The organism is Rhizobium sp. F40D2 (assembly GCF_051810745.2).
Taxonomy (GTDB): Bacteria; Pseudomonadota; Alphaproteobacteria; order Rhizobiales; family Rhizobiaceae; genus Rhizobium.
The window spans coordinates 2,177,582-2,234,217 of the sequence record NZ_CM131436.1; the positions used below are offsets into that span (position 1 = coordinate 2,177,582).

Annotated in this window: 50 protein-coding genes and 3 pseudogenes (1 of these 53 cut by a window edge); 29 read left to right on the forward strand and 24 right to left on the reverse strand. The window is 61.5% G+C overall.

All coding sequences use genetic code 11. The annotated features are described in order from the left end of the window. Positions 1-55 precede the first annotated feature (55 nt). Entirely contained in the window at positions 56-895 is an 840-nt protein-coding gene (locus ACS4RS_RS10515; RefSeq protein ID WP_449313963.1) for an AraC family transcriptional regulator, read from the reverse strand. Positions 896-999: 104 nt separating this feature from the next. Further along, positions 1,000-1,680, reverse strand: coding sequence for a TetR/AcrR family transcriptional regulator C-terminal domain-containing protein (locus ACS4RS_RS10520; protein ID WP_439011854.1), 681 nt, complete (start codon positions 1,678-1,680; stop codon positions 1,000-1,002). A 152-nt stretch (positions 1,681-1,832) separates the two neighbouring features. On the opposite strand from ACS4RS_RS10520, the pseudogene ACS4RS_RS10525 reads away from it, so the two are divergent. The 5 genes and pseudogenes from ACS4RS_RS10525 (at position 1,833) to xylA (ending at position 8,874) form a co-directional block, all read left to right on the forward strand. Further along, positions 1,833-3,051: pseudogene (locus tag ACS4RS_RS10525) on the forward strand (HlyD family secretion protein). A gap of 27 nt (positions 3,052-3,078) precedes the next feature. Further along, complete coding sequence (locus ACS4RS_RS10530) at positions 3,079-4,677, forward strand: DHA2 family efflux MFS transporter permease subunit (RefSeq protein WP_439011005.1); 1,599 nt, start codon at positions 3,079-3,081, stop codon at positions 4,675-4,677. Positions 4,678-4,885: 208 nt separating this feature from the next. Beyond that, a complete protein-coding gene (locus ACS4RS_RS10535; RefSeq protein ID WP_439011004.1) occupies positions 4,886-5,908 on the forward strand; it encodes a substrate-binding domain-containing protein in 1,023 nt (340 codons plus the stop codon). Between the two features lie 19 nt (positions 5,909-5,927). Further along, positions 5,928-7,382: a xylulokinase gene (gene xylB / locus ACS4RS_RS10540; RefSeq protein ID WP_439011003.1), complete on the forward strand. Its 1,455-nt coding sequence runs from the start codon at positions 5,928-5,930 to the stop codon at positions 7,380-7,382. Between the two features lie 181 nt (positions 7,383-7,563). Beyond that, positions 7,564-8,874 (forward strand): xylose isomerase, encoded by a 1,311-nt coding sequence (xylA, locus tag ACS4RS_RS10545; protein ID WP_439011002.1) that lies wholly within the window; start codon positions 7,564-7,566, stop codon positions 8,872-8,874. A 49-nt stretch (positions 8,875-8,923) separates the two neighbouring features. Here the strand turns inward: xylA and ACS4RS_RS10550 are convergent, their stop codons facing one another. Then, positions 8,924-9,955: a substrate-binding domain-containing protein gene (locus ACS4RS_RS10550; RefSeq protein WP_439011001.1), complete on the reverse strand. Its 1,032-nt coding sequence runs from the start codon at positions 9,953-9,955 to the stop codon at positions 8,924-8,926. Positions 9,956-10,227: 272 nt separating this feature from the next. On the opposite strand from ACS4RS_RS10550, the gene ACS4RS_RS10555 reads away from it, so the two are divergent. The 5 genes from ACS4RS_RS10555 (at position 10,228) to ACS4RS_RS10575 (ending at position 16,551) form a co-directional block, all read left to right on the forward strand. After that, entirely contained in the window at positions 10,228-11,754 is a 1,527-nt protein-coding gene (locus ACS4RS_RS10555) for an ATP-binding cassette domain-containing protein (RefSeq protein ID WP_439011000.1), read from the forward strand. Between the two features lie 59 nt (positions 11,755-11,813). Continuing rightward, the gene (locus tag ACS4RS_RS10560; RefSeq protein WP_439010999.1) at positions 11,814-12,818 is read left to right on the forward strand and encodes an ABC transporter permease subunit; all 1,005 of its coding nucleotides are present in this window, start codon (positions 11,814-11,816) and stop codon (positions 12,816-12,818) included. Between the two features lie 99 nt (positions 12,819-12,917). Beyond that, on the forward strand, positions 12,918-13,865 hold the full coding sequence (locus tag ACS4RS_RS10565) for a substrate-binding domain-containing protein (protein WP_003590207.1): 948 nt from the start codon (positions 12,918-12,920) through the stop codon (positions 13,863-13,865). 247 nt (positions 13,866-14,112) lie between these two features. Next, the gene (locus ACS4RS_RS10570) at positions 14,113-15,165 is read left to right on the forward strand and encodes a sugar phosphate isomerase/epimerase family protein (protein WP_007631836.1); all 1,053 of its coding nucleotides are present in this window, start codon (positions 14,113-14,115) and stop codon (positions 15,163-15,165) included. Between the two features lie 198 nt (positions 15,166-15,363). Continuing rightward, entirely contained in the window at positions 15,364-16,551 is a 1,188-nt protein-coding gene (locus ACS4RS_RS10575; protein WP_439010998.1) for a Gfo/Idh/MocA family protein, read from the forward strand. Positions 16,552-16,627: 76 nt separating this feature from the next. Here ACS4RS_RS10575 and ACS4RS_RS10580 read toward each other — a convergent pair whose 3' ends face one another. Then, entirely contained in the window at positions 16,628-17,029 is a 402-nt protein-coding gene (locus ACS4RS_RS10580; protein ID WP_439010997.1) for a DoxX family membrane protein, read from the reverse strand. Between the two features lie 236 nt (positions 17,030-17,265). Between ACS4RS_RS10580 and ACS4RS_RS10585 the strand changes: the two genes are divergently transcribed. Both ACS4RS_RS10585 and ACS4RS_RS10590 read left to right on the forward strand, forming a co-directional pair. After that, a complete protein-coding gene (locus tag ACS4RS_RS10585; RefSeq protein ID WP_439010996.1) occupies positions 17,266-18,639 on the forward strand; it encodes a GH1 family beta-glucosidase in 1,374 nt (457 codons plus the stop codon). 135 nt (positions 18,640-18,774) lie between these two features. Further along, entirely contained in the window at positions 18,775-20,988 is a 2,214-nt protein-coding gene (locus tag ACS4RS_RS10590; protein WP_439010995.1) for an EAL domain-containing protein, read from the forward strand. A gap of 52 nt (positions 20,989-21,040) precedes the next feature. Here the strand turns inward: ACS4RS_RS10590 and trhO are convergent, their stop codons facing one another. From trhO to ACS4RS_RS10610, 4 genes are all read right to left on the reverse strand, one after another. Further along, positions 21,041-21,970, reverse strand: coding sequence for an oxygen-dependent tRNA uridine(34) hydroxylase TrhO (gene trhO / locus ACS4RS_RS10595; RefSeq protein ID WP_439010994.1), 930 nt, complete (start codon positions 21,968-21,970; stop codon positions 21,041-21,043). Then, positions 21,894-22,325, reverse strand: a complete 432-nt coding sequence (locus ACS4RS_RS10600) for a VOC family protein (RefSeq protein ID WP_439010993.1) — start codon at positions 22,323-22,325, stop codon at positions 21,894-21,896. Before ACS4RS_RS10600 ends, trhO begins: the two co-directional genes overlap by 77 nt. A 122-nt stretch (positions 22,326-22,447) precedes the next feature. Continuing rightward, positions 22,448-23,356, reverse strand: coding sequence for a CHAD domain-containing protein (locus tag ACS4RS_RS10605; RefSeq protein ID WP_439010992.1), 909 nt, complete (start codon positions 23,354-23,356; stop codon positions 22,448-22,450). After that, positions 23,334-23,822, reverse strand: a complete 489-nt coding sequence (locus ACS4RS_RS10610; protein ID WP_439010991.1) for a CYTH domain-containing protein — start codon at positions 23,820-23,822, stop codon at positions 23,334-23,336. The genes ACS4RS_RS10605 and ACS4RS_RS10610 overlap by 23 nt, the downstream gene beginning before the upstream one ends. Positions 23,823-23,974: 152 nt before the next feature. Here ACS4RS_RS10610 and ACS4RS_RS10615 point away from each other — a divergent pair, with 152 nt between their 5' ends. From ACS4RS_RS10615 to ACS4RS_RS10630, 4 genes are all read left to right on the forward strand, one after another. Next, on the forward strand, positions 23,975-24,613 hold the full coding sequence (locus ACS4RS_RS10615) for a 2-dehydro-3-deoxy-phosphogluconate aldolase (protein ID WP_054184188.1): 639 nt from the start codon (positions 23,975-23,977) through the stop codon (positions 24,611-24,613). Between the two features lie 106 nt (positions 24,614-24,719). Next, complete coding sequence (locus ACS4RS_RS10620) at positions 24,720-25,439, forward strand: tellurite resistance TerB family protein (RefSeq protein WP_439010990.1); 720 nt, start codon at positions 24,720-24,722, stop codon at positions 25,437-25,439. A 68-nt stretch (positions 25,440-25,507) separates the two neighbouring features. Further along, positions 25,508-26,203 (forward strand): GNAT family N-acetyltransferase, encoded by a 696-nt coding sequence (locus tag ACS4RS_RS10625; protein ID WP_439010989.1) that lies wholly within the window; start codon positions 25,508-25,510, stop codon positions 26,201-26,203. After that, on the forward strand, positions 26,200-26,406 hold the full coding sequence (locus ACS4RS_RS10630) for a hypothetical protein (RefSeq protein WP_003590224.1): 207 nt from the start codon (positions 26,200-26,202) through the stop codon (positions 26,404-26,406). Before ACS4RS_RS10625 ends, ACS4RS_RS10630 begins: the two co-directional genes overlap by 4 nt. Positions 26,407-26,408: 2 nt before the next feature. On the opposite strand, the gene ACS4RS_RS10635 is transcribed toward ACS4RS_RS10630, so the two are convergent. The 3 genes from ACS4RS_RS10635 to ACS4RS_RS10645 form a co-directional block, all read right to left on the reverse strand. Next, on the reverse strand, positions 26,409-27,485 hold the full coding sequence (locus tag ACS4RS_RS10635) for a HoxN/HupN/NixA family nickel/cobalt transporter (protein WP_439010988.1): 1,077 nt from the start codon (positions 27,483-27,485) through the stop codon (positions 26,409-26,411). Beyond that, the gene (locus ACS4RS_RS10640) at positions 27,479-28,120 is read right to left on the reverse strand and encodes a DUF1007 family protein (protein ID WP_439010987.1); all 642 of its coding nucleotides are present in this window, start codon (positions 28,118-28,120) and stop codon (positions 27,479-27,481) included. The genes ACS4RS_RS10635 and ACS4RS_RS10640 overlap by 7 nt, the downstream gene beginning before the upstream one ends. 132 nt (positions 28,121-28,252) lie before the next feature. Then, positions 28,253-29,146, reverse strand: a complete 894-nt coding sequence (locus ACS4RS_RS10645) for a LysR substrate-binding domain-containing protein (RefSeq protein ID WP_439010986.1) — start codon at positions 29,144-29,146, stop codon at positions 28,253-28,255. Between the two features lie 529 nt (positions 29,147-29,675). Between ACS4RS_RS10645 and odc2 the strand changes: the two genes are divergently transcribed. The 3 genes and pseudogenes from odc2 to ACS4RS_RS10660 form a co-directional block, all read left to right on the forward strand. Further along, positions 29,676-30,809 (forward strand): ornithine/lysine decarboxylase, encoded by a 1,134-nt coding sequence (gene odc2 / locus ACS4RS_RS10650; protein WP_449313964.1) that lies wholly within the window; start codon positions 29,676-29,678, stop codon positions 30,807-30,809. Positions 30,810-30,903: 94 nt separating this feature from the next. Further along, positions 30,904-31,494: a GNAT family N-acetyltransferase gene (locus ACS4RS_RS10655; RefSeq protein WP_439010984.1), complete on the forward strand. Its 591-nt coding sequence runs from the start codon at positions 30,904-30,906 to the stop codon at positions 31,492-31,494. 185 nt (positions 31,495-31,679) lie between these two features. Next, a pseudogene (locus ACS4RS_RS10660) lies at positions 31,680-32,155 on the forward strand (serine hydrolase); the annotation flags it as partial. A gap of 175 nt (positions 32,156-32,330) precedes the next feature. Here the strand turns inward: ACS4RS_RS10660 and cysE are convergent. The 5 genes from cysE to ACS4RS_RS10685 all read right to left on the reverse strand — a co-directional run bounded on the left by cysE (position 32,331) and on the right by ACS4RS_RS10685 (position 36,773). Then, on the reverse strand, positions 32,331-33,149 hold the full coding sequence (gene cysE, locus ACS4RS_RS10665; RefSeq protein WP_439010983.1) for a serine O-acetyltransferase: 819 nt from the start codon (positions 33,147-33,149) through the stop codon (positions 32,331-32,333). Positions 33,150-33,255: 106 nt separating this feature from the next. Continuing rightward, entirely contained in the window at positions 33,256-33,702 is a 447-nt protein-coding gene (locus ACS4RS_RS10670) for a GNAT family N-acetyltransferase (protein ID WP_439011853.1), read from the reverse strand. Between the two features lie 64 nt (positions 33,703-33,766). After that, entirely contained in the window at positions 33,767-34,756 is a 990-nt protein-coding gene (locus ACS4RS_RS10675) for a WD40 repeat domain-containing protein (RefSeq protein ID WP_439010982.1), read from the reverse strand. Beyond that, positions 34,756-35,838 carry a GTP-binding protein gene (locus tag ACS4RS_RS10680; RefSeq protein WP_439010981.1) on the reverse strand — a complete coding sequence of 361 codons (1,083 nt, stop codon included), beginning with the start codon at positions 35,836-35,838 and terminating at the stop codon, positions 34,756-34,758. The genes ACS4RS_RS10675 and ACS4RS_RS10680 overlap by 1 nt, the downstream gene beginning before the upstream one ends. Before the next feature lie 146 nt (positions 35,839-35,984). Beyond that, the gene (locus ACS4RS_RS10685; RefSeq protein ID WP_439010980.1) at positions 35,985-36,773 is read right to left on the reverse strand and encodes a creatininase family protein; all 789 of its coding nucleotides are present in this window, start codon (positions 36,771-36,773) and stop codon (positions 35,985-35,987) included. An 85-nt stretch (positions 36,774-36,858) separates the two neighbouring features. Here ACS4RS_RS10685 and ACS4RS_RS10690 point away from each other — a divergent pair, with 85 nt between their 5' ends. The 3 genes from ACS4RS_RS10690 (at position 36,859) to ACS4RS_RS10700 (ending at position 39,499) form a co-directional block, all read left to right on the forward strand. Further along, the gene (locus ACS4RS_RS10690) at positions 36,859-37,371 is read left to right on the forward strand and encodes a MarR family transcriptional regulator (protein ID WP_439010979.1); all 513 of its coding nucleotides are present in this window, start codon (positions 36,859-36,861) and stop codon (positions 37,369-37,371) included. 120 nt (positions 37,372-37,491) lie between these two features. Next, positions 37,492-38,514 (forward strand): LacI family DNA-binding transcriptional regulator, encoded by a 1,023-nt coding sequence (locus ACS4RS_RS10695; RefSeq protein WP_003590238.1) that lies wholly within the window; start codon positions 37,492-37,494, stop codon positions 38,512-38,514. A gap of 28 nt (positions 38,515-38,542) precedes the next feature. Then, positions 38,543-39,499, forward strand: coding sequence for a 2-hydroxyacid dehydrogenase (locus ACS4RS_RS10700; protein ID WP_439010978.1), 957 nt, complete (start codon positions 38,543-38,545; stop codon positions 39,497-39,499). Positions 39,500-39,534: 35 nt separating this feature from the next. Here the strand turns inward: ACS4RS_RS10700 and ACS4RS_RS10705 are convergent, their stop codons facing one another. Continuing rightward, positions 39,535-40,314 carry a gamma-glutamyl-gamma-aminobutyrate hydrolase family protein gene (locus tag ACS4RS_RS10705; RefSeq protein WP_439010977.1) on the reverse strand — a complete coding sequence of 260 codons (780 nt, stop codon included), beginning with the start codon at positions 40,312-40,314 and terminating at the stop codon, positions 39,535-39,537. Between the two features lie 292 nt (positions 40,315-40,606). On the opposite strand from ACS4RS_RS10705, the gene ACS4RS_RS10710 reads away from it, so the two are divergent. Further along, a complete protein-coding gene (locus ACS4RS_RS10710; RefSeq protein ID WP_439010976.1) occupies positions 40,607-41,713 on the forward strand; it encodes a TRAP transporter substrate-binding protein DctP in 1,107 nt (368 codons plus the stop codon). Between the two features lie 88 nt (positions 41,714-41,801). Here ACS4RS_RS10710 and ACS4RS_RS10715 read toward each other — a convergent pair whose 3' ends face one another. Together ACS4RS_RS10715 and ACS4RS_RS10720 are read right to left on the reverse strand one after the other, a co-directional pair. Beyond that, a complete protein-coding gene (locus ACS4RS_RS10715; protein WP_439010975.1) occupies positions 41,802-43,289 on the reverse strand; it encodes a TRAP transporter large permease subunit in 1,488 nt (495 codons plus the stop codon). Positions 43,290-43,310: 21 nt separating this feature from the next. Then, a complete protein-coding gene (locus ACS4RS_RS10720) occupies positions 43,311-43,850 on the reverse strand; it encodes a TRAP transporter small permease subunit (protein ID WP_439010974.1) in 540 nt (179 codons plus the stop codon). Positions 43,851-44,177: 327 nt separating this feature from the next. Between ACS4RS_RS10720 and ACS4RS_RS10725 the strand changes: the two genes are divergently transcribed. From ACS4RS_RS10725 to ACS4RS_RS10750, 6 genes and pseudogenes are all read left to right on the forward strand, one after another. Beyond that, positions 44,178-46,481, forward strand: a complete 2,304-nt coding sequence (locus ACS4RS_RS10725; protein ID WP_439010973.1) for an EAL domain-containing protein — start codon at positions 44,178-44,180, stop codon at positions 46,479-46,481. Positions 46,482-46,624: 143 nt separating this feature from the next. Beyond that, entirely contained in the window at positions 46,625-47,377 is a 753-nt protein-coding gene (locus tag ACS4RS_RS10730) for an N-acyl amino acid synthase FeeM domain-containing protein (protein ID WP_007631761.1), read from the forward strand. A gap of 343 nt (positions 47,378-47,720) precedes the next feature. Further along, positions 47,721-47,945, forward strand: a complete 225-nt coding sequence (locus tag ACS4RS_RS10735; protein ID WP_439010972.1) for an aa3-type cytochrome c oxidase subunit IV — start codon at positions 47,721-47,723, stop codon at positions 47,943-47,945. Between the two features lie 203 nt (positions 47,946-48,148). Further along, positions 48,149-49,297, forward strand: a complete 1,149-nt coding sequence (locus tag ACS4RS_RS10740) for a Re/Si-specific NAD(P)(+) transhydrogenase subunit alpha (RefSeq protein ID WP_439010971.1) — start codon at positions 48,149-48,151, stop codon at positions 49,295-49,297. After that, positions 49,297-49,695 (forward strand): proton-translocating transhydrogenase family protein, encoded by a 399-nt coding sequence (locus ACS4RS_RS10745; RefSeq protein ID WP_007631757.1) that lies wholly within the window; start codon positions 49,297-49,299, stop codon positions 49,693-49,695. The genes ACS4RS_RS10740 and ACS4RS_RS10745 overlap by 1 nt, the downstream gene beginning before the upstream one ends. Positions 49,696-49,702: 7 nt before the next feature. Continuing rightward, a pseudogene (locus ACS4RS_RS10750) lies at positions 49,703-51,097 on the forward strand (NAD(P)(+) transhydrogenase (Re/Si-specific) subunit beta). Positions 51,098-51,274: 177 nt separating this feature from the next. On the opposite strand, the gene ACS4RS_RS10755 reads toward ACS4RS_RS10750, so the two are convergent. The 5 genes from ACS4RS_RS10755 to ACS4RS_RS10775 form a co-directional block, all read right to left on the reverse strand. Beyond that, on the reverse strand, positions 51,275-51,757 hold the full coding sequence (locus tag ACS4RS_RS10755) for a DUF992 domain-containing protein (protein WP_439010970.1): 483 nt from the start codon (positions 51,755-51,757) through the stop codon (positions 51,275-51,277). A 64-nt stretch (positions 51,758-51,821) separates the two neighbouring features. Next, positions 51,822-53,474 carry an HWE histidine kinase domain-containing protein gene (locus ACS4RS_RS10760; protein WP_439010969.1) on the reverse strand — a complete coding sequence of 551 codons (1,653 nt, stop codon included), beginning with the start codon at positions 53,472-53,474 and terminating at the stop codon, positions 51,822-51,824. A 232-nt stretch (positions 53,475-53,706) separates the two neighbouring features. Next, positions 53,707-54,576, reverse strand: coding sequence for a tetratricopeptide repeat protein (locus ACS4RS_RS10765; protein ID WP_184694813.1), 870 nt, complete (start codon positions 54,574-54,576; stop codon positions 53,707-53,709). A gap of 134 nt (positions 54,577-54,710) precedes the next feature. Next, a complete protein-coding gene (gene rpsU, locus ACS4RS_RS10770) occupies positions 54,711-54,923 on the reverse strand; it encodes a 30S ribosomal protein S21 (RefSeq protein WP_003585885.1) in 213 nt (70 codons plus the stop codon). Between the two features lie 176 nt (positions 54,924-55,099). Continuing rightward, positions 55,100-56,636, reverse strand: the 3' portion of a protein-coding gene (locus tag ACS4RS_RS10775; RefSeq protein ID WP_439010968.1) for an adenylate/guanylate cyclase domain-containing protein. The gene runs 83 nt beyond the window's last position; 1,537 of the gene's 1,620 nt are visible here — the last part of the coding sequence; its start codon lies beyond the right edge, outside the window; its stop codon occupies positions 55,100-55,102.

The following is a 56,636-nucleotide window of genomic DNA, read 5'->3' on the forward strand; positions in this document are numbered from 1 at the left end:
TGACTTTTATTCCCGAGAACAGGGTGTCGTGCGAAACCGCTCACACTTCTCGGCATCATGCTCTGATCGGCAGCCAGATTTCGGTGACGCCCATGCCGGTATAGGGGTCGAAGCGCTCGTCGTAGCGTTCGAACATGTCGGGGGTCTCGCCATGCTCCAGGCCGGAGGTCGGCCACCATGTGCCGAAAATCCGGTGCATGGTCGCGGGAATGCCGGAGACATGGCCGCGATGAGTGAAGACGACGTAGCGCTGGCCGGGAAGCTTGAGCGTTGCAAAATCCGCCGGCAAATCACCAGCATCGGAGATTTCGGCCGCGGCCATATAGCGGAACTTCTCGGCTTCGCCGTCGATATGCGTGCAGATGCCGTAGGCGACGTTGCCTTTCTGGCTTGATATATGGCCGAAATGGGCATTGAACTTCTGCCAGAGCGAAGGAATGGCGGCATTGCCGCCATAGGGGTAGATCTCCTGCAGACCGGCAAAGAGCATCGGCTGAAGGGTTTCGAAGCGGGGCGGTTCGAGGTCGTTGAGGTGGGCGGGGTCCATTCTGATCGGCTCCAGCAAGACAAGGTTACGGGCGTGCCCCTGCCGGCGCACCGCATCCGGCGTCATGCCGAACTGGTCGCGGAAGGCACGGGTGAAAGCTTCGTGCGAGCCGTAGCCCGCGCAAAGCGCAACCTCGAGAATGGTGGATGAGCCGCTAACAAGCGCGGGCAAGGCGCGGCTGAGGCGCCGGCCTCTAATATAGCCGCTGATCGAGTGGCCGGTAACGAGCCCGAAGACGCGTGACAGATGGTAACGCGACAATCCGGCTGCTTCCGATATTTCTTCCAGCGATAGATCGCTTTCGAAATGGCTCTCTATGAACCATATCGCCCGTGCGATGGCGCTCATCCTTACTCCCCTGGTTACCGCTCCTTCTTAGAGAAATGCCGGCAGCCGGGTTTGATCGTTGTTGCGGAGTTTCGGTCGGCGGGCGGCGACCGTCAAGGATGTGGTCAAGCGCTCTCGTGCTGGCGCGCGCCGTAAGCGGCCATGAAGACCCGGATCGCGCCGCGAATGACGCGCTCGATTTCGTCGCGATGGGGCGGCTCTTCCATGCTTCCGAACAGACGGAGCTTGAAGAAACTGCCGCTGGCGAGGTCGAGAAACTGGCCGGCAGCCAGATCGATATCGTCGATCTCGAGCCTGCCTTCGGTGATCTGCCGTTCGAGGAAATCGCGCATGATGGTGCGCAGGTTTTCTGGGCCTTTGAAGAAGCGTTGACAGAGCACCGGCATGCGGTCGCGCACGCCAAGAACGGTGCGCATCGCGTTGATGACCTTTTCATCAGTCATGTGGGTGACGAAGCTGATCCCGAATTCGTACAGGCCAGCTTCGGGATCGTCATGTTCGGCAAGGGCTGTCCGTACGGCCGCCACGAAGGCGGCGCGCTCGGCCTCGATCATCGCCGAAAACAGTTCTTCCTTGTTGGTGAAATAGACGTAGAGCGTGCCCTTGGAGACGCCGGCCTCGCGCGTCACGTCGTTCATGCTGGCGGCGTCGAAGCCCATCTTCATGAAGACGCGCTTGGCGCCGGCGAGAATCTGCTGGCGCTTGGCCGGGTCTTCGCCCGCGGCAAACCTGCCTCCGCCAACGGGAGGGCTGAAGACGGCGGCGTGGTCGGGTTTCAACGTCATGTCTCTATTAACCGTGTTCACGGTTTCGCATTTTCTTTAAAGAAATCGAACCGATTGGTTCTATACATCTTGATATGACGATAAAACAGGTTTAAGTCAACTGAACCGAACCGTTCAGTTCGATTATTTACTCCAAGATCGGTAAAGTGGTCATGTCGAGCAACCAGAAAAGCAACGTCGCGCGGATTGTCAGCGAAAACGCCGGCCGAGGAAGCAAAGGCCGAAGTCGTGACCGTCGCAGAAGCTCCGATGGCGGAAGCCCTGGAAAGGCCGTCTGCCCCTGCGCAGTCGGCGCCGGCTTCAGCTCCGGTCGCTGGACCTGCAACTCCGAAGAAGCGCCGCAGCCCGGTGCTGCCGATCGTCGCGCTCGCCGTTCTGGCGGGTGGCGGCTGGTATGGTTACGAATGGTGGACGAACGGCCGCTTCATGGTGTCGACAGACGACGCCTATATCGAGGGCGATATTGCAACGATATCGCCGAAGGTCACGGGCTACGTCGCGAAGGTGAATGTGGTCGCCAACCAGGAAGTCAAAGCGGGCGACGTGCTTGCCACGCTTGATAACGGCGACTATCAGAACGCCCTCGATCAGGCGGAGGCCCAGATCGCCACCGAACAGCTTTCGCTGCAGCGCATCGACGCGCAGATCGAAGGCGCCAATGCCAGCCTCGTACAGGCGCGGGCGCAAAAGGTGGCACTCGAAGCGGCCGTTCGCGGTGCCGAGATTACCCAAAAGCGCCAGAGCGAGCTGCAGGCGAAGTCGGTCGGCACTGCCGCCGATCTCGACAACGCCAATATCGCGCTCGACCAGGCCAAGGCCAATCTTGCCGGCGGCGACGCCAATATCACCGCCGCGCAGGCCAACATCACCATACTCCAGGCGCAGCGCAAGGAGGCCGAAGGTTCGGTCCGTTCGCTGGAAATTTCGCGCGACAAGGCCGCCCGCGACCTCTCCTTCACCGTGCTCAAGGCGCCTTACGACGGCATCGTCGGCAACCGCTCGGTCCAGGAAGGCGATCTCGTTTCGCCTGGCCAGCGCCTGATGGCGCTCGTTCCGGTGCGTGAGCTCTATATCGACGCCAACTTCAAGGAAACGCAGATCCAGCATCTGGTTGCGGGCTCGAAGGTCAACGTCCATGTCGATGCCTATAGCGACCATCCTGTGGTCGGCACCGTCGAATCGATCTCGCCGGCGTCCGGCTCGGTGTTCTCGCTGCTGCCGCCGGAAAATGCGACGGGCAATTTCACCAAGGTGATCCAGCGTGTACCGGTGCGCATCGCGCTGCCGCAGGACGCGCTCGACAGCGGGCGTCTGCGCGCGGGCCTCAGCGTCGTCGTCGACGTCGATACCCGCACGGCGCCGAGCAAGTAAGCCTTTAGACAAGGCGGAGGTTCTCCGATGGCCGGAAGCGCGACAGCAACAGCGGGGACGATTCCGGCAGCGCCTGCCCACGCTGACGAGCGCATGGATCCGAGGAAGCTCATCGCCTTCTTCGCAATGGTGCTCGGCATGTTCATGTCGATCCTCGACATCCAGATCGTCTCGGCCTCTCTCGCCGAAATCCAGGCCGGCCTTTCGGCCGGCAGCGACGAGGTCGGCTGGGTGCAGACGGCCTATCTGATCGCTGAGGTCATCATGATCCCGCTGTCGGGCACGCTGGCGCGCATCATTTCGACGCGCTATCTGTTCGCGATCTCGGCCGCCGGCTTCACCATGGCGAGCGCGCTCGCGGCGACGGCGACGAATATCGACCAGATGATCGTCTACCGCGCCATTCAAGGCTTCATCGGCGGCGGCATGATCCCGTCGGTGTTCGCGGCCGCCTTCACCATCTTCCCGGCGTCGAAGCGCAGCATCGTCTCGCCGATCATCGGCCTGATCGCGACGCTGGCGCCGACCATCGGCCCGACGGTCGGCGGTTATCTCAGCCACGCCTTCTCCTGGCATTGGCTGTTCCTCGTCAATATCGTTCCCGGCATCATCGTTACGATCGTCACCTGGAACTTCATCGATTTCGACAAGCCGGAACTGTCGCTCTTCAAGAAGTTTGACTGGTGGGGGCTGATCTCGATGGGGATCTTCCTCGGCACGATGGAATATGTGCTCGAAGAGGGCAATTCGAACGACTGGTTCAACGACAGTTCCATCGCGATTGCCGCCGTTGCCTCGGGCGTTGGAGCCATCGTCTTCTTCTATCGCGCCTTCACGGTGGAGTTCCCCGTCGTCGATCTCAAGGCCTTTGCGAACCGGAATTTCTCCTTCGGCTCGATCTTCTCCTTCGTCATGGGTATCGGCCTCTATGGTCTCACCTATATCTACCCGGTCTATCTCGGCCGCATCCGCGGCTACGATCTGCTGATGATCGGCCAGACAATGTTTGTCTCCGGGCTTGCGATGTTCTTCACCGCGCCGATCGCCGGGCGGCTGTCGACGAAGATGGATCTGCGCCTGATGATGGTGATCGGTTTCATCAGCTTCGCCGCCGGCACATACATCATGATCCACCTGACGGCGGATTGGGATTTCTACGAACTGTTCATTCCGCAGATCCTGCGCGGTTTCGGGCTGATGATGTGCATGGTGCCGATCAACAATATCGCGCTCGGCACAATGCCGCCCTCGCGCATCCGCGGCGCATCCGGCCTGTTCAATCTGACCAGAAACCTTGGCGGCGCCGTCGGTCTCGCCGTCATCAACACCGTGCTCACCAACCGCCAGGATGTGCATTACGAGCGGTTGCGGGAGAATATGGACTGGGGCAATCCGGCGGCGATAGACCAGATGAACAACATGACCGCCAATTTCAACACATACGGCATGGATGGCGCCTCGGTTGCGATCAAGCAGATGGTCGGCCTTGCCACCAAGCAGGCGGTGATCCTGTCCTTCAGCGACGTGTTCCTGATCCTGACCGCGCTTTTCGTTGCGATGATCTTCGGTGTCGCCATGATCAAGAAACCCGCGCCGCAAGGTGGGGGAGGCGGTGGCGGCCACTGACCTCCGGCCTGCCGCTCCATGAAAAGGTCCTCTCCGGAGGACCTTTTTGTTTGCCGTATTCCAGCTACTATGTCATCTGCATGTAGTCCCCGGTCGGATTGGTCTGAAGCAGACTGGCCGGCCGCAAAAACAGTGCGCCAATCGGCCTGTTTTATTTTTTGATTTACGTACATCAAATTTGGCGCTAATGGTCTCGGCAGGAGGAATGATGAGGCCAACAGTTCACGATATCGCCGCCGTCGCCGGGGTCAGTCTTGCGACTGTCGACCGGGTTCTCAACCAGCGCCCGGGTGTGCGTCACGTCACGCGGGAGAAGGTCGAGACCGCAATCCGCGACCTCGGTTATATCAGGGACGTCGCCGCCGCCAATCTCGCCAAGGGGCGCACCTATCCGCTGGTCTTCATCCTGCCGGCAAGCGACAATTCCTTCATGCATGGGCTGAATGCGGAGATCCGCCAGGCCGTTCTCCGCTCGCCGGCCGAGCGCACCGATATCCGCATTGTCGAGGTCCCGGCCTTCGATCCGGCCGCCCTCGTTTCGGTGCTCGAAGGGCTTGCCCGCGAAAAACCGTGCGGCATTGCGATGGTCGCGACCGATGCGCCTGAGGTGCGCGCCGTCGTCGACAGACTGGTGCGCGAGCGCTTTCCCATCGTCACCCTGGTTTCCGATCTCACCGGATCGCTTCGCCATCATTATGCCGGCGTCGATAATATCGCGGCCGGCCGGACGGCGGCCCGTCTGCTCGGCCGCTTTCTCGGGCCGCGAAAGGGTGAGATCGCCGTGCTCGCCGGCTCCATGCTGGTGCGCGACCATCGCGAGCGGCTGGAAGGTTTTGCCGCTGTGATGGCTGAAGAATTTCCCGATCTTGCGATCCTGCCGGTTCTCGAAGGCCGCGACGACCCCGAGGTCGCCCATAGGCTCGTTGCCGATGCGCTCGGAAATACGGGCATCGTCGGCATCTACAGCCTCGGCGCCGGCAATCGTGGCCTCATCCGGGCGCTGAAGGAGAAGGCCGTCGACCGGACGCTGACGGTGATTGCCCACGAACTGACCGCCCATACGCGCGCAGCGCTCATCGACAACACGATCGATGCCATCCTCAACCAGGACGCCGGCCATGAAGTGCGCAGCGCCATCCGCATATTGAAAGCCAAGGCGGACGGCCTTGCCGTCATCGCAGCGCAGGAGCGCATCCGCCTCGACATATTCCTGAAAGACAATCTGCCGTAACGGCAAAGGAGAATACCCCATGTATCTCGGTCTCGATCTCGGAACCTCCGGCGTCAAGGCGATGCTGATCGATGGCGATCAGAAGATCGTCGGCTCGGCCAATGGTTCGCTTGATGTCTCGCGTCCGCATTCCGGCTGGTCGGAGCAGGAGCCGTCCCACTGGGTGCGCGCCACCGAAGAGGCTGTCGCCGGACTGAAGGCGAAACATCCGAAAGAGCTTGCAGCGGTCAAGGGCATCGGCCTTTCCGGCCAGATGCACGGGGCGACGCTCATCGATGCCGCCGACAAGGTGCTGCGCCCCTGCATCCTCTGGAACGACACGCGCAGCCACGTCGAGGCTTTAGCCCTCGATGCCGATCCGCGCTTCCGCGCGCTGACCGGCAACATCGTCTTCCCCGGCTTCACGGCGCCGAAGCTCGCTTGGGTCGAGAAGCATGAGCCCGATGTTTTCGGCGGGATCGCCAAGGTGCTGCTGCCGAAGGATTATCTGCGTCTCTGGCTGACCGGCGACTATATCTCCGAAATGTCGGATTCGGCCGGCACCTCCTGGCTCGACACCGGCAAGCGCGCTTGGTCGTCCGAACTGCTCGCCGCCACCAATCTTTCCGAGGAGCAGATGCCGGCGCTTGTCGAAGGCACCGCGCAGGCTGGTCAGCTACGGGCAGAACTGGCGGCGCAATGGGGCATATCCGGCAATGTCGTCGTGGCTGGCGGCGCTGGCGACAATGCCGCCTCGGCCTGCGGCATGGGCACGGTCAGCGATGGCGCCGCCTTCGTCTCGCTCGGCACGTCGGGCGTGCTTTTTGCCGCCAACGGCTCCTATCTGCCGAAGCCGGAAAGTGCTGTGCATGCCTTCTGCCACGCGCTGCCGAATACCTGGCACCAGATGGGCGTCATCCTCTCGGCCACCGATGCACTCAACTGGCATTCCGGGGTGACCGGCAAGTCGGCGGCCGATCTCACCGGCGAACTCGGCGAGACGTTGAAGGCGCCGACCGGCGTCACCTTCCTGCCCTATCTTTCCGGCGAGCGCACGCCGCACAATGATGCCGTCATCCGCGGCGCCTTCATCGGCCTCGAACATGAAAGCAGTCGTGCCGTTCTCACCCAGGCGGTGCTCGAAGGTGTGGCCTTTGCCATCCGCGATAATCTCGAAGCGCTGCGTTCGGCCGGCACCGGCATCTCGCGCGTCACGGCGATCGGCGGCGGTTCGCGCTCGCATTACTGGCTGGCGTCGATCGCGACCGCGCTCGGCGTTCCGGTCGACCTGCCCGCCGACGGCGATTTCGGCGCGGCCTTCGGCGCCGCACGCCTCGGCCTGATTGCCGCGACGGGTGCCGATCCGATTGCCGTCTGCACGCCGCCGGTGACATCAGGCACAATCGAGCCGGTGTCGGCGCTGAGCGGCGCTTACGAGGATGCCTACACCCGCTACCGCGCAGTTTATCCGGCGGTCAAGTCGCTGACGCATTGAGAACTGGAGCCAGCGGCCCCCTCATCCGCCTGCCGGCACCTTCTCCCCGCTGGGGAGAAGAGACTCGCAGCGGCGCCTCATTCCTCTTCTCCCCTCGGGGAGAAGGTGGCCCGAAGGGTCGGATGAGGGGCCGGATGGCACAAACGATAAGACTGAATTACGAACCCCAAGGAGACCCAATATGAGCACCGGATTTTTCGGCGATATCCAAAAAGTGAAATACGAAGGCCCTGACAGCACCAATCCGCTGGCCTTCCGTTACTACCAGCCGGACGAGATCGTCATGGGCAAGCGCATGGAAGACCATCTGCGCTTTGCGGTGGCCTATTGGCACACCTTCACCTGGCCGGGTGGCGACCCCTTCGGCGGCCAGACCTTCCTGCGTCCCTGGTTCGAGGACACGATGAAGGCTGCCAAGCTCAAGGCTGACGTCGCCTTCGAATTCTTCTCGCTGCTCGGCTCGCCCTATTACTGCTTCCATGATGCCGACGTGCGTCCGGAGGGCAAAAATTTCGCCGAGAACACCAAAAACCTCAATGAGATTGTCGACTACTTCGCCGAAAAGCAGGCCGCGACCGGCACCAAGCTGCTCTGGGGCACGGCGAACCTCTTTTCCAATCGCCGCTATATGTCGGGTGCTGCGACCAACCCGGATCCCGATGTCTTCGCTTTCGCAGCCGCGACCGTGAAGACCTGCATCGACGCGACGCAGAAGCTTGGCGGTGAGAACTACGTCCTCTGGGGCGGCCGCGAAGGCTACGAGACGCTGCTCAATACCGATCTCAAGCGGGAGCTCGACCAGCTCGGGCGCTTCCTCAACCTCGTCGTCGAATACAAGCACAAGATCGGCTACAAGGGCACTATCCTGATCGAGCCGAAGCCGCAGGAGCCGACCAAGCACCAGTATGATTACGACGTCGCGACCGTCTACGGCTTCCTCAAGAAGCACGGCCTCGAAAACGAAGTGAAGCTCAATATCGAGCAGGGCCATGCGATCCTGGCCGGCCACTCCTTCGAGCACGAGCTGGCGCTTGCCAATGCGCTTGGCATCTTCGGCTCGATCGACATGAACCGCAACGACTACCAGTCCGGCTGGGATACCGACCAGTTCCCGAACAATGTTCCCGAAATGGCGCTCGCCTACTACCACGTTCTGGCAGGCGGCGGCTTCAAGACCGGCGGGACCAACTTCGACTCGAAACTTCGTCGCCAGTCGCTCGACCCGGCGGATCTGCTGATCGGTCATATCGGCGGCATGGATTGCTGCGCCCGCGGCCTGAAGGCCGCTGCCAGGATGATCGAGGACAAGGCTCTGTCGCAGCCGCTCGCCGATCGTTATGCCGGCTGGGAAACGGCTGAAGCGCAGAAGCTTTTCCGCGGCGAATATTCGCTGGATGAGATCACGAGCTGGGTCGAGACCAAGGACGTCAACCCGCAGCCGAGATCCGGCAAGCAGGAACTGCTCGAAAACGTCGTCAACCGTTACGTCTGATCAAGCGTGCCGGCGGTCATCGGCCGCCGGTGGCCGGCTATATCTCTGTTCAGCGCTTCAACCAGTTGCGCGATGGTGCGGAGACGGAGTTTCGAACCACCAGATCCGGCCGCAGCAGGATTTCCGTCTCGGTCGGCCGGCCATCGGACAGGAGCTCCAGCAGCAGCGCCATCGCCTGTTTGCCGATCGCCGTTCGCGGCTGGCGGATCGTCGTCAGCGGTGGGGATATGAAGACGGCCTGCGGCACGTCGTCGAAACCCGTCACCGAGAAATCGCGCGGAATGTCGTAGCCGCGCGCGCCGAGGCCGATCATGACGCCGATCGCCGTCTGGTCGTTCACGCACATGAAGGCGGTGGGAAGTGTGTCGCGCATGAAAAGCTGTTCGACCGCATGCCGGCCGCTTTCGATCGTGCCGTCGCCTTCAAGCACGATCCTCAGATCGGGCGGGATGCCGGCGGCATCGAGACCGGCATCGTAGCCCATGCGGCGCCTGATATAGGCAAGCCGGGTGCGCGAATCGCCGATGAAGGCGATCTTGCGATGGCCTTCGGCCAACAGCAGGTCCACCGCCTTTCGCGCCCCCTCGGTATCGTCGACGCCGACATAGGGAATGCCGCCGTTGAAGACGGGCTCGAAAACGCCCACACTCGGCGGCAGCCGCGCCGTCATCGTCTGATGCCCAAAGGGCAGGATGCCGGTGAACAGGATCAGCCCGGCAGCCTGGTTGGAATTCAAGAATTTCAGATATTCGAGCCCGCGCTGGGCGTCGTTCTGCGTGTGGCCGATCAGAATGCCGTAGCCGTGCGCGCGCGCCTCGTTTTCCAGCCCGACGAGGATGTTGGAGAAATTGGGGTCGCCGATGTCGGGCGCCACCACGAGGATCATGTTGGAGCGGCCGAGCCTTAGGCTGCGAGCCATGGCATTGGTGGTGTAGCCGGTGACGGCGATCGCCTGGTTGACCTTGAGTCTGGTGGAGTTGGCGACCTTCTCCGGCATATGGATTGCCCGGGACACCGTCGCGATGGAGACCTCGGCGATCCGGGCGACGTCTTCGATTGTTGCGGGCGTGGAATTCGACACTGAGCTCTGCCTTGGGCTGTCTTCGCCGCGACACTACACAGACTTGTCGACAGGTCAAAGGCAGGCTTCAACGGATCTGCGTAAATCCACCATGTAAACCTTTACATGCCTGATGTAAAGGTTTACATAAACGTCAAAGCGGACGGGAGCCGCAGCGCACAGCACCCGAAAACAGCAAACGGTTTTCAGAATGGGAATGTGCGCTAGTTCAAGGTGATGGAGCGGCGCCGGCAGGTTCTGCCGGATGCAAGGCGCTCTTGGGGGAGGGCATAATGACCGTGGAGATCGCCGACACCGCACCCGTGGTGCTGTCCGCCAGGCGTATATGCAAATCCTTCACCGGCGTGCAGGTGCTTTTCAGCGTCAATTTCGATCTCCGCGCCGGCGAAATCCATGCGTTGATGGGTGAAAACGGCGCTGGCAAATCCACGCTCGTTAAGGTGTTGTCCGGTTTCGAGCAGCCGAGTTCCGGCGAGATCCTGCTTGACGGCAAGCCCGTCGTTCTGCCGCCCAACGGCGCCGCCGAGGCGCTCGGCATCGTCATCATTCACCAGGAATTCAACCTCGCCGAACATCTGACCGTGACGGAGAGCCTCTTCCTCGGACGCGAAGTCACGCGCTTCGGTATGCTCGACCGCAAATATATGCGCTCGGAGACACGCAAGGTTCTCGATGTGCTCGGTTCGCATGTCGATGAGAATGCGCTGATCAGCACGCTGTCCATCGCCGACAAGCAGATGGTCGAAATCGCCAAGGCCATCAGCCGCGACGCGCGGGTCGTGTTCATGGATGAGCCGACAGCCGTCTTGTCGCGGGAAGAGACCAATATGCTGTTCAAGCAGGTCCGCAAGCTGCGCGATCAGGGCACCAGCTTCGTCTTCGTTTCGCATAAGCTCGATGAAGTGATGGAATTGACCGATCGTGTCACGGTGCTGCGCGACGGCCAATGGATCAAGACGTCGCCGACATCCATTCTGGACGGGGAATCGATCGCGCAGCTGATGGTCGGCCGCGAACTCTCCAGCCTTTATCCCGCCAAGGTCGAGCCGGATGTCGACGAGGAGGTCGTCTTGAGCGTCGCCTCGGTGTCGACGGGCTATGTCAAAGATGCGAGTTTCGAGGTGCGCAAGGGCGAGATCATCGGCTTTTCCGGCATGATCGGCTCCGGCCGCACCGAGCTGATGGAAGCGATCGCCGGGTTGCGGACTCGTCTCGAGGGCGAGGTGGTGATCAAAGGCGCAGCCGTTCCCTCCGGCGACGTTCATGCCGCCAATCGCTGCGGCCTAGCCTATATGACCAAGGACCGCAAGTCGAAGGGCCTGCTGCTGCGTTCCGGCATGGTCACCAATCTGACGCTGCAATCGCTCGGAAGGCATTCTCGCCGAGGTTATCTCAGCCCCGGCAGCGAAGCGGCCGCGATGGCAAAAGCCAAGCGGCGCTTCGACATCCGGGTTCGCGACGGCAATATCGTCGCTGGCCGGATGTCGGGCGGAAACCAGCAGAAGCTGCTGCTCGCTAAGGTCATGGAGACCGAGCCCGACATCATCATCATCGACGAGCCGACGCGTGGCATCGATGTCGGCACCAAACAGCAGATCTATCATTTCATCTCGGCGCTGGCCCGGGACGGCCGGTCGATCATCATCGTCTCGTCGGAGATGCCCGAGGTCATCGGGCTCTGCACGCGGGTCGTGGTGATGCGTGAAGGGCATATTGTCGGCGTGCTCGAAGGAGACGAGATCTCCGAGCAGGAGATCATGCGTTACGCCGCCGGACTGAAGAGGAAAGCGGCAGCCTGAGGGCCGAAGCGGACAGATAAGATGCCCAGAAAGAACGGGGCGGGAGGTTGGTTTTGGAAATGAGTGTCAACGAGGAGACCAGGGAAATCCGGCGCCGATCCTGGCGGGATGTCGATCTGCGTGCGGTCGCGCCTTTCGTCGCCCTGGCGCTGCTTCTGATCGTCGGAGCTCTGGTCAATCCCAATTTCATCGGCATCACCAACCTTGCCAATGTGGCGACGCGCAGCGCCTTCATCGCCATCATCGCGGTCGGCGCGACTTTCGTGATCTCGGCCGGTGATCTCGACCTGTCGGTGGGTTCGATGGTTGCCTTCGTCGCCAGCTTGATGATCCTGCTGATGAATTCAGGCGCCATCGAAAACCCCGCACTGATGCTGACGGTCGCAGTCGTCTTCACGCTGGTCGCCGGCGCGCTTTGCGGCCTGGCGAACGGCCTGATCACCACGGTTGGCAAGATCGAGCCTTTCATCGCGACGCTCGGCACGATGGGCATCTATCGCGGCCTGACGACATGGCTGTCGCAGGGCGGCGCGATCACGCTTCGCTCCGCCGATATCCAGACGCTCTATCGTCCCGCTTATTTCGGCGCGATTGCCGGCGTGCCGATCCCGATCGTGGTGATCCTGGCGGTGACGGCGGTTGCGGCGTTCATCCTCTACCGCACCCGCTATGGGCGCCACGTCGTTGCTGTCGGATCGAACAGCGATGTCGCCCGCTATTCCGGCATCGCGGTCAATCGCGTCAGGACGATCGCCTTCGTCATCCAGGGCCTGTGCGTCGCCATTGCGGTGCTGCTCTATGTTCCGCGTCTCGGCTCGACCTCGGCGACGACAGGCATCCTGTGGGAACTGCAGGCGATCACGGCGGTCGTGGTCGGCGGCACGGCACTGAAGGGCGGTGCCGGCAGGGTCTGGGGCACGATCTGCGGCGCCTTCATTCTCGAACTCGTCGGCAACATCATGCTGCTTTCGAATTTTATCAGCGAGTATCTGATCGGCGCCATCCAGGGTGCGATCATCATCATCGCCATGTTCGTCCAGCGCTCGCTGGTGCGCAAATCATGAATTGCTCCGGTTTGGATTGATCGGGCTTAGGATTGACCGGGCTTACAGGGCGTCCGGTCCTGTATGGAAAAGTCCCTGAAATTATTGGGAGGAAATGGCATGCGTAAATTGATGTTGGGCCTGGCGGTTGCGGCGGTGACGTTCGCCGGCGCCGCTCACGCCGAGGACAAGAAATTCACCATCGGTGTGTCCATTCCGGCCGCCGACCACGGCTGGACGTCGGGCGTGGTCTTCCATGCCGAACGTGTCGCCAAGCTGCTGATGGCCGAACATCCCGGTCTCAACGTCATCGTCAAAACCTCGCCGGACGCTGCCAGCCAGGCAAACGCCGTGCAGGATCTCGACACGCAGGGCATCGACGCCCTGGTCATCCTGCCGTCGGATCCCGATCCGCTCGTCAACGCCATCAAGGAAGTCAAGGGCAAGGGCAAGTTCGTCGCTCTCGTCGACCGTGCGCCGTCGAGCAACGATAACTCCGTGCGCGACCTCTATGTTGCCGGCAACAATCCGGCGCTCGGCGAAGTCGCCGGCAAGTACATCAAGGACACCACGCCGGATGCCGAAGTGGTGATTATCCGCGGTCTGCCGATCCCGATCGACCAGCAGCGCCAGGACGGCTTCGACAAGGGCATTGCCGGCTCGAAGGTCAAGGTTCTCGACCGCCAGTACGGCAACTGGAACCGCGACGATGCCTTCAAGGTCATGCAGGACTACCTGACCAAGTACCAGAAGATCGACGTCGTCTGGTGCCAGGACGACGACATGGCCGTCGGCGTTCTGCAGGCGATCGAGCAGGCCAAGCGCACCGACATCAAATATGTCGTCGCCGGCGCCGGCTCCAAGGACATGGTCAAGAAGGTCATGGACGGCGACAAGATGATCCCGGTCGACGTTCTCTATCCGCCGGCAATGGTCGGCACGGCCATGGAACTGACAGCCGCTGCCCTCTACGATCAGGTCCCGGTTCACGGTAGCTATATCCTCGACGCGACGCTCGTCACCAAGGACAATGCCAAGGACTTCTACTTCCCGGATTCTCCGTTCTGATCCATCGGCTGACGACATGCGCCCATTCGAAAGGATGGGCGCATTTTATGCTTCCATACATTAACCAGCTGAAAATGCTGCACGTACCTCTTGCCCGCCAAAGCCCGTCATGATTAGCTCGCAGCCGATACCATTCGGGCTTGCGCCAAAACGCGAGCTGAGGGCGAGGAGGCGCCTTGCGCCCGCCAAATTGCGTGCTACAACACTTCAGAAACGTTTACGGTCGATATTCAGGGAGGAATCTGACATGAAGACGATCAAGGGCCCCGGCCTTTTCCTTGGCCAGTTCGCGGGCGATGCCGCGCCTTTCAATTCCTGGGACGCGATCACCAAATGGGCGGCCGACATCGGTTACAAAGGCGTCCAGGTGCCGACCTGGGCTGGCCAGCTGATCGATCTGAAGAAGGCTGCGACCTCCAAGGATTATTGCGACGAATTCGCCGGCAAGGCCCGCGAAAACGGCATCGAGATCACCGAACTCTCCACCCATCTGCAGGGTCAGCTCGTCGCCGTTCATCCGGCCTATGACGAAGCCTTCGACGGGTTCGCAGCCCCCGAGGTGCGCGGCAATCCCAAGGCGCGCCAGGAATGGGCGGTCGAGCAGGTCAAGATGGCGCTGACGGCATCGAAGAACCTGGGCCTCAAGGCGCACGCGACCTTCTCTGGCGCGCTCGCCTGGCCCTTCATCTATCCCTGGCCGCAGCGTCCCGCCGGCCTGGTCGAAACAGCCTTCGACGAACTTGCCCGCCGCTGGACGCCGATCCTCAACCATGCGGATGAGAACGGCATCGACGTCTGCTACGAAATCCACCCGGGTGAAGACCTGCATGACGGCATCACCTTCGAGATGTTCCTGGAGCGCGTGAAGAACCATCCGCGTGCCAATATGCTCTACGATCCCTCGCACTATGTGCTGCAGTGCCTCGATTATCTCGACAACATCGACATCTACAAGGACCGCATCAAGATGTTCCACGTCAAGGATGCGGAGTTCAACCCGACCGGACGCCAAGGCGTCTATGGCGGCTATCAGGGCTGGGTGGAACGGGCCGGCCGCTTCCGCTCGCTCGGCGACGGCCAGGTCGATTTCGGCGCGGTGTTCTCGAAGATGACGGCCAATAATTTCGACGGCTGGGCCGTCGTCGAATGGGAATGCGCGTTGAAACATCCGGAAGACGGCGCTCGCGAAGGGGCCGAATTCGTCGCTGCCCATATCATCCGCGTCACCGAGAAAGCCTTCGACGATTTCGCCGGCAGCGGTACCGATCAGGCAGCGAACCGGCGGATGCTGGGGCTCTAAGACATAGGGCGTGCCGCGACGTTTGCCCCTCACCCTAACCCTCTCCCCGTAAAAACGGGGAGAGGGGACGTGTCCTGCGAGAGGCCGTGGGAGCGGAGAGGTCGCGGCATATCCCCTTCGCCCCGTTTACGGGGAGAAGGTGGCGGCAGCCGGATGAGGGGCGTAGCCGCACCAAGTTTTGAATTTCAGGAGGACAGAATGGCAATCGAAGCATCATCGGAACAGACCCGCGAGCCGCGCATCCGGCTCGGCATGGTTGGCGGCGGCGCCGGCGCGTTTATCGGTGCGGTGCACCGTATCGCGGCACGCATCGACGATCAGTACGATCTCATCGCCGGCGCGCTGTCGTCGACGCCTGAAAAGGCGGTTCAGTCGGGCCGCGATCTCGGCCTTGATCCGTCGCGGACCTATTCCAGCTACCGCGAGATGGCGATCCGCGAGGCGAAGCTGAAGAACGGCATCGAGGCGGTGGCGATCGTCACGCCGAACCACGTGCATTACGACGCCGCCAAGGAGTTCCTGAAGCGCGGCATCCATGTCATCTGCGACAAGCCGCTGACATCGAACCTTGCCGATGCGAAGAAACTGAAGAAAATTGCCGACGAGAGCGGCGCGCTCTTCGTGCTGACGCATAATTACACCGGTTATCCGATGGTCCGCCAGGCGCGCGAAATGATCGCGAACGGCGAACTCGGCGATATAAGAGTCGTTCAAGCCGAATATCCGCAGGACTGGCTGACCGAGGCGGTCGAGCAGACCGGCCAGAAGCAGGCCGCCTGGCGCACCGATCCGGCGCAATCCGGCGTCGGTGGCTCGACTGGCGATATCGGCACGCATGCGTATAATCTCGCCTCCTTCATATCAGGCCTGGAGCTCGACAGCCTCGCCGCCGATCTCGACAGCTTCGTTCCCGGCCGCCGGCTGGATGACAACGCGCATGTCATGCTGCGTTTCAAGGCAAAGGGCTCGGAGAAGCCGGCTAAGGGCATGCTCTGGTGCAGCCAGGTGGCGCCCGGCCATGAAAACGGCCTGATGGTCCGCGTCTACGGCAGCAAGGGCGGACTGGAATGGACCCAGAAGGATCCGAACTACCTGTGGTACACGCCGTTCGGCGAGCCGAAGCGGCTGATCACCCGGGGCGGCGCCGGTTCGGGCGCGGCTGCCGGCCGCGTCTCGCGCGTGCCGTCCGGGCATCCGGAGGGTTATCTCGAGGCCTTTGCGACGATCTATACGGAAGCCGCGCATGCGATCAATGCCCGCAAGAAGGGCAAGGCCGTCGACAAGGCGGTCGTCTATCCAACAGTCGACGACGGCGTGAAGGGTGTGGCCTTCGTCGAGGCTTGCGTCGCGTCCTCCAAAAAGAACGGCGCATGGATCAAGGTCTGAATTTACCGATCCGCGTCGCCCAATGAAAAATGCCGAGGCGGGCTTAAAGGTCGCCTCGGCGTTTTGTTTGTAATGATCAGGCAGCAGTGCGGCTGCGCTTCAGCAGGTTATCGACGCTGACCGGCCCGGCGCCTGCCGCCACCAGATACAGAAACACGAAGCAGAACAGGATAGCCGCGACGCCGCCGTTCTGCGCGGGATAGATGCCCTTCGAGGCATGCCCTATGAAATAGGCAAAGGCCATCAGGCCCGAGAGCACGAAGGCTGCGATCCGGGTCTGGAATCCGACCAGAACCAGGAAGCCGAGGGTCAGTTCGATCAGCCCGGCAATCCAGGAGAGCGAGCCCGCGGGCGGAACGCTGGCCGCCGCCGGGAAATGCAGGATCTTCTGCGTTCCGTAGCTGAACAGCACAAGTGACGAGACGATGCGCAGCAGGCTCAGCAGATGGGGCTGCAGCAGATGGATCGAAGACAGCATCGGATTCCTTTCATGTTTGCGATGTCCTGTTTGCGATGTCGTGGCTGTGTCCGCGATCGCCGGTTCGACAGCAAGTCACGACTGCTGACATTCGCGTTATGAGGGCAGTCGCCGCCCATTCGTGTACCTCCTGTAACGTTGCAGTTTTTCCACTCCCGGGCCTGTACTTTGCTTTCCGGCTTGGCTAAATCCGAGCCCGGACGATCCATTCACACGCTGAGAAATGGGATTTACAGATGATCGATGCGAAGACGCTTGCAAGCCGCCTTCCCGGCGATTTCACCTTCGGCGTTGCCACCGCCGCCTTCCAGATCGAAGGGGCCGGCAAGGCCGACGGGCGCAAGCCATCCATCTGGGATGCCTTCTGCAATATGCCCGGCCGGGTCTATAATCGCGATAATGGCGACGTCGCCTGCGACCACTACAACCGGCTGGAGCAGGATCTCGATCTCATCAAGGAAATGGGTGTCGAAGCGTACCGCTTCTCGATTGCCTGGCCGCGCATCATCCCCGACGGCACCGGTGCGGTGAACGAAGCCGGGCTCGATTTCTACGACCGCCTTGTCGACGGCTGCAAGGCGCGCGGGATCAAGACCTTTGCGACGCTCTATCATTGGGACCTGCCTCTGCTGCTAGCCGGCGACGGCGGCTGGACGGCGCGCTCGACCGCCTATGCCTTTCAGCGCTACGCCAAGACGGTGATGAACAGGCTTGGTGATCGTCTCGACGCCGTCGCGACCTTCAACGAGCCCTGGTGCATCGTCTGGCTGAGCCATCTCTACGGCATCCATGCGCCGGGCGAGCGCAATATGCAGGCCGCCCTTCACGCCATGCATTACATGAACCTCGCCCACGGTCTCGGCGTCGAGGCGATCCGCTCGGAAGCCCCTGATGTGCCTGTCGGGCTCGTGCTCAACGCCGCCTCGATCATCCCCGGTTACGACAGCCCTGCCGATCTTGCCGCCGCCGAACGGGCGCATCAGTTCCACAACGGCGCCTTCTTCGATCCCGTCTTCAAGGGCGAATATCCGAAGGAATTCGTCGAGGTGCTGGGCGACCGCATGCCTGTCATCGAGGACGGCGACATGACGCTGATCAGCCAGAAACTCGACTGGTGGGGTCTGAATTACTACACGCCCGAGCGCGTCACTGACGATGCCGAACGCAACGGCGATTTCCCCTGGACGGTGAAAGCGCCGCCGGCAAGCGACGTCAAAACCGATATCGGCTGGGAAGTCTATGCGCCGGGATTGAAGCTGCTGGTCGAGGACCTCTACCGCCGCTACGAACTGCCGGAATGCTACATCACCGAGAACGGCGCCTGCGACAACACCGGTGTCGTTGACGGCGAAGTCGACGACACCATGCGTCTCGATTATCTCGGCGACCATCTCGATGTCGTGGCCGATCTCATCAAGGACGGTTATCCCATGCGCGGCTATTTCGCCTGGAGCCTGATGGACAATTTCGAATGGGCGGAGGGCTATCGCATGCGCTTCGGCCTCGTCCATGTCGATTATCAGACCCAGTTGCGCACGGTGAAGAAGAGCGGCCAGTGGTATCGCGAACTCGCAGCACAATTCCCGAAGGGCAATCACAAGGCGGCTTAGGTGAAACGGCTGACGTTGCCTCCCTAATTTTCTGCATCGGCAGGCAAAAAATAGGCGCTCGCAAATCTTCAACAGGTGGTTGCTTAAACGTTTTTGAACTCTTGGCTGGCAAAGTCGGACGGTCAGGGAGTCGTGATGCAGACAGCCGGAAAATCGCAGCGCAAGGGTTTGGGAGTAGGCCGTCACATCACCGTTACGGGCGTGCTTTTCTCCTTTGCCGTCATCGTCGCAATTGTCACCGTCATGGTGCTGACGGCGCTCGAGCGCGTGGCCGAAAATGCCAATCTCCTCGATGACGAGCGCTCGCGCGAAACGACGATCGGAGCGTTGAAGACTTTCGAGGACCAGCTCGGCGCGACGCTCGACGATTACGCTGCCTGGGACGATGCCGCCGTCAACGTCTACTCGCCCGACGGCATGGCCTGGACCGTCAGCAATTACGGCGAGATGTCGGTCAACAGCTCGCTTTTCGACATGGCGATCGTCGTCGACGACGGCAAGAAGCCGATCATGGCCTATCGCGACGGCAAGCCGATGGAGGAGCCGCTTGCGGATTTCTTCGCGCCGTCGCTCTGGACCCTGTTCGAGACGGCGAAGGCGGCCGACCCGGCCGGGACTCCCCAAGCGGTCGGCTTCGTCAACACCAAGCGGGGTGTTGCCGCTGTCGGCGTCGCCCTGGTGCGGAAAAAATCCGGGGCGCTGGATGCGCCTGCCGGCCAGCACCGCTATCTCGTCTTCGCCCGTCATCTCGACAATGACCGGGTGACCGCGCTCGGCCAGACCTATGTCATCGGCGGGTTGAGGCTGGCGCCGGCGAGCTTCGAGGCCGATTATTTTGTGCCGATCATCGATCCGACGGGGGCAACGCTTCAAAAGCTCGTTTGGACTTCGCGTTCGCCGGGTGATGTCGGCTACGCACAGGTGCGGCCGATGGTCCTGCAGGCGCTCGGCCTTGTCGGGCTGTTCTTCGTGGTGCTGCTGGTCATCGGCTGGTTTGCCGGCCGCCGGCTGAAGGCCGATGAAAACAGCGCCCGCGAGGAGACGTTGCGCGACCGGCTGAGCGGGCTTTCCAATCGCGACGGTCTGGGGCTTGCCGTCGACCGTTTCGTCGTCGAGGCGCGCCAGACCAAACGCAACGTGCTGCTCCTCTATCTCGACCTCGACGGCTTCAAGGAAGTCAATGACAGTTATGGCCACGGCACCGGCGATCAGTTGATCCGCGCGGTCGCGGCCGGTCTCGACGTGCTTATTCCGCAAGGCGCGGTTCTCGCTCGCATCGGCGGCGATGAATTTGCAATCGCCTTTCTCTCGGACGGCGAGAATGCCGCGGCCCTGCAACTTGCCGAGCAGATCCTCGATTTTCTGGTCGAGCCGCTGGAGATCGGTCGCCGCGTCGTCGTTGTCGGGGCCAGCATCGGCATCGCCATGTCGCCTGCCGGCACGATCGGGCGCGAGGAACTGGTGCGCCGCTCCGACCTTGCCATGTACAAGGCGAAGGAAGCCGGCCGTGCGCGCATGACGCTTTACGATCCGTCGATGGATGCCGACCGGGAGCAGCGCAATGCGCTGGAACTCGATCTCAGGATGGCCATCGAAAGCGGCGATCTGACGCTCGCCTACCAGCCGCTGATCGATGCGGCCTCCTATGCGCCGACCGGCGTCGAGGCGCTGGTGCGCTGGAATCGTCCGGGTCATGGCCCTATCTCGCCTGAGGTGTTCATCCCAATCGCCGAAACCAGCGGCCTCATCGAATCGCTCGGCCTGTTCGTGCTGCGCAAGGCCTGCGAGACAGCCAAGCAATGGCCGGAACTCAACGTTTCGGTCAACGTCTCGCCCGGCCAGTTCCGCAATCCCGCTTTCGCCGATTATGTGCGCTACGTGCTGAAGCAGACGGAGGTCGAGGCCGGCCGCATCACGCTCGAGATCACCGAAGGCTACATGATCCAGAATCCGCAGCGCACCCGCCAGTCGATCGAACGGTTGAAGGCGCTGGGGGTCAAGGTGGCGCTCGACGATTTCGGCTCCGGCTTCTCGTCGATCGGTTATCTCAGGCAGTTCGGCTTCGACCGGATCAAGATCGACCGTTCGCTGGTCATGGGGGTCAATGAGGACAAGCGCCAGCGCGAGATGCTGCAGGCGACGGTGGCGCTTGCCCGCTCTCTCGACATTCCGGTGACAGCCGAGGGCATCGAGACCGAGGAGCAGGCAATTGCCATGCGCCTCTTCGGCTGCGATTGCCTGCAGGGTTATCTGTTCGGAAAACCGATGACGGCCGATCTGATCACCGAGATGCTGCACGCGCGGCATGCAGCCGAGCCGGAAGGCCGGCGCCGTCTCGGCGCGGCCTGACCGGCGCTGGGAGATTTTCCTAAAATGCGGCTGATCCGGAAAGGGTACTGACTCAGCTGCCGATATGCCGCTGGCCGCGTTTCCTGGCGAGGGCGATCTGGTGCTGCCGCTGACGGTAGCGCAGCCGATCCTCTTCGGTGCGGGTGTCGTAGCAATGGCTGCAGGAAACGCCTTCCTCGTAGAGCGGCGAGGTGATCTCTTCTGCGGTAATCGGGTTGCGGCAAGCATGGCACAGCCGGTGTTCGCCTTCCTTCAGCCCATGCTCGACGGAGACGCGCTCGTCGAAGACGAAGCAGGCGCCGTCCCAGAGGCTGTCCTCCTGCGGCACTTCTTCGAGATATTTCAGGATGCCGCCCTTCAGATGATAGACTTCGTCGAAGCCCTCGGCCTTCATGAAGGCGGTGGCCTTCTCGCAGCGTATGCCGCCTGTGCAGTACATGGCGATCTTGGGCTTGTTGTGCAGGCCGGAATTTTGACGCACCCAATCGGGAAATTCGCGGAAGGTCTTCGTCTTCGGGTCGAGCGCGCCGCGAAAGGTGCCGATTGCCGTTTCGTAATCGTTGCGGGTGTCGATGACGATCGTATCGGGATCGGAAATCAGCGCGTTCCAGTCCTGCGGCGCCACATAGGTGCCCACCACCTTGTTGGGGTCAATATCCTCGACACCCATGGTGACGATTTCCTTTTTCAGCTTCACCTTCATGCGCAGGAAAGGCATTTTCGAGGCGCGGCTTTCCTTGTGCTCCAGGCCGGAAAACTCCGGCTGGGCCCGCAGGAAGGAAAGCATGGCGGCAATACCGGCATCCGGGCCGGCGATCGTGCCGTTGATGCCCTCATGCGCCAGAAGCAGCGTTCCCTTGACGCCGCTCTGCTCACACAGCGTCTGCAGCGGCGCCTGTAGGTTCTCAAAGCGCGGCACGGAAACGAAATGGTAGAGTGCGGCCACGAGGAACGGGCTGGTGTGTGTCAGGCTGTCGGTCATGGGGCGGAAATACAGAAAATCGGCGGCTCGCGCAATTGCCTTCACCGGTCGCGAGAGGCTCGACCCCCTTCTCCTTGAGCAGGGCGGGCGCCTGCAGCACGCCGGCGGCGGTCATCCGGAAGGCAATGTGCAGCCGCATCTTCAGGGGGCCGGTTCCGGTTTCCCAAAGGCCGAGCATGCCGGTCTTTTTGTCGTCCACCCAGAGGAAAGCGACTTTGCGCTCCTCGAAGGAGGCCGCCGGTTCGAGCCCAACAACATCGCGGTAGAAGTCCGTAGAGGTCTGGAGATCGGCAACGGTCAGATGGGTCTCGTAGAGCCCGAGCAGCTTTGGCATCGCGGTATTTCCAGCGGTCATTTCTTCCTCGCGGGAACAGGTCTGTGCTTATCGACCGCCGGAGGCTAGGACCTCAACATTAGTTGAGGTCAATAGGTTTTGCTGAAATATTTCAGAGGCGCTGGCGCCATAGTGAGGCCGCCTCAACTCCCGGCCGTCAGCCAGAGAAGCTCGATGCGCTGTGCTTCCTCGTCGGGATCATCGGCGAAGACGGTTTCGGCTTTGACAAGCGCTTGCCGCCGGTCTTCCTGCTGGCGGAAGATGATGGCGTCGAGCAGATGAGCCAGGTCGTCATTGCGGGTGAAGAGCTGCGGCTCGGCCTCGACCAGTTCGGAGAGCACGGCAAGATCATGGATATGGCCGAGATCCTCGACGAGTTCCTTAGCCGCATCGCGCTTTGCCTTCATCGCCCCGGGCCAGACATCGCGCAACAGGCTATGATAGAGTCGATAGTCGTAGGTGCGTTTGCGCAGCTTGTGGAAGTCGTCGGCAGATGCCTCGCCATGGCAGGCGGCAAGTGCTGCCTTCGCCTTTCGTGCGGTGCGGCGCCAGCTCTTCGCCAGCTTGCGGGCATTCTTCCGGTGGCCGCCATTGAACGAAACCCCATCCAGGGCGGCGGCCGCCTCCTTCAGATCGTGGGTGGTTTCCGCCAAGCGCTGTTTGAGGCCGCTTTCGGCCTGCGCCATCCAGTCACGGCGGCCTTCGAGCACGGTGATGATGCGGCTGAGTGCCTCGCTCTCTTCTTTCTCGCGGGCAGTGCGCTGCAGATATTGCGCCGTGCCGATGAGAGCGTTGGCATCGCGGATCGCCGACAGCGAACGGGCGGCATCGCGCAGCCTGGCATTTTCGCGATCCTGGAAATCCGGCGCCTCGCGGGCCACGAGCCGGTAGAGCGAGCGCAACCGTTTCAGATTCTTGCGGAAGGAATGGATCGCTTCATGGGCGCCGTCCGGCTGTTCTTCGATCAGTGCGATCGCATCGTCCAGCTGCTCTTTCGCGGCGCTCCGGAATTCGCTGGTGAAATCGGCCTTAGGCCGAATGCGATAGGCCATGCCTGTCGTGCCCGTATTCGGTGGCAAGGGCCTGGTTGGAATAGCGGAAATCGCCGGTCACTTCGCGGCCGAGCCAGGCGGGTAGGGCTGGATCGTCGGTCTCTGCCGTCATCTCGACCTCGGCAATCACCAGCCCGCGATGTTCGCCGGCAAAGACGTCGACCTCCCAGACGAAACCCTCATGCGGAACGCGGTAACGCGTCTTCTCGATGACGATGCCGATCGCGGTCTGCAACAGTTCCTCGGCATCGGCGATCGGGATGTCGTATTCGAATTCGTCACGGGTGATGGCGCTGCGGCCGATCTTGATCGTCAGTCTGGCCTTCCTGCCATCGAGGATGCGCACCCGGACGGAACGATCGTCCATCGAGGCGATATAGCCCTGTTTCAGGGCAGACTTCGTCTCGACGGCGGAACGCCATCCATCGCTTCGTACGAGGAATTTCCGCTCGATCTCTTTCGCCATACCGGTGAACCTTTTGTGACGATGCCGCACGGTAGCCCACTTTCCGAAGATTTCATACCCGCCCTGTCGTATGAATTGGTTTTATCTCGACAAGGTTACATTAGGACGTTATTCGGGGTCGAATTCAATCGTTTCAAGGAAGTCGCACGGCCATGGGCGAGAAAACAGAGAAGCTCCTTTCCATCCTGAAACTCCAGCCTGTCGTTCCGGTCCTGATCGTCGACGACGCCAAGTCGGCCGTACTGCTGGCCCGCGCGCTTGTCGCTGGCGGTTTGAAGGCGATCGAGATCACCATGCGCACGCCGGCGGCACTCGATGCCGTTCGCGCCGTCGCCGCCGAGGTCGAGGGCGCCGAAGTCGGTGCCGGCACGATCCTGAACGCCGCCCATTGGGAAGCCGCCGTCGAGGCCGGTTCGAAATTCATCGTCAGCCCGGGCACGACGCAGGAACTGCTCGATGCGGCTGCCGATTCCGATGTGCCGCTGCTTCCCGGTGCTGCGACCGCCAGCGAGGTCATGGCTTTGCGCGAAGAAGGCTATCAGGTGCTGAAGTTCTTCCCGGCAGAGCAGGCCGGTGGCGCCGCTCTGCTCAAGGCGCTCTCCTCGCCGCTTGCCGGCACGCTGTTCTGCCCGACCGGTGGCATTTCGCTGAAGAATGCCAATGATTATCTGTCGCTGCCGAATGTCATCTGCGTTGGCGGCTCCTGGGTGGCGCCGAAGGAACTGGTCGCAGCCGGCGACTGGGCGGGGATCACCAGGCTCGCAGCAGAGGCCGCGGCGCTGAAGGCCTGAGTTTGAGGCAGGGGATGAGCCTTACGGCACAATTCTCGCTCCTCTGTTTGTATTCGAGCCGTCACAAACCTATGTAGTCCTCCAGCTAACAGGGAGACGACGAGGAATGTTCGACGCGAAGAAGCTTCTCGACCAGTTCTTGGGTTCGCAGGTGCCGGGTCTCGGCGGTTCGGTTCGCGACAGGGCGGGCGACGCTGTGCAGGCGGCCAGGAACAATCCTCTGGCCACCGGTGCGATCGCCGCAGTGCTTCTCGGCACCAAGACCGGCCGCGGCATTGCCGGCAATGCACTGGCGGTCGGCGGCCTTGCCGCCATTGCCGGCCTCGGCTACCAGGCCTACAAAAATTACCAGGCGGGGCAGGCGCCTGCCGCCCCTTCGGATGCACCCTCGGCGAACAATCCGGTTCTCCTGCCGCCGCCTGTCGAATCCGGCTTCGGGCCGGCGTCGCCGGCCGGCAGCAATGAGTTCGTGCTGGTGCTGATCCGCGCGATGATCGCCGCCGCCAAGGCCGATGGCCATATTGACGATGCCGAACGGGCCCTCATCATGGACAAGGTCAAGGCTGCCGATGTCAGCGGCGAGGCTGCGGCCTTCATTGAACGCGAACTCGCTTCGCCGACGGATATCGACTCGCTTGTGGCCGCCGCGACGACGGAAGAACAGCGCGTTGAACTCTACACCGCTTCTCGGCTTACCATCGAGCCGGATTCTCGCGCCGAGCGCGGTTATCTCGATCTGCTTGCCGGGAGGCTCGGCCTTGCCGATCAGCTGGTCGATCATATCGAGGCGACGGTGTCTTCTGCTAAGGTTACCTTGTCACAGTGACATCCAGGCCGGTTGCCTTTGTCAGACGGCTGGCCTATCCACTCCACTCCTGGACAAGGGGAGTGAACATGCGCGATCTAGCAAATTTCAAGGGCTGCCCGGCGCCGAAGCCGGTGACGCTGAAGGGCCGTTTCGTCACCGTCGAACCTTATCGGCGCGCCGAACATCTCGAGGCGCTGTGGGACGGGCTTGGCGGCATGGGCATAAACCCACTGCTTCTCTATTTCGCGCAGGACGATTTTTCCGGGATCGAGGATTTCGCGAACTGGCTGGAAAATGTCTACACCAAGTCCGGCTGGCTCACCCATATCTTCCGCGACAACGCCACCGGCAAGATTGTCGGGATGGCGAACTATATGCGCGCCGACCCGGCGAACGGCGTCGTCGAGATCGGTGGGGTGGCGCATGGTGCGGAGATGAAGCGTTCGCCGCTTTCCACCGAAGCGCATTACCTGATGGCCAAGCACGTTTTCGAGGAGCTCGGCTACCGCCGCTACGAATGGAAGTGCGACAATAAGAACGAGGCGAGCAAGACGACGGCGGCGCGTTACGGCTTCAGCTTCGAAGGGGTCTTCCGCCAGCACATGATCGCCAAGCACCGCAACCGCGACACCGCCTGGTTCTCGATGATCGACGCCGAATGGCCGCTGCTCAACGATGCCTTCGAGGCCTGGCTTTCGCCGGAGAATTTCGATGCCGCCGGCAATCAGATCCGCCGTCTTCAGGATATTCGCACCGATCTGGAAAAGGAAAGGCTCGCGTGAGCCCCGAGAGCCGCTCGCAGGCAATCGCCGCCGCCATCATCTTGCTTGGCGCCGGCCTCGTCCTCTATTTCCTGCCGACCATCGTTTTATGGATCGGCAATTTCTCGCCGGTGCTCGGGATCGCCGTCGGAGTCTGCCTGATCATGGCGTTTTTCGCGGTCTTCTGGCTGCGGGCGCGCTATCAGCGCAGCAAAGGGAAGTAGAGCTACCCCTGCAGCGACGCTGCGAGCAGCAGGGCCCCCATCACGATAACCAGCACGGCGCCGAGGATTTCGATGGCGTTGCCGATCCAGACCGAGGCGGTTGAGCCACGCCCGGACAGGCGGACGGCGGCACTCTTGGCGGTGACGGCAAGGGTGGCCAGCAGGGAAACGGTGATCGCGGTGCCGAGCGACATGGCGGCAACTGACAGCACGCCGCCGAGATAGAGCCCATTCAGCAGCGAGAAGGTCATGACCAGCAAGGCGCCGGAGCAGGGGCGAAGGCCGACGGCGACGATCGCCGACCAGGCCTCGCGGGCGCTGAACCTGTCGCCGGCAAGCAAGGCGGGATCCGGCACATGGGCATTGCCGCAGGTCTCGCAGGCCATGCCGGGAACGAAGGTATGGCCGGACTCCACCGCCTGCGCCTTGCCGTTGAAGGCATAGGCCTGGCGTTCGGCGGCATTGTCCTTCCAGTCGAGCATCATGCTGACCGGGCCGGCTGAGGTCGCCATCAGCCGCCGGCGCGGCATACTGCCCACCATCGAGCGCAGCTTGCGAAACAGCAGCCAGCCGCCGAACAGGATGACCATGACGAAGCTTGCGATCTCCATCGCATGGGTCGCTGCCGTCAGCGTGATGCCGGTGCCGCGCAGCACCAGCCAGGCGCCGCCGACCAGCGCCACCGCCACCACGCCCTGGATGAAGGCCGAGATGAAGGAAATCACCACGCCGCGCTTCAACTCGATCTCGTTGGCGATCATGTAGGAGGAGATGACCGCCTTGCCGTGACCGGGGCCGGCGGCATGGAAGACGCCATAGGCGAAGGAGAGGCCGATCAGCGAGGCCAACTGCCACGGGTCCTGGCGCATCGCCTTCAAGGCATCGGTCAGCGCCCGGTAGAATGCCTGCTGCTCGTAGTTCACATAGAGCAAGAGCGGCGCGAGCGGCCCGCCGGTCGGCTGAAAGCTCGGCTCCGCCGTGCCGATGCCGAGCGGCGATTGCGCATGGGCAAGGCTTGCCGCCGTCAGGAGCGTCATGGCGGCGGCGGAAAGGATGAGGGGCAGGCGTTTCGTCAGCATGTGACCTCCAGCCGGGTGGCGAAGAGTTTGGACATGTTGGTGCCGGTGGGATCGTTGAAGAAGGCGTCGGTCAGCGACTGCTTGTTCTGCGAGATCACCTGGTCGGCATCCGGCCGCACCACCTGATGTTTGCAGGCCTTGAAGCCGTCGCCGACGATTGCCAGTTCGTTGTCGGTGGGAAAGTCGATCGAGGTATAGAGCGTCGGGTCGTAGACGCCGAAGCTGAGCCTGCCTTTCAGCGGCATCTTCTCCACCGGTTTGACCGCGAAGAACATCAGCAGCTGGCCGTCCTTATAGTCGACGTGGATGATGTCGGGCTTCTGGACGGTGACGTTCTTCCCGTCGATCGTCAGGTTCATATAGTAATCATAGTCGGCAAGCGACTGTTTCACCGTTTTTCCGACCTCGGCGAGTTCGTTCGGCTCCAGCTTCAGATCGGTGTTCTTGTCGAAATCCATGACGACCGAGGAGGAGAAAACCTCATCGAAGCGCCAGACATTGCGCAATTCCTCGACACTGCCATCCTTGCCGGCCACCACCTCGAGGCGGGCCTCCACGAAAATGTGGGGATGGGCAAGGGCGGCGCCCGGCGCCAGCGAAACAAGCGCGGCCATCAGTATCGTCGAATATCTCATTTGTTCCGCTGCCCTGTTCGGTGACCCTGACTTCTTGCCAGAAATTGGGACGGAATTGGGACCGGATTCCGCACTGGATTCAAAGAGCCGCGGGTTGGCGCGGGGCGCGATGTCGCAGCCGCAAGAGCGGCGCTACGGATGTTTCTTGAACCAGTTGTTGAGATAATCGACGAAGATCCTCACCTTGGCCGGCAGGTAGCGGCGGTGCGGATAGACGGCATAGATGCCGCGGTCGGTCGGGAGATAATCGTTGAACAGCGTCACCAACTCGCCGCTCTCGATCGGCTTGTGGGCGATGAAGTCAGGGATGAGGGCGATGCCGATGCCGGCGAGGGCCGCGCGCAAAGTCGCATGCGGACTGTTGACCTCTATCGGCCCGGAGACGGCGACGGTGAATGAGGTGTTGTCGGGATTGTGGAAGCGGATGCTCGCCTGGGTGCGCGAATTGGTATCGACGATGAAGGGAACGTTGGAAATGTCGCTCGGATGGGCAAGATCGGGATGGCGTTCGAGAAAATCGGGGGTGGCGCAGAGATGGACGCGAAAATCGGAGATTTTGCGGGCGATCATGCCGGAATCTTCGAGCTTGCTGATGCGAATCGCCACGTCGAAGCCTTCCTCGATCAGATCGACAAACCGGTCGTCGGCGGCGATCTCCAGCGAAAGATCCGGGTTCTCCCTGGAGAAATCGATCAGCGACTGGCCGACATCGGCATCGACGAAAGTGCGGGGCACGGATATGCGCAGCCGTCCCTTCAACTGCGCATTGTTTTCGCGCACGAGGTCGGCAAGGTTGTCGATCTCCTTGAGGATATCCGAGGCGCTGCGGTAATAGGTGTGGCCGGCTTCGGTCATGGAGAACTGCCGGGTGGTGCGGTTGAGCAGCAGGGCCCCGAGTTCATCTTCCAATTCGCGCACATATTTGGAGAGCAGCGCCTTGGAGCGGCCGGTGCGCCTGGCGGCGGCGGAAAAGCCTTCGGCCTCGACGACATCGATGAAGGCGCGTATGCGGGTCAAGGTATCCATGGCCATCCCTTAAACTGTTTCGGAATGTTGAACAAATCGGTTCCTCCTGTTCAATTATTTTTTTGACCCCGAGATCAAAAAAACGCTTGATTGTGAAGGCGAATATTCTTATTTCCACCTCAGCCCAAAGTCGCACGTGCCCATGGGTGTCCGCCGAACCCTCGAATTGGTGAGGAAATCGGTAAGGTACCTGGAATTAACCCCTCCAGTCGCTATTTCGGCCAACCGGAAAATGCGAGGACGCCTGAAGCAACGACGGTGCGGGCCTTTTTGTTCTCTCCCTGCTTTCCATCAGCGGGGGTTACTGAAGAGGCACACCATCATTGCCGGAAGTGCGGTTGGGATTCTCCCTCCAATCCATGGCAGACAAAGCCGAACTTACACCGCATAGCGGCGTTGGTTCACTATCCGCGCATCGAGCGCTTGCTATGGTTCCGGGGTCTCCACCGGCTGGTTCCAATGCGAGTTCTCGTATGCCCTTTGTCCTCCGGCTGATGCCGGAGCTCTGGAATTGGAAGAGGGAATCGATATGACCACCCAGCGCATCCGCGACTTTCTCGCAACCCGACGTCCCGACGGTCCCTGCCTCGTGGTTGACCTCGACGTCATCAGCGACAATTTCCACGCCTTCCGTCACGCAATGCCGGACAGCGCCATCTACTACGCCGTCAAGGCCAACCCGGCCCCGGAAGTGCTGAAGCTGCTTGCAGGCCTCGGCTCCAACTTCGATTGCGCATCCGTTGCCGAAATCGAAATGGCGCTCGAAGCCGGTGCGACCGCCGCCCGCATCTCCTTTGGCAACACGATCAAGAAGGAACGTGACGTTGCCCGCGCGCATGCGCTCGGCGTCAGCCTCTTTGCAGTCGACAGCCACGAGGAAGTCGAGAAGATCTCGCGTGCCGCTCCCGGCGCCCGCGTCTTCTGCCGCGTTCTGACGGATGGCGAAGGCGCCGAATGGCCGCTGTCGCGCAAGTTCGGCTGCGTCCCGCAGATGGCCGTCGACGTTCTCGTCTACGCCCATCAGCTCGGCCTGCAGTCCTACGGCGTCTCGTTCCATGTCGGTTCGCAGATGACCAAGGTCGATGCCTGGGATTCGGCGCTCGCCGATGCCAAGCGCGTCTTCGTCTCGCTTGCCAAGCAGGGCATCCACCTGCAGATGGTCAATATGGGCGGCGGCTTCCCGACCAAGTATCTGCGCGACGTTCCGTCCGCAGAAGCTTACGGCAAGTCGATCTACCAGGCGCTGCGCACGCATTTCGGCAACCAGATCCCGCAGACGATCATCGAGCCGGGCCGCGGCATGGTCGGCAATGCCGGCGTCATCAAGGCGGAAGTCGTGCTGATCTCGAAGAAGTCGGACAATGACGATGCTCGCTGGGTATTCCTCGACATCGGCAAGTTCGGCGGTCTCGCCGAAACGATGGACGAAGCCATCCGCTATCCGATCCGCACGGAGCACGACGGCGATGAGATGGAGCCCTGCGTCATCGCCGGCCCGACCTGCGATTCGGCCGACGTGCTCTACGAGAAGAACCTCTATCCGCTGCCGATCTCCCTTTCGATCGGTGACGAGGTCCTGATCGAAGGCACCGGCGCCTATACGACGACCTATTCGGCGGTCGCTTTCAACGGTTTCGAGCCGCTGAAGGCCTACGTCATCTGAGATCGTTTCCGCCGGCCCCGTAACCAGCCGGGGCGGCAATTTCACAATTTTCCTTCATCGCCGCTGATAACGGTATTGGGTACGGGAGGCCAAGATGGCCGCTGTTCTTGATTCTGTCCGCGCATTCTTTGCGCCTACCACTTTCGCCATCGACGCCGAAAATCCGTCGGACGTCGTTGCCCGTGAAAACCTGCTCGACCGGGTCATGGGGCCTGACCGCCGCAAGAAGTCGTCGGAGAAGATCCGCCGCAACCGTGTTCCGGCCGAGGGGCTGGCGCTCGTCGCGCGTGATCGCGACGGCCATGTCATCGGTTCGGTACGGCTCTGGAACATCGAGGCCGGCGTCAATGACGAGGGCACGCCGATCAATGCGCTGCTGCTTGGCCCGCTCGCCGTTGCGCCGCATCACGGCGGCAAGGGCATCGGCTCGGCGCTGATGCGCGCGGCGATCCTCGAAGCCAAGAAGCGTGGGCATGGTGCCGTCCTGCTCGTGGGTGACGCCGCCTATTACGAGCGTTTCGGCTTTTTTGCCGAGAAGGCTCGCCATCTTGTCATGCCCGGCCCGTTCGAACGCTCGCGCTTCCTGGCGCTCGAGCTCACGGAAGGCTGGCTTGACGGCGCGGCCGGCATGATCGTCCCCTCGGGACGCATGCTGGCCGGCGCGCCGCTTCGCCGCGCAGCCTAGCAATCGGCCGGCCGGGGTTGAACGTCCTTACCTCGGCCGGCAATATCCGCGCCGCTTGACCATGGAGGCAGGCGGGCCTGTCGTGGTTGCGGCGCGGATTGTTTTTCGGGTACCGCGTGGGATCACCGGGATGCCCCACGCACTTAGCAGCACAATCGCGTGAAATGTACCGCCGGCCCGCGAACACGAAGGTCAGCCGGCGCTCGACGCTGGCGCTGGCGCATGAATGGCTCGGCCCGGTCGACGGTTTCCGTATCGGTGCATGGGAGCGCGATCCGCAGGGCATCTATCTCGGCGGCAATCAGATGGCGATGAGCGCCCGGTCCTTCTTGCCTTCGGCGAACTCTACAGCAATGGAGGGCGCACCCGGAAAGGAGAGCAGGTGGTGCCTGCAGACTGGATCTCCCAGTCCTGGCAGCACCGCACCAACTCGCGTTTTTCGGGGGACGAATACGGTTATGGTTGGTTCACCCGGCAGATCGGCGGTGAGCAGGTGCATTTCGCCTGGGGTTATGGCGGTCAGATGCTCTACATCGTCCCGTCGCTGGATCTGACTGTAGTCATGACCTCGGAGGAAAGCGGTCCCTCGGCGCGTAACGGCTACAGGGATTCGCTGCACGATCTGCTGGCCGATATTGTCGGCGCAGTGCGGGCCGCTTGACCGAGAAAACCAAGATACAATCGGTTCCGGCGGTCCTTTCGACGGCGACTGCGTCCAGCCTTCGGAAAAATCATCAGACGGCATAGACTCGAAACGGGCCTGAAGCGCATTGCATCGGACTTGGTTCGCGCAAAGCGGTCTAATTTTGGTATGTCGCTACTTGCGGGCGGCATCATCAGATATTCTGGTCCATCGTCTCGGCAGGGATTTCGTCAGCGCGGTGGACGCGCACCAGCGTTGCCGGCACGCCGGCGACCGTGCAATGTTCGGGAACCGGCTTCAGCACGACGCTGCCGGCGGCAATCTTGCTGAAGGCGCCGATTTCGATATTGCCGAGGATCTTGGCGCCGGCGCCGATCATCACGCCATGGCGGATTTTCGGATGGCGGTCGCCGGTTTCCTTGCCGGTGCCGCCAAGCGTGACATTCTGCAGGATCGAGACTTCATCCTCGATCACCGCCGTTTCGGCGATGACGATGCCCGAGCCGTGGTCGAGCATGATGGAAGCGCCGATCCGTGCGGCCGGATGGATATCCGGGCCGAAGACCAGCGAGGTGAGATTGGCGAGCCAGGTAGCGATTTCCGGCCGGCCGGCATTCCAGAGCGCGTGGGCGATGCGGTGCGTCTGCAGCGCATGAAACCCCTTGAGGTTCAGCAGCGCGTGAAGAAATGTCGTGCAGGCCGGGTCGCGCTGGCGCACGGCGACGAGATCGGCCTCGATCGCCCGCATGATATCGTCGTTGAGTGTGGAGAGGATCAGATCGAACAGGTCGCCCGTTTCCACCTGCGTCGCAGCAAGCCGCGCGGCGAGCACGCGGGCGATGATCTCCCTGTTGCCGGAGGTGGTCGTTATCTGAGTGGCGAGCAGGTGCTGCAGGATCGGTTCGCGCGCGGCAAGCTCGAGTGCCTCGCCGCGGATTACCGCCCAGACGAATGCATTGTCCAGGGACTGCGGCTGTTGCGCGGCCAGACCAAGGCCGGTGGATTTCGGCATTCCCGTTTCCTCTGTCGGCGACTGCGCAGTCATGCCTGCGCGGGCTTCATGTTTCGCCCGGGCAAGGATTTTGGCAAGCCCGACATCTCCGGCTTGACTGCCTGTTTTAGCCGTCAGACGGTCGCATGCCGGGCATCAGCTCCGGAAGCCGGCGCCAATGATAGCGTATAGCCGGCTCTCTTTCCTCGTTGTCGGCGCCGTCGGTCTCTTCCTCGGCGGAAAAACCGTGCCGCTCATAGAAGGCGCGGGCGCCGATATTGCGCTGGAACGTCCAGAGCCTGATTTCATCCATCTCCTCCTTGGCGCAGCCAAGAAGCAGGGAGCCGACGCCCATGCCCTGGAAATCGGGGAGAACATAAAGCTGTTCTATCCAGTCGTCGCCATAGGCGATGACGCCGACCAGCCGGTTTCCCATGGCGGCGCCAAGGATCGTGCAGTTCGGCAGCAGATGCATGCGCCAGTACTGCTCTTCTTCACCGGGCGTATGCAGTTTCGGTAGCCACGGCAACCGCTGCCAAAGCGCCTCACGCCTGATTGCTGCGGCCACCTGCATGTGGTCGGCGCCGAGCGCCACGGTTTCCGCTTCCGTCACGATGTTTTCCTGGCCGGCAAATGGCTCAAGCCGAAATATCGATGACACCGCAGTCGCCGGCTTCGGAGGCGAAGGCGAGCAGCTTGCCGTTTTTGCTCCAGCTTATCGCCGTGATCGCACCTTTGCCGGGGCGGCGCAGTAGCGCCTCCTTGCTGTCGGCGATGCGCACGGCGAGGATCATGCCGTCGATGAAGCCGATGGCGAGGATATCTTCGAGCGGATGGAATTTCACGGCGGTCGCCATGATGTTGGCGCGGGTGCCGAGCTCAAGCGGCGCCTTGCCCATCGGCCCGTCCTTGCCCTGGAAGGGCCAGACGATGGCCGCAGGCGCGCCGGACGAGGCGAGCCATTTGCCCTTGATCGACCAGGAGAGCGATTTCACCTTGGCGGGGTAGCCGGTCATGCGCATATGGCGGGCTTCAGCGCCGGGCTTGCTGTCGAGTTTCCAGCCGTGCAGCGCGTTTTCCTGCATTGAGGTGACGAGGAAATTGCCATCGGGCGAGAAGGTGACGCCGGTATGCGCACCCTTCCATTCGAGATCGATGGGCTTGGCGTTCATGCCGATCCAATGCAGCGACACGCCGTTATAGCGCGCGGCTGCGATGCGCAGGCCCTTCGGCGCGAAGGCAAGGCCTTCGACGGTGCGTTCCTCGGCAAATTCCTTGGTCGTGCCGTCGGCAAGGCGCACGAGCGAACTCTTGCCGTAGGAATAGGCAATGGCGCCTTGCGGGCCGGCCGCAACCTGCGAGATCCACTTGCGCGGCTCCCTGGCGAGCTCGCTGACGCTGCCGTCGGCTGCAATGCGCAGAACCTTGCCGTCCTCGCCGCCGGAGATCAGGCTTTCGCTATAGGGATCGCGGATGGCGGTGAGCATGCCCTGATGGGCTTCGCAAACCCTGTCGCCGCCGTCCAGCCGGTGAAACGTGCCGCTGGCGTTTGCGAAGAAGGGGACATCACCTAAAAATTCGACGGCCAGAACGTGGCCGTCGAGATCAAGGGGTGCAACTGTCGGCATCAGGCGGCTGCCTCGCAGGCCTTGAAGGAGGCTTCGAGCTTTTCGCGGTCGAGATCACGGCCGATGAAGACGAGACGGCTCTCGTGCTTTTCGCCTTCCTTCCACGGCCGCTGATGATCGCCCTCGATGATCATGTGCACGCCCTGGACGACATAACGCTCAGGATCGTCCTTGAAAGCGATGATGCCCTTGAGGCGCAGAATGTTCGGTCCCTGCGTCTGGGTGACCTTCTGGATCCAGGGGAAGAAGCGCTCCGGGTTCATCTGAGCGCCGCGCAGCGATACCGACTGAACCGTCACATCATGGATCGCCGACATGGCGCCATGGTGATGATGCTCGTGCCCGTGGTGATCATGGTCGTGATCATGATGGTGGTGGTCGTGATCGCAATCCGGGCCGCAGACATGGTCGTCATGGCCGTGCTCCAGGAAATGCGGATCGTTTTCCAGCGCGCGCTCCAGGTTGAAGGCGCCCTGATCGAGCACGCGAGCGAGGTCGACGCCGGAGCGGCTGGTCTTGTAGACGCGCGCGGCCGGGTTGATGGCGCGGACGATGTCTTCGATCACATCAAGCTCATCCGGGGTCACCAAGTCGCTCTTGTTGATGACGACGACGTCGGCGAAGGCAATCTGGTCTTCGGCCTCGCGGCTGTCCTTCAGGCGTAGCGGCAGGTGCTTGGCGTCGACCAGCGCGATGACGGCGTCGAGTTCGGTCTTGGCACGGACATCATCGTCCATGAAGAAGGTCTGAGCGACCGGCACCGGATCGGCAAGACCCGTCGTTTCGACGATGATGCCGTCGAAGCGGCCGGGACGGCGCATCAGGCCTTCGACGACGCGGATCAGGTCGCCGCGCACCGTGCAACAGACGCAGCCATTGTTCATCTCGTAGATTTCTTCATCCGACTCGACGATCAGGTCGTTGTCGATGCCGATTTCGCCGAACTCATTGACGATGACCGCGTATTTCTTGCCGTGGTTTTCGGAAAGGATGCGGTTGAGCAAGGTGGTCTTGCCGGCGCCGAGATAACCGGTGAGCACGGTGACGGGAATGGGCTTCTGCGTGGAGATCGCGTCGGTCATAAGAACCTCTAGGATTAGGCGTGCGGCCGAGCCGTTTGGATCGGCTGCTCGAACGGTTGGTCTCATATAATGGCATGGGGGCGGCAGTTCAAAGGGTTTTATAATGTTATAAGATCACATCAACTGCACCGCTCAGATGCCTATGTTCACCGGAACTGCGTGATGTCGAAGGCGTCGACGTCCTCGAGCAGTTCGATGAGCCCCTTCACTGCATGGGCAATTAGTGCTTCGCCCTTTTCCGCTGTCGCAGCCGCGGCGTTTCCTGTCGCGCCTTGCGGGTTGAGATCCGACATCTTCCAGCCGAAGGCGTGCGGCCCGTAGGCGCGCAGATGCTTGAAACGGCTGGCAAATTCGCTCTGTCGAGAGGGGAAGTCCGCCGCCTTCGCCATATCGACTTTAGCAGGATGAAGCGCCAGCATCACCGAGGTCTCGATATCGCCGCCATGGATGCCGATCGCCTTTTCCTCCGGAGAGATCACGCCGTCCGGCAGACCGAAGCGGGTCCAGCTTGTCGCCACCGCCAGCATGGCAAAGCGGATCCGCGCCTCGGTGGCGACGATCACCATCAGGGGCGAATTGCCGCCATGGGCGTTCAGCATCACCAGTTTGCGGATACCTTGCTTCGCCAAGCCTTCGGCGATGTCGAGCCAGCGGTTGACGGCTTCATCGAAGGCGAGCGTCTTCGTTCCTTCAACATCCATGTGCTCTATGGAATAGCCGACGGATTCGGCGGGCAGGAAGGTGAACGGGAGGCCGGCGGGCAGGGCCGCCTTCAATCGGCGGGCGATACCTTCGGCAATCAGGGTGTCGGTTTCGAAGGGCAGGTGCGGGCCGTGCTGTTCATGAGCGCCGAGCGGCAGCACGGCGATCGGGCGGCGCCCGCTGTGGGCACGGGCCGGGTCGCTGTCGTCGATGCGGGGCGAAGGCGTCATCATCCGGTCGTTGCCTCTTGTTTATGACGAGATCCTGGGCAATGTCATATCGCAGCGGCGCCACCGCTTAAAGATCAAAGGGATGGCTATGGGAAAGAAGAATAAGGACGGCAAGAAGAACAAGTCCAAGAAGAAGGATCAGACCGAGTATACGCTCGTCGACCTCTCGCCGGCGCTGACCCAGGCGGCTCGTTCCATGCGCACGGTGCTCTCGCGTAACCTGCTCGAAAGCGGCCTCTATGCCGGCCAGGACGGCGTTATCCTCTCGCTTGCCGAGAGCGACGGCATGACGGCCGGCGGGCTTGCCCAGAAACTCGGCGTCAAGGCGCCGACGATGACGCGCACGATCGGCCGCATGGAGGCGCAGGGTTTTCTCGAGCGCAAGCCCGATGCCGAGGATGCGCGCCTGACCAAGGTCTATCTCACCGAGCTCGGGCGCGGCAGCGTGCAAGCGATAGAAATGGCGGCCTCGGCCTGCGACAGGCTGGCAACGCAGGCATTCTCCGAAAAGGAAATCCGCAATCTCGTCCGGCTGCTGAAGGCGATCGACAGCAATCTGCAGGCCGAAGCCCTTCACATGGAAGAACCGGACGAAGACTGAAATTTCCCTGAAAGACGAATTGCCTCCGCCGGTTAAATCTTTTAATTAAACATTTTAAGGGGACCGCGCCGGTTAGCCGGCGTGGTCTTGCTGTCTTGCGTGCTGCCTGGAGGAGGACACGTGGTCCAGAAGATCAAGCTTTCGACAATTGCCGAAACACTCGGCATTTCAACGGCGACGGTATCGCTTGCCTTACGCGACAGCCCGCTCGTCGCCGGCAATACCCGGGAAAAGATCAAGGAACAGGCGCGCGCGCTCGGCTATATCTACAATCGCCGCGCCGCCAGCCTTCGCACCTCGCGCTCGGGCATCATCGGCGTCGTCGTACACGACATCATGAACCCGTTCTACGGCGAAATCCTGAAGGCGATCGAAAGCGAGCTCGATCGCAGCCGCCACACCTTTATCCTTTCCAACCACTACGACAATGTCGAAAAGCAGCGCACCTTCATCGAGACGCTTCTGCAGCTCGGCGGCGACGGCGTCATCATGTCGCCGGCGATCGGCACGCCGCCTGAGGACGTGCAACTGGCGGAAGAGAACGGCATGCCGGCGATCCTGGTCGCCCGTTCGATGGAAGGCCAGGACCTGCCGACCTATCGCGGCGACGACAGCTACGGCATCTCGCTTGCCACCAACCATCTGATCGGCCTCGGCCACCGCTCGATCGCGATGATCGGCGGCACGGACCAGACATCCACCGGCCGTGACCGCTATCAGGGTTATGTCAATGCGCTGCGCAAGGCCGGCATCGAGGTCGATCCGAACCTGCGCATTCCCGGCCCGCGCTCGAAGCAGGGCGGCTTCGAGGCGGCGGTGCACTTCCTATCGCTGCCGCAGAAACCGACGGCAGCTGTCTGTTGGAACGATCTGGTGGCGATCGGGTTGATGAACGGCATTGCGCGTGCCGGTCTGGTGCCGGGACGCGACATTTCCGTCACCGGTTATGACGATCTCGAGGAGGCGTCGATTGCCACGCCGGCGCTGACGACCGTCTGGAACGGCCAGACCGAGGTCGGGCGCCTGGCGGCCCGGGCGCTGCTCGATCGTCTCGCCGGCAGTCACGAGCCTGACGGCATGCATCTCATCAAACCGGAAATGCGCATTCGCCAGTCCACCAGTCCCCATCGTCCCCGCGCCTGAAGCAGAACCGCATCCAAAAGGAAAAGCCATGTCCCGCATCGCCATTCTCGTTCCTGGGAAGATACACGAGCGCGTTCTCGAAAGGCTGAAGGATCGTTTTGACATCATCGCCGTCGCGCGCGAGGAAAGGCTTGCGCTCGACGCCGAGACAGCCGGCCGCATCCGCGGCGTCGCCGTCTCCGGCGCTTTTCCCGGCGCCTGGATGGACCAACTGCCGCAGGCCGAGCTGGTCGCCAGTTTCGGCGTCGGTTATGATGGCATCGATGTGAAGCGCGCCGCTGAAACGGGCATCGTCGTCACCAATACGCCTGAGGTTCTGAACGACGAAGTCGCCGATACGGCGATCGGCCTGCTGCTGAATACGATCCGCGAATTGCCGCGGGCCGAGGCTTGGCTGCGCGCCGGCAACTGGAGGCCGGGCGCGGCCTATCCGTTGTCGCGCTTCTCGCTCAAGGGCCGCCATGTCGGGCTTTACGGCCTTGGGCGCATCGGGCTCGAAATCGCCAAGCGCCTGGAGCCGTTCAAGGTGAAGATCAGCTATCACACGCGCTCGCGCCATGCCGATGCACCCTATGATTATCACCTGACGCTGAAGGGGCTGGCGGAAGCGGTGGATACGCTGATCGCCATCGTTCCGAAGACGCCGCAGACGCATAAGACGATCGATGCCGATATTCTGGCAGCACTCGGCCCGAATGGCATTCTGGTCAATGTCGGCCGCGGCTGGACGGTGGACGAGGAGGCGCTGGGTGCAGCACTGGCCTCCGGTGGGCTCGGCGCGGCCGGTCTCGACGTCTTTTATGACGAGCCGACCGTGCCGGCCGGTCTGCTGGAACCGGCCAATGCGGTGCTCCTGCCGCACGTCGCCTCCGCCTCGGTGCCGACCCGCAACGGCATGGCTGATCTCGTCGCCGACAATCTCATCGCCTGGTTCGAGAAAGGGGCCGCGCTGACGCCGGTGCCGGAGACGCCGCAGAAGCTTTAAACCGGCATGATTTTATTTTCGCCGGCGTCGAACCGTCAGGCGATCACCTGGGCAGGGGTAAGTGGCAGCTTGCCGGCGGCGTAGGCGCGGACGGCGTCGCCGAAGGCTTCAAATAGCTGGTTCGAAGCCTTGTCGGTTTCGGCCCAATATTCCGGATGCCATTGTACGCCGACGGCGAAGGCTTTGGCGTCGATGACGGAGACGGCCTCCACCGTGCCGTCTTCGGCGATCGCTTCCACCTGCAGGCGTGGGGCGGTCCTCGCGAGTGCCTGCCGATGCAGGGAATTCACGCGAATTTCGCCCGCGCCGAGAATATTTGCGATACAGGTGCCTTCCTTAACGTGGACGCTTTGGCGAATGGCGTACATGCCGTCGCGGTCGACGCCGTCTGGCCGGCGGTGGTCCCAAATGCCCGGCTGCTCCTGGATCTCGCTTGCCAGCGAGCCGCCGAGCGCGACGTTCAACTCCTGGATGCCGCGGCAGATGGCGAGCAACGGGATGGCACGGTCGATGGCGCGGCGGATCAGCGGCAGGCTGGTCGCGTCGCGGGCGGGGTCGAAGGGGCCGTCCCGGTCGTTTACCACGGCACCGTAGAGCGAAGGATGCACGTTGCTGGCCGAGCCGGAAACCAGGAGGCCATCGACGCGGTCGAGGATCGCGTCGGTATCGTAGCCTGCCTCGAAAGCCGGGATGATGAAGGCCATCACACCGGCCGCATTCAAGGCGGCACTCACATATTGATGCTGCACGGCATGCCAGGTCGCGCCGTCAAAGCTGCGGATATCGGCAGGAATGGCAACGATCGGTTTCGTCATATCAACCCCGGTAAAATTTTCTCTGCACAGCATTTCTGGCGCCAGAACGGCCCTTAAGTCAACGCTTGGCTGTGTCAGATGGCCGAAATGCGGCCAAAGCAGCCCCGTGGCTCCGGCTTCGCTGCTAAGCCGCTGATTTTGATAGGTGCATTCGCATTAACTTGTTGCCGTCTTGATGCCAAAGGCTAATAGACTAAAGCTTGAATCGCGGCCCCCGCCATGCTTAGGTTTGCGCCGGCTGCGGGTGGGGTGAAGATTGGCCGCGCAGTGCCATCCATACGGGAGGTTTTTGATGGATCGTCGTTCGTTTTTCAAGAAGGCGGGAACCGCCAGCGCCGGCGCGGTCGCCGCAACGGCATTGGCAGCGCCTGCGATCGCGCAGGAGAATCCGAAGATCGCGTGGCGCATGACGTCGTCGTTTCCGAAGAGCTTGGATACGATCTATGGCGGCGCCGAGGATATAGCCAAGCATGTCGCCGCTGCGACCGACGGCAATTTCATGATTCAGCCCTTCGCGGCCGGTGAAATCGTGCCTGGCCTGCAGGCCGTCGATGCGGTGGCCGCCGGCACGGTCGAGGCAGCCCATACAACCTCCTACTATTTCGTCGGCAAGGACCCGACCTATGCCTTCGGAACGGCCATTCCGTTCGGCCTGAACAGCCGTCTGACCAATGCCTGGTTTTACGAGGGCAACGGCAATAAGCTGATGAATGAATTTTATGCCACACAGGGCATGTATGCACTGCCTGCCGGCAATACCGGGGCGCAGATGGGCGGCTGGTTTCGCAAGGAAATCAATACGCTTGACGACCTTAAGGGCGTCAAGATGCGCATCGCCGGTCTTGCCGGCCGCGTCATGGAGAAGGTCGGCGTCATCCCGCAGCAGATCGCCGGCGGCGACATTTACCCGGCGCTGGAAAAGGGTACGATCGATGCGGCGGAATTCGTCGGCCCCTATGACGATCTGAAGCTCGGCTTCCACAAGGTGGCGAAGTACTACTATTATCCGGGCTGGTGGGAAGGCGGCCCGACGGTGCATGGTTTCTTCAACCTTGAAAAATGGAGCAACCTGCCGAAGCATTATCAGGCAGCACTGACCGACGCCTGCGCCTTCGCCAACACCAACATGCTGGCGAAGTACGACATGAAGAACCCGACGGCGCTGAAGCAGTTGGTTGCGGAAGGGGCGACGCTTCGCCCGTTCAGCCAGGAGATCATGGAAGCCTGCTTCCAGGCGGCGACCGGCATCTACAGCGAAATCTCGGGCACCAACCAGTATTTCAAGAAGATCTACGACGACCAGACCGCCTTCAAGCGTGACGCCTATCTCTGGATGCAGCTTTCGGAATACACTTTCGATACGTTCATGATGATCCAGCAGCGGGCCGGTAAGCTCTGAGGCCTTCCATCGGCGCATGACACGAACGCATACCAAACCCCGGGTCGCTTGGTCCGGGGTTTGGTTTTGGCTCTGTTATTTGGCGGGGTTATTTGGCGGGTGGCGGCGGCGCTCCCGGCAAGCCGAGTGGGGGCAGGGTCAGGCCGGGGATCTGCGGCGCGCCGTTGCCGCCGCCGAGCGGGGGAAGGCCGAGCTGACCGCCGAAGCCCGGGACTTCGATCTTGATCGAGTTCGGGTCGACCTTCGGGCCATGATCCAGCCAATAGGTCACCGATTGCGGCCAGAAGATCACGATCGCCACCAGGATCAGCTGCATGCCGACCCAAGGCAGTGCGCCCATGTAGATATCCGAGGTCTTGACGTCCTTGCTGGCGATCGAGCGCAGGTAGAACAGCGCGAAACCGAAGGGTGGATGCATGAAGCTCGTCTGCATGTTGACGCAGATCAGGACGCCGAACCAGATCAGGTCGATGCCGAGATGCGAGGCGACGGGGGCGAGCATCGGGATGACGATGAAAGCGATCTCGAAGAAGTCGAGGAAGAAGGCGAGCACGAAGATGAAGATATTGACGAAGATCAGAAAGCCGACCGGGCCGCCGGGAATGCCCGACAGCATGTGCTCGATCCAGCGCGAGCCGTCCATGCCCTGGAAGACCAGGCTGAAACAGGTGGAGCCGATCAGGATCATTACCACCATGGATGTGATGTGGGTGGTCGATGTCATCGCCTGGCGAATCAGCGGCCAGGTGAGGCGGCGATTCATGGCGGCAAGCGCCATAGCGCCGACGCCGCCCAGCGCACCGGCTTCCGTCGGCGTTGCAAGACCCATGAAGATCGTGCCGAGCACCAGGAAGATCAGCACGATCGAGGGCACCATGCCCATCAGGACTTTGGCGAGCAGCGCCCAGTTGAAGTCGCCGCGCACCTCTTTCGGCAGCGGCGGCATAGATTTCGGCCGGAAGATCGACATCACTAGGATGAAGAGCACGAAGATCGACACCTGCAGGATAGAGGGGCCGATCGCGCCGAGATACATGTCGCCGACCGACTTGCCGAGTTGGTCGGCGAGAACGACGAGCACGAGCGAGGGCGGGATCACCTGGGTAATGGTGCCCGAGGCGGCGATGACGCCGGTGGCCAGGCGCGGGCTGTAGCCGTAGCGCAGCATGATCGGCAGCGAGATCACGCCCATGGTGATGACGGAGGCGGCCACCGTGCCGGTGATCGCGCCGAGGACCGCGCCGACGAGGATGACAGCATAGGCAAGGCCCCCGGGTATGCCGCCGAAGAGTTTGCCGGTGCCTTCGAGCAGGTCTTCGGCAAGGCCGCAGCGCTCCAGCACCGCGCCCATGAAGGTGAAGAAGGGGATGGCAAGTAGAAGGTCGTTGGAAAGGATGCCGAAGAAGCGCAGCGGCAGCGCCTGCAGGAAGACTTCGCCGAAATGGCCGGTGATGATGCCGATGATGCCGAAAAACAGGCCGACGGCGGCCAGCGAAAAGGCGACCGGAAAGCCGTAGAGCATGAAGATGACCATGCCTAGGAACATCGCCGGCGGGATGATGCCGAAATCAAACAAATCCGTTTCTCCCCGGGAGCGCTACTGCAGCGGCTTTTCGTATGTCGTGTCGATGTTAATGTAGCCGGTCAGCGCGGCGATCCGCTTAATCAGCTCGGAAAAGCCCTGAAGGGAGAGCAATGCGAAACCGGCAACCAGGACCAGCTTGACGGGCCAGCGGATCAGCCCGCCGGCGTTGCCCGATATTTCGCCCTGCTGGTAGGACAGGGTGAAAAAGGGCCAGCAGATCCAGGTGAGGAAAACGCAAACCGGGATGAGAAAGACGATGAGGCCGACGATGTCGATCCAGATCTTCGCTTTGTCGGAAACCGAACCATAGATCAGGTCGACGCGGATATGCTCGTTGTTTCGCAACGCATGCGAGGCTCCGAGCATGACGACGAAGGCGAAGAGATACCATTGGATCTCGAGCCAGCCGTTCGAACTGTAGTTGAAGGCGTAGCGGACGATGGCGTTTCCGGCGCTGATCAGACAGCAGAACAGCACCATATATTCGGAAAGTTTGCCCATCATCCGACTGACCGAATCGATCAGTCGGCTTGCCGCCAGAAGTCCCGACATTCGTTTCCCTTGTTCTTGTCCTGCCGTTTTTCCGGCAGCTTTCCCTCTTGCAATCGATGTAGACCACGGCCTTCGAAATTGGAAGGATAAATGCCTCGCCTTGGAGTATAGTCTTAGACGCGCTGGCCGAGCAGTGTGACCATATAATAATTAAACAACCCTGGCGTGGATAAAAAATTTCAATAATCTCGCCAAGAGGCTGCATTGACGCGTGTAAGCTGCAGGGTTCATCCTCTGGTTTTAGAAAATTTGACCAAATGTTTGATTCCATTGAAATCAATTTTTAAAGGGTTGGGCTTAGAATTCCCGCGCACAGGGAAAGTGTGGATGAAGCCAGATAACCCGAACAGGGTCCCTTTAGATGTGTATCTGTCGTTTGTGAGTTCCCTGTCCGGGAACCGCATGACGCTTCTCGCCGGCGTGATCGTGCATGTCGCGACGTGCCTGGCCGTTGCCGCCAAGACCCAATCATTCGTCTACATACTGTTGGCGGCGGCCTTCCTCCTGGTCTTCTGCATCCGAATGTTGATCTTCCGGCGGTTCGATCAGGTCGACAAGGAGAGCTTGTCGCACGCCGGAATCGAGCGTTGGGAGCGGATCCTAGTTGCCGGTGCGGCCTGCACTACCGCTCTGCTTGGCCTCGCCAGCGGCTATGCCATCTTTGTCGTGCACGATTCCTTTGCCGAACTTGCCTGCATTGCCGTCACCATGGCGACCATGGTTTCCGTCGTCGGGCGCAACTACGGCTCGCGCCTGGCGGTCGACCTCCAGACCTTCTCCTGCTGTCTGCCGATGATCGTCTGCAGCCTGATGGCGCTGGACTTCTATCGTGGCCTGCTGTCGATCTTCCTTATTCCCTTCTGGCTGACGACGCGGGCCATGGCGAATGGCGTGCGCGAGTTCCTTTATGAGAATGTCATCGCGCGCCGGGAAATCACCATCATCGCCGACCGCTTCGATACGGCCCTGAACAACATGCCGCATGGCCTAGTCATGGTCGATGCCGAAAACCGGATCCAGGTCGTCAATCGCAAGGCCTGCGAGCTTCTGAAGATCGGCGCGCCGGAGCGGCTGAAGGACCGCGATCTCGGCGCGGTGCTGCGCTACGGCGCGCGCTACAGCTTCATGGACGCCTCGCAGCCGGAACTCATCCTGCGCCAGCTCACCCAGGTCGCCGAAGGCAACCTGTCGCGCACGCTCGTTCATTTTCCAGAGGGCCTGTCGCTGGAATTCTCCGCCAGCCGAAGGGCCGATGGCGGCGCCGTGCTGATCTTCGAGGATGTGTCGAGCCGTGTGAAGGCGGAGCAGAAGATCATGCATATGGTCCGCTTCGATGCGCTGACGGGCCTGCCGAACCGCGAATATTTCGGGCAGCTGGTGCAGGAATATCTCGCCAAACATCAGAGGAAGTCCGGGCCGCTCGGCTTCATGGTTCTCGATATCGACGAATTCAAACATGTCAACGACATGCGCGGCCATGTCACCGGCGATCATCTGCTCTGCGCTATCGCCGCCCGCATCAAGCAGGCCTCCGGCAACGCCATTCTCGGCCGGCTGATGGGTGACCAGTTCATCCTGTTTTTCCCGCATGCGAAGGAGCCGGCCTCGCTCGACATCGAGATCCGCCGCGTGCACGCCGCGATCCAGGGTCATTATCAAGTCGATGAGCTGACCTTCCTCGTTTCGCTCAGCGCCGGCTTCGCCATCCTCGAAAGCACCGCCTTCGCGATGGACGAGTGGAGCGTCAAGGCGGATCTTGCCCTGTTCGAAAGCAAATCGCGCTTCAAGGGCGGCATATCAGGCTTCGAGCGGGAGATGGATGGCCGCTATATCGAGCAGCAGAAGCTGAAGGCCGATCTGCGTGAGGCGGTTTCGGCGCAGGCGCTGCATTTGGTCTTCCAGCCGATGTTCCGGGCAGACGGTTCTCGGATAGAATGCGCCGAGGCGCTGGCGCGCTGGGTGCATCCGGAGAAGGGCTCGATCCCGCCCGATGTCTTCATCCGGCTTGCCGAGGATATGGGAATCATCTCCGACATAACCCGCTTCGTCCTGTTCAAGGCCTGCAGCGAATGCATGAACTGGCCGGACCATATCGCCGTCTCGGTCAACCTCTCGGCGCGGGACTTGAGGGATGCTGACATCCTTCAGGTTGTCGCCGACGCGCTTGCCCATTCCGGCCTCGAAGCGGCGCGGCTGCATCTCGAAGTCACAGAAAGCTGCCTGATCGACGAGCCGGCGGCCGTGCGCGCCATCCTGGCGGAGCTCAGGGCCCGCGGCATCACCATCGCCATCGACGATTTCGGGACCGGCTTCTCCAGTCTCAGCTATCTCGACACGCTGCCGTTGGACATCGTCAAGATCGATCGCTCCTTCGTCCGCAATATCGTCGAGGATACCCGACGCCTCAAGCTGTTACGCGGCACCGTCCATCTCGCCCGCGAACTGGGACTGAAGATCGTCATAGAGGGTGTCGAGACCGAAGAGCAGCTCGCCCTGCTCAACAAACACCGCAGCACCGATCTGGTGCAAGGCTATGTTTTCTCTCAGCCGGTGCCTTCCCAGAATATCCCGCTTTTGCAGCAGGGCATTGGCCGACGCCCCGTTCAGCGCCGCCGCAACAAGGTCGCCTGAGCGCTCCGCTACGGCCGCTTTTCCACTGACAATCCCCCGCGCCGTTAACCTTAATACTTTATAAACGGCACGAATTATCGGATTTCCTTGCCTAAATCTCGCCGGCATATGATTAATGATCCGTTAACGAGCGGATCGAGAAAATGTCAGAGACACTGTTCAAGCGTAGCGATTTCAGCGCGAAAATTTTGGAAGTTTTGGATCATGTCGAGTATCGCCGCGTCGAAAGCAGCGAAGACATGGAGCAGGTGGAACGCCTGCGCTACAAGGCCTATAAGGCGCACGACGTGCTCGCGCTCGCCCCGAAAGGATTGCTGGACGATAGCGATTTCGACAGCCACGCCTATATCTTCGGCCTGTATTATTATGGGGAATTGGTCAGCACCATCCGGGTTCATTATGTGACACCGGAGCATCGCCTCAGCCAATCCGGCGGCGCCTTTCCAGAGGCGATGGATGAGCTTCTGGATGCGGGGCTGACGCTGATCGATCCAGCGCGTTTCGCCGCCGACCCCGAGCTCACCGCCGATCTGCCCTGGGTTCCCTACCTGACGTTGCGGCCGACCATCGTGGCGGCGGCGTATTTCCGTGCAGACCGCGTTCTCCAGTTCGTCCGGCCGCCGCATGCAGCCTTCTATAAGCGGGTCTTCTACGCCGATACGGTCGTGCCCGGTCGGCTGGCGAAGAATTACGGGATCGACATGACACTGATGGCGACGAATGTGATCGAGGTCGGGCGCAAGCTGCTGACGCGTTATCCCTTCTTCATCTCGAGCGCCAGCGAGCAGCGCATGATGTTTTCACGCAATCCCAACGACACATTGCCGCCGCTGACCATCATTCCGACGGCGCGCTTCGTGCCGCAAGGCGAACTCGGCACTGACTTGCCACTCTGATTTCTGTTCTCTCACGGAGAGAGCGTCTGAGTAGGAACAATGAGGGGCGACGACACTATCGGCAGTCGTCGCCCCTCATGCTTTTTTCGCCTGGGAATAGGTGGTTTCGAAGCCTAAAGGCGCGTCGCATCAAATCTGATTCATGCGACGCGCTTTAGCCCTTTGTTTTGATGCATGTCGTTGTCCCGGAACCGCTGCACACTTCCGGGCGACATGCATGAGCTGCGGCATTCTCATGGATTGCGCTTTCGCCTGTCATTGTGTAATTCCTGCAAGCAGGGATTTCCCTCGCCAGCCGAGGGAATCAGGCAGCGCAGAGGCATTTCAGGGAGACGATATTTTTATGGCTGAACATCATACCGGACCGGTCGAGACCGGCGCGCCGATGGATTACAAAGAACATGAAAAGACCTACGACATGTTCATCACCGCCACCAAATACGGCTCGATGCTTCTCATCGTCCTCCTGCTTGCGATGACCGCCGGTTTCTTCGGCGGCGCTGGCCTTCTCGGCGGCCTCCTCGTCTTCATCATTCTACTCGCTGTCGGCGTCTTCCTGTTGCGCTGAGCGCGGCAAAGGGGAGAGCTTCGCCGAAGCTTTGTGACTGAAGCGCGTCGCGATCTTTCAGATTGGCTCTTGGCGCTTCAGGTCTTCATTTTCTCGCATATCGTTACCGCAGGACCGCCGGACAGTTTTGCGCGACATGAATTAGGTGCTTGGCCTGCGCAGGGAAGCCTGCGGCGGTCTGGCTGACCCGGAGGAGGGGGCAGTTGGGCAATATCGTTTTCGTTGCAAGGGAAATTGCGGGCGAGGAGACGCGTGTCGCGGCCTCCGTCGAGACCGTGAAAAAAATGAAAAGTTTCGGCTTCGACGTCGTCGTCGAAGCCGGTGCCGGTGCGGCGTCACGCGTTCCGGACGGAGAGTTCGAGGCAGCCGGCGCCAGGATCGGCAGTTCTGCCGATGCAGCCTCCGCCGACGTGGTGCTGAAGGTGCGCCGCCCGACCGAGAAGGAAATTTCAGGCTATAAAAGCGGCGCCGTGGTCATCGCCATCATGGATCCCTATGGCAATGACGAAGCGATCGCGGCTCTTGCCAGCGCCGGCCTGTCGGCTTTCGCGATGGAACTGATGCCGCGCATTACCCGCGCCCAGTCCATGGATGTGCTTTCGTCCCAGGCCAATCTTGCCGGCTATCAGGCCGTCATCGAGGCGGCGGCGGTTTATGATCGCGCCATGCCGATGATGATGACGGCTGCCGGCACCGTGCCGGCCGCCAAGGTCTTCGTCATGGGCGCCGGCGTCGCCGGTCTTCAGGCGATCGCCACGGCGCGGCGCCTCGGTGCGGCGGTTTCGGCCACCGATGTGCGTCCGGCCGCCAAGGAGCAGGTCGCCTCGCTCGGCGCCAAGTTCATCGCCGTCGAGGACGAGGAGTTCAAGGCGGCGGAAACGACCGGCGGCTATGCCAAGGAAATGTCCGCCGACTATCAGGCGAAACAGGCCGCGCTGGTGGCCGAACATATCGCCAAGCAGGATATCGTCATCACTACCGCTCTCATTCCCGGTCGCCCGGCGCCAAGGCTCGTCTCGCGCACAATGCTCGCCTCCATGAAGCCGGGTGCGGTCGCCGTCGACCTCGCGGTCGAGCGCGGCGGCAATATCGAGGGCGCCGTTGCCGGCGAGGTCGCCGATGTCGAAGGCGTCCAGGTGATCGGCTTCGCCAACATGCCGGGCCGGGTCGCTGCCAGCGCCTCGGCGCTCTACGCTAAGAACCTCGTCACCTTCCTCGAGACGATGGTCAACAAGGAGAGCCGGAGCGTCGTCGTCAACCTCGACGACGAGCTCGTCAAGGCGACGATGCTGACCTATGCCGGCGACGTGGTGCATCCCGCCTTCGGCGGCGCGAAGAAGGGAGATCTCTGATGGCCAGTGAAGCAATGGACAGAGCGCTGGAGCAGCTCGACCAGGCGGTTACCGCCGTCGTCACGGCTGCGGCCCATGCACCGGAAGCGGCCAGTGCTGCAACCGGCGGGGCGATTGATCCCTTCGTCTTCCAGCTGGCGATCTTCGTCTTGTCGATCTTCGTCGGCTATTACGTCGTATGGTCGGTAACGCCGGCGCTGCATACGCCGCTGATGGCTGTCACCAATGCGATCTCCTCCGTCATCGTCGTCGGCGCGCTTCTGGCAGTCGGCATCTCGACAAGCGGGCTTGCGACCGGCTTCGGCTTCGTCGCCCTCGTGCTCGTCTCGGTGAACATCTTCGGCGGCTTCCTCGTGACGCAGCGGATGCTCTCGATGTACCGCAAGAAGGACCGGTGAGGAACCGATGACCAATATCGCAGCCTTCCTCTACCTCGTCTCCGGCGTTCTCTTCATCCTGGCGCTGCGAGGTCTCTCGCATCCTGCCACCAGCCGCAAGGGCAATCTCTACGGCATGATCGGCATGGGGATCGCCATCCTGACGACGCTGGTGCTGGCGACGCCGAATTTCGGCGGTTTCGTGCTGATCATCCTCGGCCTTGCCATCGGCGGCAGCGTCGGCGCCTATGTCGCCCGCACCATCGCCATGACCTCTATGCCGCAGCTTGTTGCCGGCTTCCATTCGCTGGTCGGCCTTGCCGCCGTCTTGGTCGCGGCCTCGGCGCTCTATACCCCGGCCTCCTTCGGCATCGGCGAGATCGGCCAGATCCACACCGAAGCGCGCGTTGAAATGGCGCTCGGAGTGGCGATCGGTGCCCTGACCTTCACCGGTTCGATCATCGCCTTCCTCAAACTTGACGGGCGCATGTCCGGCAAGCCGATCATGCTGCCTTACCGGCATGTGATCAATGCGGCGCTGCTGGTGCTGATCGTGCTGTTCATTATCGGGCTTGCCGCCACCGAAAGCCATTTCGACTTCTGGGCCGTCGTGGTGCTGTCCTTGGCGCTCGGCGTGTTGCTGATCGTGCCGATCGGCGGGGCGGATATGCCCGTCGTCGTCTCGATGCTGAATTCCTATTCCGGCTGGGCTGCGGCCGGCATCGGCTTCACGCTCGGCAATCTGGCGCTGATCATCACCGGCGCGCTTGTCGGTTCGTCCGGCGCGATCCTCTCTTACATCATGTGCAAGGGCATGAACCGTTCCTTCGTCTCCGTCATCCTCGGCGGTTTCGGCGGCGAGACGGCGGCCAGCGGGCCCGACACCTCAGACAAGACGGTTAAACTCGGCTCGGCCGAGGATGCAGCCTATCTGATGGCCAATGCATCGAAGGTCATCATCGTGCCGGGATATGGCATGGCGGTCGCCCAGGCCCAGCATGCGCTGCGCGAACTCGCTGACAATCTGAAGAAGAACGGCGTCGAAGTGAAATATGCGATCCACCCGGTCGCGGGCCGCATGCCCGGCCATATGAACGTGCTGCTAGCGGAAGCCAATGTTCCCTATGACGAAGTCTTCGAGCTTGAGGACATCAATTAGGAATTTGCCCAGGCCGACGTCGCCTATGTGATCGGCGCCAACGACGTCACCAATCCGGCGGCGCGCGACGACAAGACCTCGCCGATCTACGGCATGCCGATCCTCGATGTCGACCGGGCAAAGACTTGCCTCTTCGTCAAGCGCTCGCTCGGCTCGGGTTATGCCGGCATCGACAATACGCTGTTCTATAAGGACGGCACGATGATGCTGCTCGGCGATGCAAAGAAGATGACCGAGGATATCAACAAGGCGATTTCGCATTGATCGACCGCTAGAACAGGATGATTTTAGGCCAGGTCGGCCTAAAATCTGAATCCTGTTCTAAATTAAAGAGTTAGAGCATGATGTCGTCCGAAAACCGCTCACACTTTTCGGCATCATGCTTTATACGAGCCGCCCGTCGGGCGGCTGTTCTGTTGATCTCGGATTGGGCCGCTTTGCTCAGGTCTCGCCCGGCAAGAGCGTCATCTTCTCGACGCCGATGGCCAGATTCAGCCCTTCCTGCGCCTGGACATTCAGCGGCTGCAGCATGAAAGCCTGGTTGGTGCCGCCGGCAATCACCTTGGCGCCAGCGCCCGCACCGATGCTCGCATCGGCGCCGACGCCGTAATATTCGCCGGCCAGCGCGAATTGCGGTATATCCGTGCCGGTTTTCGCCAGTACCTGCCAGATCATTACGCTCTTGCCGGTTTGGCCGATGTCGAGACCGAACTTCTCGATCTTGCCGGCATAGACCGCCTTGGCGCCGCCTGACGCCGGCGTATAGGTGCAGATCAGGTTCTTCTGCGAGGTGATGATCAGCCCTTGACCACCATCCGATCCGCAGACCAGACGGCCAAGCGTGACATAACTTTCCGCGCGCGCCGGGTTTGCCCAGGCAGCGGCTGTCAGAGCCGCGGCGGCGATCATGGTTTGCTTGAACATGGTCTTTCTCCTTGGGAACGACCTGTTCGAAACGGGTAGGGGTAGCGATTGTTCCTGACTTGGTTTAGTCCCGCTCGAGCGTGGAGCGCTGCGCCGTCAGCACCCATAGGAGGCCCTCGGGCCGGAAATCGACCTGGACGGTGCCGCGGAAGGCGGAGGCGGCATGGGCCTTGATAACGGTCGTGCCGAAACCCGAGCGGGTCGGCTCTGCCACAGGCGGGCCACCGCGTTCCTCCCAGGTGAAGCGGAGCAGGGCATCCGGCTTGTCTTCCTCCGTGACATCGCGCCATTCGAAACGGACACGGCCTTGCGGCACGGAGAGCGCACCGTATTTCACCGAATTGGTGGCGAGTTCATGCAGGGCAAGGCCGAGATTCTGCACCGCATCCGGCTTCAGCACGAAGTCTTCGCCTGTGATTTCGATCTGTTCGCGCGATTGCGGGAAGGCCTGCAGGTGGATGTCGACCACCCGCCGCAGCGACACGCCTCCCCATTGCTCGCTCGTCAGCAGCTCGATCGAACGCCCCAGCCCCTCGAGGCGGTCGGCGACGGCGGCCTGGAAGGTCTCGACGCTATCGGCCTGTTTGGCGAGCTGGCGCATCATTGCCTGGGCAAGCGTCAGAAGGTTTTTGGTGCGGTGGACGAGCTCGTGCATAACGAAGCGCAGCCGGTCCTCGGTCTGGCTGCGATCGAAGGAGGCGTTCGAGAGGGCGATTGCCACCTGGTTCGCCTCGATGACGCTGGTCTCGACCGGCGAGACGATATGGCCTTCGCCCATGCGGTTGGCCATTTCGGCGATATCGCGGATGGTGGTGCGTACCTGCCTTGCAACGGCATAGGCGCCGAGCACCGCGACGAGCACCAGGGCTACGCCGCCGATGATGAGGAAACGCCAGGTGCTGAGGATCGAAGCCTGGGCGATCGGTCCCCAGATCACCGTTTTCCACGACCAGCCGGGAATCCTGGCATAGCCGAGCAGCATGTGCGGCAGAATCGTCTCGTCCTGGAAGACGCCACGTGAAGCGGTGAACGCCGGCAGGATGCGCGGATCAAACGGCGTGCCGGGTTCGAGATTGGCGGGGCCGGCAGCGGCGACCACTTGGCCGCTCTGATCGATGACGGCGGCCGACCAGCCGGGGGCAAGACCCTCGGTCGTCACGAGCTTGCCCAGATCCTTGGCATCCTGGGTGATGATGAGGGCTGCGACCGGATCGTCTGCCCGCGGCAGGGTGACATTATAGACCCATTCGCCGCTGGTCCGGCCGCGGAAGACGTCCGATGCCTCGATACGACCGGAGGCCATGACCGCTTCGAGGGCGGGGAGGTTCGCCGTCTTGCCAAGCGGCGTGCCGAACGCCCGGCGCGTGTTCAGCAGCTGCTGACCGGTGCGATCGACGGCGATGACGAACAGTGTATTGTCTCTGAGGGCCGTTTCCGTGCGCTCGTGGAAGGCGGCGAGATTGCCGTTTTCGAGTTCCGGCGAGCTCGAAAGCAGCCGCAGCGTCGTTGCCATATCCTGAAGCTGGCGGTCGATGATGCGCGAAAGCGCAAGCGCATCCTGGGCCGTCTCGCGCCGCAGCGTCGAACGCTGGTTGTCCTCAAGCTGCAGCAGAAGCAGCGTTACAAAGGCGAAGATCGGCAGCGCGATGGCCACCGCCATGGCGACGAGATAGGTGCCGATCGAGGCCTTGGGAAAGAACAGCGCGACGATCTTCATCTGTTTCGCCACGTCCCATGCGCTGGCCGGCAAGGGTTTTTGCGAGCGGTCACGAAAGCAAAGATCAGCATCTCTCGCAAGCCGCCCTCAAACTGTTTCGAACACCTGATAGCAAGCTATCGAAGCAGTGCCATGTTAGGGGGAGCAATAGCAGGTTGCAACACACTATGATATGTCATCGAGGACGACGTAACATGCGGCGGCCGATATTTCGGCCGCCCGACTGATGTCTTTAACCGGCTGAGGCGGCGCCGACGCGGGCAAGGCCGTCGCGAGCCGGCTGGTATTTGGGATCGAGGCCAACCGCGTGGCGATAGGACCGGGCGGCCTTCGCCTTGTCGCCGCGCCGCTCGTAAACCAGCGCCTGGTTGGCCCAGGATTCGGCAATGTTGCCGTTGAGTTCGATCGCATGGTTGAAATCGGCAAAGGCGTTGTCGTTGTCGTTCAGCGCTATATAGGATATGCCGCGGCCATTATAGGGCTCGGGCGAATTCGGGGCGAGCGAGATCGCCTTCGAGAAATCGTCGATCGCCTTATCCTGCTGATTGCGCTTCTGATAGATCAGGCCACGATTGTGATAGGCGCGGCCATCGGTGGTGCCGAGCTGGATCGCCTTGTCGAAATCGTTGAAGGCCTGGTCGTCCTGGCCGGCCATGCGATAGACGTTGCCGCGGCCGATATAGGCGACGTCGTAACTCGGATTGATCTGCAGGGCGGCATTGTAATCGCTGATCGCCTGGGCCTGCTGGCCCATGTTACGATAGACCAGGGCGCGGTTGGCATAAGCCTGGAAAAACCGCGGATTGATCTGCAATGCGGTGTTGAAATCGTTCAGCGCCTGGCGAAACTGGCCGCCGCGGCCATAGGCGGAACCGCGGACGTTGTAGCCTTCGGGATCCTTGGGATTGGCGTTGATGACTGCCGTCAGCGAGGCGATATTCTCTTCTGAACCCTGCGCCTTGTCGATGCGGATCACGGCATCCGTTGTGTTTGTCGTCTCACAGCCGGCGAGGCCGAACATTGCCGCCAGCGCCAAAGCGGGCAGGAATGCGGTTTTCTGCAGGCGCCAGGCGCGGGACGGATTGAAGGTGTTGACAGCCATTCGGGCTCGCTTTCCCCATGCGGCATATCCGATATTGGGATATGCATTCTTCAGCGGCAAACTAAAAAAGCGGTGGCGAACCCATCGCCCCCGCCACAATGCATCTGAAAACGTCGAAAAAACGACGGAAACGCTCAGCGTGCGACCAGACCTTCGCGCTGGGCGCGCTTGCGGGCCAGCTTGCGCACGCGACGAACAGCTTCGGCCTTTTCGCGAGCACGCTTCTGCGACGGCTTCTCGTAGTAGTCGCGCATCTTCATTTCGCGGAAAATGCCTTCGCGCTGCATCTTCTTCTTGAGAGCGCGGAGAGCCTGATCGACATTGTTATCGCGGACAAGTACCTGCACGAGAATCACGTTCCTTTGGTTGGTTGATGCCGGCGGCGGCGCAGCGGCCAGGGGCAAAAATATAACGTTCGCGCGGCCGCAGCCTTGCGATTGGTGATGCGGGATATCAGATCGGGTATAGGAAGTCCAGATGCATATGGAAAGCGGCTGGAAAAATCACGCTTGCCCCTGTCCGGTCACGATCCGGCTGCCTCGGGCGCGGTTTCATCAAGCGCTGCGATCGCCTCCTTGAGAGCCGTCCTGACCCGGAGGCGATCGGCCGGCTCCAGCCTGCTCATATCCAGATGCAGGTCGAGGCCCGCCAAGTGTTCGCTGAGCACGCGACTCTTATGGTCCGCCCCGAGTGTCAGCCCATCCACCGCATAGGGCACGATCTCGCGCTGAATGCCCTTCATGGTGATCGGCGGCAGCGGGTGGGCGTCGACGATCTCGTTCACCAGCGCGTAGGTTTCGTAGCTGATGACGATTTCTCCTCCCTGGGCGATCGATTGCAGCCGGGCTGCGAGATTGGCCTCTGCCCCGATGATCGTATAATCCATGCGGTCGCTGCTGCCGAAATTGCCGACGTTGCAATAACCGCTGTTGATCCCCATGCGGACGACGAAAGGCTCTTCGGTGCCGTTTCTGCGCCATCTTTCCTTGAGTTCGCCGAGACGGCGCTGCATGTCGACGGCCATTCGCAGACAGGCTTTCGCGTCTTCCTCCGGACCTCTGGTTTCCGGGTCGCCGAAAAACACCAGCATGGCGTCACCGATGAATTTGTCCACCGTGCCGCCATGTTCCAGCGCAATGTTCGACATCTCGGTCAGATATTCGTTGAGCATCGCCGTCAGCGCTTCCGGCTGCAGGCGTTCGGTGGTGGCGGTGAAATCCTTGATGTCGGAGAAGAAGATCGTCAGGCGTTTACGCTCGGTGTGGACGACGACGTCCTTCTGCCCGGAGAAGATGCTTTTGTAAATCTGTGGCGAGAGATAGCGCGAAATCTTCAGGGAAACGCTGGCGAGGAACTCGTTTGCCGTTTCCAGATCCTGGTTGGCGCTATGGATCGCGCGCGCCTGCTGCCGCTGGAGGAGAATGAAGCTGATGCCGATGATGGCAACAAATAGAAAATAGCAGAGCAGGTATTTGAAGGCGAAGACATTGCTCGCATAGGGCTGCCGGATGATGACTTCCTGAATGCCGCGGACATCGCCCACTTTCCAATCGGTCTTCGGGCTTTCGGGATGGGTATTGTGGCAGGCAACACAAGCCTGGCCCATGACGACGGGGGTGATGAAGCGTAATGTATCGGTCAATCCGACCCGGGTGAGATCGTTCAGCGTCTGCTGCGGATTGGCGCGCAGCGCGGCTAGCGCTTTGATCTCGAAATCGTCGAGTTCGTGGGAGGCACGGCTCTTGAACGGCAGGTCGGAGACGAAACGGTAGGTGATGTTGGCCTGCTGTTCCTTGATGACGTCGCCGAGCTCCAGGGAAAGCGTCGCCGGCAGCGGGATGGCGCCAGGAATATTCGCATAGTTGTGGGAGACCACCGTGCCTTCGATCAGGCCGCTGGCATGCGCGGCGAGGACGCGCCCGACGACATTGGCGGAATAATAGGAGCGGATGCTCGAGATCAGCGAGCTCATGTCGCGTGCCTGACGCCGCAGGGTATTTCCCGAGAGATCGCTGATATCGAGCCAGACGGCCAGCGGCAGTCCTGCGAGCATTGCCAGC

What these genes read in the sequence shown, in the direction of transcription:
- ACS4RS_RS10760 (WP_439010969.1), bottom strand. Translation starts at nt 53,474, where the DNA reads ATGAAGATCGTCGCGCTGTTCTTTCCCAAGGCCTCGATCGGCACCTAT.
- ACS4RS_RS10730 (WP_007631761.1), top strand. Translation starts at nt 46,625, where the DNA reads ATGTCAGAGACACTGTTCAAGCGTAGCGATTTCAGCGCGAAAATTTTG.
- ACS4RS_RS10600 (WP_439010993.1), bottom strand. Translation starts at nt 22,325, where the DNA reads ATGACCGCTGGAAATACCGCGATGCCAAAGCTGCTCGGGCTCTACGAG.
- ACS4RS_RS10625 (WP_439010989.1), top strand. Translation starts at nt 25,508, where the DNA reads ATGCGCGATCTAGCAAATTTCAAGGGCTGCCCGGCGCCGAAGCCGGTG.
- ACS4RS_RS10645 (WP_439010986.1), bottom strand. Translation starts at nt 29,146, where the DNA reads ATGGATACCTTGACCCGCATACGCGCCTTCATCGATGTCGTCGAGGCC.
- ACS4RS_RS10530 (WP_439011005.1), top strand. Translation starts at nt 3,079, where the DNA reads ATGGCCGGAAGCGCGACAGCAACAGCGGGGACGATTCCGGCAGCGCCT.
- ACS4RS_RS10725 (WP_439010973.1), top strand. Translation starts at nt 44,178, where the DNA reads ATGAAGCCAGATAACCCGAACAGGGTCCCTTTAGATGTGTATCTGTCG.
- ACS4RS_RS10565 (WP_003590207.1), top strand. Translation starts at nt 12,918, where the DNA reads ATGCGTAAATTGATGTTGGGCCTGGCGGTTGCGGCGGTGACGTTCGCC.
- ACS4RS_RS10705 (WP_439010977.1), bottom strand. Translation starts at nt 40,314, where the DNA reads ATGACGAAACCGATCGTTGCCATTCCTGCCGATATCCGCAGCTTTGAC.
- ACS4RS_RS10680 (WP_439010981.1), bottom strand. Translation starts at nt 35,838, where the DNA reads ATGACCGACGCGATCTCCACGCAGAAGCCCATTCCCGTCACCGTGCTC.
- ACS4RS_RS10745 (WP_007631757.1), top strand. Translation starts at nt 49,297, where the DNA reads ATGGCCAGTGAAGCAATGGACAGAGCGCTGGAGCAGCTCGACCAGGCG.
- ACS4RS_RS10735 (WP_439010972.1), top strand. Translation starts at nt 47,721, where the DNA reads ATGGCTGAACATCATACCGGACCGGTCGAGACCGGCGCGCCGATGGAT.
- ACS4RS_RS10580 (WP_439010997.1), bottom strand. Translation starts at nt 17,029, where the DNA reads ATGCTGTCTTCGATCCATCTGCTGCAGCCCCATCTGCTGAGCCTGCTG.
- ACS4RS_RS10535 (WP_439011004.1), top strand. Translation starts at nt 4,886, where the DNA reads ATGAGGCCAACAGTTCACGATATCGCCGCCGTCGCCGGGGTCAGTCTT.
- ACS4RS_RS10520 (WP_439011854.1), bottom strand. Translation starts at nt 1,680, where the DNA reads ATGACGTTGAAACCCGACCACGCCGCCGTCTTCAGCCCTCCCGTTGGC.
- ACS4RS_RS10590 (WP_439010995.1), top strand. Translation starts at nt 18,775, where the DNA reads ATGCAGACAGCCGGAAAATCGCAGCGCAAGGGTTTGGGAGTAGGCCGT.
- ACS4RS_RS10560 (WP_439010999.1), top strand. Translation starts at nt 11,814, where the DNA reads ATGAGTGTCAACGAGGAGACCAGGGAAATCCGGCGCCGATCCTGGCGG.
- ACS4RS_RS10610 (WP_439010991.1), bottom strand. Translation starts at nt 23,822, where the DNA reads ATGGCGAAAGAGATCGAGCGGAAATTCCTCGTACGAAGCGATGGATGG.
- ACS4RS_RS10765 (WP_184694813.1), bottom strand. Translation starts at nt 54,576, where the DNA reads ATGGCTGTCAACACCTTCAATCCGTCCCGCGCCTGGCGCCTGCAGAAA.
- ACS4RS_RS10755 (WP_439010970.1), bottom strand. Translation starts at nt 51,757, where the DNA reads ATGTTCAAGCAAACCATGATCGCCGCCGCGGCTCTGACAGCCGCTGCC.
- ACS4RS_RS10655 (WP_439010984.1), top strand. Translation starts at nt 30,904, where the DNA reads ATGGCCGCTGTTCTTGATTCTGTCCGCGCATTCTTTGCGCCTACCACT.
- ACS4RS_RS10575 (WP_439010998.1), top strand. Translation starts at nt 15,364, where the DNA reads ATGGCAATCGAAGCATCATCGGAACAGACCCGCGAGCCGCGCATCCGG.
- ACS4RS_RS10710 (WP_439010976.1), top strand. Translation starts at nt 40,607, where the DNA reads ATGGATCGTCGTTCGTTTTTCAAGAAGGCGGGAACCGCCAGCGCCGGC.
- trhO (WP_439010994.1), bottom strand. Translation starts at nt 21,970, where the DNA reads ATGACCGACAGCCTGACACACACCAGCCCGTTCCTCGTGGCCGCACTC.
- ACS4RS_RS10570 (WP_007631836.1), top strand. Translation starts at nt 14,113, where the DNA reads ATGAAGACGATCAAGGGCCCCGGCCTTTTCCTTGGCCAGTTCGCGGGC.
- ACS4RS_RS10635 (WP_439010988.1), bottom strand. Translation starts at nt 27,485, where the DNA reads ATGCTGACGAAACGCCTGCCCCTCATCCTTTCCGCCGCCGCCATGACG.
- ACS4RS_RS10685 (WP_439010980.1), bottom strand. Translation starts at nt 36,773, where the DNA reads ATGATGACGCCTTCGCCCCGCATCGACGACAGCGACCCGGCCCGTGCC.
- cysE (WP_439010983.1), bottom strand. Translation starts at nt 33,149, where the DNA reads ATGCCGAAATCCACCGGCCTTGGTCTGGCCGCGCAACAGCCGCAGTCC.
- xylA (WP_439011002.1), top strand. Translation starts at nt 7,564, where the DNA reads ATGAGCACCGGATTTTTCGGCGATATCCAAAAAGTGAAATACGAAGGC.
- ACS4RS_RS10615 (WP_054184188.1), top strand. Translation starts at nt 23,975, where the DNA reads ATGGGCGAGAAAACAGAGAAGCTCCTTTCCATCCTGAAACTCCAGCCT.
- ACS4RS_RS10640 (WP_439010987.1), bottom strand. Translation starts at nt 28,120, where the DNA reads ATGAGATATTCGACGATACTGATGGCCGCGCTTGTTTCGCTGGCGCCG.
- ACS4RS_RS10515 (WP_449313963.1), bottom strand. Translation starts at nt 895, where the DNA reads ATGAGCGCCATCGCACGGGCGATATGGTTCATAGAGAGCCATTTCGAA.
- ACS4RS_RS10690 (WP_439010979.1), top strand. Translation starts at nt 36,859, where the DNA reads ATGGGAAAGAAGAATAAGGACGGCAAGAAGAACAAGTCCAAGAAGAAG.
- odc2 (WP_449313964.1), top strand. Translation starts at nt 29,676, where the DNA reads ATGACCACCCAGCGCATCCGCGACTTTCTCGCAACCCGACGTCCCGAC.
- ACS4RS_RS10675 (WP_439010982.1), bottom strand. Translation starts at nt 34,756, where the DNA reads ATGCCGACAGTTGCACCCCTTGATCTCGACGGCCACGTTCTGGCCGTC.
- ACS4RS_RS10620 (WP_439010990.1), top strand. Translation starts at nt 24,720, where the DNA reads ATGTTCGACGCGAAGAAGCTTCTCGACCAGTTCTTGGGTTCGCAGGTG.
- xylB (WP_439011003.1), top strand. Translation starts at nt 5,928, where the DNA reads ATGTATCTCGGTCTCGATCTCGGAACCTCCGGCGTCAAGGCGATGCTG.
- ACS4RS_RS10720 (WP_439010974.1), bottom strand. Translation starts at nt 43,850, where the DNA reads ATGTCGGGACTTCTGGCGGCAAGCCGACTGATCGATTCGGTCAGTCGG.
- ACS4RS_RS10555 (WP_439011000.1), top strand. Translation starts at nt 10,228, where the DNA reads ATGACCGTGGAGATCGCCGACACCGCACCCGTGGTGCTGTCCGCCAGG.
- ACS4RS_RS10670 (WP_439011853.1), bottom strand. Translation starts at nt 33,702, where the DNA reads ATGCAGGTGGCCGCAGCAATCAGGCGTGAGGCGCTTTGGCAGCGGTTG.
- ACS4RS_RS10605 (WP_439010992.1), bottom strand. Translation starts at nt 23,356, where the DNA reads ATGGCCTATCGCATTCGGCCTAAGGCCGATTTCACCAGCGAATTCCGG.
- ACS4RS_RS10585 (WP_439010996.1), top strand. Translation starts at nt 17,266, where the DNA reads ATGATCGATGCGAAGACGCTTGCAAGCCGCCTTCCCGGCGATTTCACC.
- ACS4RS_RS10700 (WP_439010978.1), top strand. Translation starts at nt 38,543, where the DNA reads ATGTCCCGCATCGCCATTCTCGTTCCTGGGAAGATACACGAGCGCGTT.